Source organism: Bartonella sp. AP280QHHD (assembly GCF_042196125.1).
GTDB lineage: Bacteria > Pseudomonadota > Alphaproteobacteria > Rhizobiales > Rhizobiaceae > Bartonella.
Genome location: NZ_JBHIPQ010000018.1, coordinates 1 through 57,671, shown reverse-complemented (window position 1 = coordinate 57,671; position 57,671 = coordinate 1). Strand labels below are relative to the sequence as shown.

Annotated in this window: 57 protein-coding genes (1 of these 57 running past the window's edge); 9 read left to right on the top strand and 48 right to left on the bottom strand. The window is 37.2% G+C overall.

Features of this window, described 5'->3' with window-relative positions:
- Nucleotides 1–810, top strand: the 3' portion of a protein-coding gene (locus tag ACFIMK_RS02685; protein ID WP_375613117.1) for a DMT family transporter. The gene continues 138 nt to the left of window position 1, outside the view; the window shows 810 of its 948 coding nt (coding positions 139–948); its start codon lies beyond the left edge, outside the window; it ends in the stop codon at nt 808–810.
- Entirely contained in the window at nt 807–2,069 is a 1,263-nt protein-coding gene (locus ACFIMK_RS02680) for an acetyl-CoA carboxylase biotin carboxylase subunit family protein (RefSeq protein WP_375682499.1), read from the top strand. The genes ACFIMK_RS02685 and ACFIMK_RS02680 overlap by 4 nt, the downstream gene beginning before the upstream one ends.
- 258 nt (nt 2,070–2,327) lie before the next feature.
- Here the strand turns inward: ACFIMK_RS02680 and ACFIMK_RS02675 are convergent, their stop codons facing one another.
- From ACFIMK_RS02675 to ACFIMK_RS02635, 9 genes are all read right to left on the bottom strand, one after another.
- Complete coding sequence (locus tag ACFIMK_RS02675) at nt 2,328–5,081, bottom strand: autotransporter outer membrane beta-barrel domain-containing protein (RefSeq protein WP_375683091.1); 2,754 nt, start codon at nt 5,079–5,081, stop codon at nt 2,328–2,330.
- 948 nt (nt 5,082–6,029) lie between these two features.
- The gene (locus tag ACFIMK_RS02670; RefSeq protein WP_375611505.1) at nt 6,030–6,479 is read right to left on the bottom strand and encodes a hypothetical protein; all 450 of its coding nucleotides are present in this window, start codon (nt 6,477–6,479) and stop codon (nt 6,030–6,032) included.
- 161 nt (nt 6,480–6,640) lie between these two features.
- Complete coding sequence (locus ACFIMK_RS02665) at nt 6,641–7,042, bottom strand: hypothetical protein (protein WP_375613121.1); 402 nt, start codon at nt 7,040–7,042, stop codon at nt 6,641–6,643.
- 363 nt (nt 7,043–7,405) lie between these two features.
- The gene (locus ACFIMK_RS02660) at nt 7,406–7,819 is read right to left on the bottom strand and encodes a hypothetical protein (protein WP_375613122.1); all 414 of its coding nucleotides are present in this window, start codon (nt 7,817–7,819) and stop codon (nt 7,406–7,408) included.
- A gap of 122 nt (nt 7,820–7,941) precedes the next feature.
- A complete protein-coding gene (locus ACFIMK_RS02655; protein ID WP_375613123.1) occupies nt 7,942–8,103 on the bottom strand; it encodes a hypothetical protein in 162 nt (53 codons plus the stop codon).
- Nucleotides 8,104–9,046: 943 nt separating this feature from the next.
- Nucleotides 9,047–10,429: an amino acid permease gene (locus ACFIMK_RS02650; protein ID WP_375638231.1), complete on the bottom strand. Its 1,383-nt coding sequence runs from the start codon at nt 10,427–10,429 to the stop codon at nt 9,047–9,049.
- A 449-nt stretch (nt 10,430–10,878) separates the two neighbouring features.
- A complete protein-coding gene (locus ACFIMK_RS02645) occupies nt 10,879–11,238 on the bottom strand; it encodes a hypothetical protein (RefSeq protein ID WP_375638232.1) in 360 nt (119 codons plus the stop codon).
- Nucleotides 11,239–11,643: 405 nt separating this feature from the next.
- Complete coding sequence (gene hutH / locus ACFIMK_RS02640; protein ID WP_375638233.1) at nt 11,644–13,182, bottom strand: histidine ammonia-lyase; 1,539 nt, start codon at nt 13,180–13,182, stop codon at nt 11,644–11,646.
- Nucleotides 13,183–14,496: 1,314 nt separating this feature from the next.
- Nucleotides 14,497–15,273, bottom strand: a complete 777-nt coding sequence (locus ACFIMK_RS02635) for a class I SAM-dependent methyltransferase (RefSeq protein WP_375638234.1) — start codon at nt 15,271–15,273, stop codon at nt 14,497–14,499.
- A 420-nt stretch (nt 15,274–15,693) separates the two neighbouring features.
- Here ACFIMK_RS02635 and ACFIMK_RS02630 point away from each other — a divergent pair, with 420 nt between their 5' ends.
- From ACFIMK_RS02630 to parE, 4 genes are all read left to right on the top strand, one after another.
- Entirely contained in the window at nt 15,694–16,320 is a 627-nt protein-coding gene (locus ACFIMK_RS02630; protein WP_375606689.1) for a LemA family protein, read from the top strand.
- Nucleotides 16,320–17,171, top strand: coding sequence for a TPM domain-containing protein (locus ACFIMK_RS02625; RefSeq protein ID WP_375683090.1), 852 nt, complete (start codon nt 16,320–16,322; stop codon nt 17,169–17,171). Before ACFIMK_RS02630 ends, ACFIMK_RS02625 begins: the two co-directional genes overlap by 1 nt.
- Before the next feature lie 147 nt (nt 17,172–17,318).
- Nucleotides 17,319–18,056 carry a lipoyl(octanoyl) transferase LipB gene (gene lipB / locus ACFIMK_RS02620; protein WP_375613128.1) on the top strand — a complete coding sequence of 246 codons (738 nt, stop codon included), beginning with the start codon at nt 17,319–17,321 and terminating at the stop codon, nt 18,054–18,056.
- Between the two features lie 81 nt (nt 18,057–18,137).
- The gene (parE, locus tag ACFIMK_RS02615) at nt 18,138–20,204 is read left to right on the top strand and encodes a DNA topoisomerase IV subunit B (protein ID WP_375629023.1); all 2,067 of its coding nucleotides are present in this window, start codon (nt 18,138–18,140) and stop codon (nt 20,202–20,204) included.
- 17 nt (nt 20,205–20,221) lie between these two features.
- Here the strand turns inward: parE and recJ are convergent, their stop codons facing one another.
- Entirely contained in the window at nt 20,222–22,006 is a 1,785-nt protein-coding gene (recJ, locus tag ACFIMK_RS02610) for a single-stranded-DNA-specific exonuclease RecJ (RefSeq protein WP_375629022.1), read from the bottom strand.
- Nucleotides 22,007–22,302: 296 nt separating this feature from the next.
- Here recJ and rplM point away from each other — a divergent pair, with 296 nt between their 5' ends.
- Together rplM and rpsI are read left to right on the top strand one after the other, a co-directional pair.
- Nucleotides 22,303–22,767 (top strand): 50S ribosomal protein L13, encoded by a 465-nt coding sequence (rplM, locus tag ACFIMK_RS02605; RefSeq protein WP_015856544.1) that lies wholly within the window; start codon nt 22,303–22,305, stop codon nt 22,765–22,767.
- Nucleotides 22,768–22,769: 2 nt separating this feature from the next.
- A complete protein-coding gene (rpsI, locus tag ACFIMK_RS02600) occupies nt 22,770–23,255 on the top strand; it encodes a 30S ribosomal protein S9 (RefSeq protein WP_015856545.1) in 486 nt (161 codons plus the stop codon).
- A 311-nt stretch (nt 23,256–23,566) separates the two neighbouring features.
- On the opposite strand, the gene ACFIMK_RS02595 is transcribed toward rpsI, so the two are convergent.
- The 6 genes from ACFIMK_RS02595 to ACFIMK_RS02570 form a co-directional block, all read right to left on the bottom strand.
- Nucleotides 23,567–23,932: a response regulator gene (locus tag ACFIMK_RS02595; protein WP_273724078.1), complete on the bottom strand. Its 366-nt coding sequence runs from the start codon at nt 23,930–23,932 to the stop codon at nt 23,567–23,569.
- A gap of 545 nt (nt 23,933–24,477) precedes the next feature.
- Nucleotides 24,478–24,837, bottom strand: coding sequence for a hypothetical protein (locus ACFIMK_RS02590; protein WP_375613153.1), 360 nt, complete (start codon nt 24,835–24,837; stop codon nt 24,478–24,480).
- Nucleotides 24,838–27,246: 2,409 nt separating this feature from the next.
- Complete coding sequence (locus tag ACFIMK_RS02585) at nt 27,247–28,035, bottom strand: ABC-2 family transporter protein (protein WP_375693514.1); 789 nt, start codon at nt 28,033–28,035, stop codon at nt 27,247–27,249.
- Complete coding sequence (locus tag ACFIMK_RS02580) at nt 28,019–28,843, bottom strand: ABC-2 family transporter protein (RefSeq protein ID WP_375629019.1); 825 nt, start codon at nt 28,841–28,843, stop codon at nt 28,019–28,021. The genes ACFIMK_RS02585 and ACFIMK_RS02580 overlap by 17 nt, the downstream gene beginning before the upstream one ends.
- Nucleotides 28,818–29,837, bottom strand: coding sequence for an ATP-binding cassette domain-containing protein (locus ACFIMK_RS02575; RefSeq protein WP_375638236.1), 1,020 nt, complete (start codon nt 29,835–29,837; stop codon nt 28,818–28,820). Before ACFIMK_RS02575 ends, ACFIMK_RS02580 begins: the two co-directional genes overlap by 26 nt.
- A 795-nt stretch (nt 29,838–30,632) precedes the next feature.
- A complete protein-coding gene (locus tag ACFIMK_RS02570) occupies nt 30,633–31,616 on the bottom strand; it encodes an RluA family pseudouridine synthase (protein WP_375632409.1) in 984 nt (327 codons plus the stop codon).
- Between the two features lie 206 nt (nt 31,617–31,822).
- Here ACFIMK_RS02570 and ACFIMK_RS02565 point away from each other — a divergent pair, with 206 nt between their 5' ends.
- Nucleotides 31,823–33,604: a glucan ABC transporter ATP-binding protein/ permease gene (locus tag ACFIMK_RS02565; RefSeq protein ID WP_375629013.1), complete on the top strand. Its 1,782-nt coding sequence runs from the start codon at nt 31,823–31,825 to the stop codon at nt 33,602–33,604.
- A gap of 1,255 nt (nt 33,605–34,859) precedes the next feature.
- On the opposite strand, the gene alaS is transcribed toward ACFIMK_RS02565, so the two are convergent.
- The 32 genes from alaS to ACFIMK_RS02405 form a co-directional block, all read right to left on the bottom strand.
- On the bottom strand, nt 34,860–37,526 hold the full coding sequence (gene alaS, locus ACFIMK_RS02560; protein WP_375681803.1) for an alanine--tRNA ligase: 2,667 nt from the start codon (nt 37,524–37,526) through the stop codon (nt 34,860–34,862).
- A 203-nt stretch (nt 37,527–37,729) separates the two neighbouring features.
- The gene (gene recA, locus ACFIMK_RS02555) at nt 37,730–38,773 is read right to left on the bottom strand and encodes a recombinase RecA (protein ID WP_273791424.1); all 1,044 of its coding nucleotides are present in this window, start codon (nt 38,771–38,773) and stop codon (nt 37,730–37,732) included.
- Nucleotides 38,774–39,741: 968 nt separating this feature from the next.
- Nucleotides 39,742–41,067: a replication-associated recombination protein A gene (locus ACFIMK_RS02550; RefSeq protein WP_375613137.1), complete on the bottom strand. Its 1,326-nt coding sequence runs from the start codon at nt 41,065–41,067 to the stop codon at nt 39,742–39,744.
- A 9-nt stretch (nt 41,068–41,076) separates the two neighbouring features.
- Nucleotides 41,077–42,471, bottom strand: coding sequence for a DegQ family serine endoprotease (locus ACFIMK_RS02545; protein ID WP_375611486.1), 1,395 nt, complete (start codon nt 42,469–42,471; stop codon nt 41,077–41,079).
- A gap of 267 nt (nt 42,472–42,738) precedes the next feature.
- A complete protein-coding gene (gene rplQ, locus ACFIMK_RS02540) occupies nt 42,739–43,167 on the bottom strand; it encodes a 50S ribosomal protein L17 (RefSeq protein WP_273791421.1) in 429 nt (142 codons plus the stop codon).
- Between the two features lie 24 nt (nt 43,168–43,191).
- Entirely contained in the window at nt 43,192–44,205 is a 1,014-nt protein-coding gene (locus ACFIMK_RS02535) for a DNA-directed RNA polymerase subunit alpha (RefSeq protein ID WP_375611485.1), read from the bottom strand.
- Between the two features lie 94 nt (nt 44,206–44,299).
- Complete coding sequence (gene rpsK / locus ACFIMK_RS02530) at nt 44,300–44,689, bottom strand: 30S ribosomal protein S11 (protein ID WP_007347762.1); 390 nt, start codon at nt 44,687–44,689, stop codon at nt 44,300–44,302.
- A gap of 114 nt (nt 44,690–44,803) precedes the next feature.
- Nucleotides 44,804–45,172 (bottom strand): 30S ribosomal protein S13, encoded by a 369-nt coding sequence (rpsM, locus tag ACFIMK_RS02525; protein ID WP_026500557.1) that lies wholly within the window; start codon nt 45,170–45,172, stop codon nt 44,804–44,806.
- A 182-nt stretch (nt 45,173–45,354) separates the two neighbouring features.
- Nucleotides 45,355–45,933, bottom strand: coding sequence for an adenylate kinase (locus ACFIMK_RS02520; RefSeq protein ID WP_375613140.1), 579 nt, complete (start codon nt 45,931–45,933; stop codon nt 45,355–45,357).
- Nucleotides 45,930–47,276 (bottom strand): preprotein translocase subunit SecY, encoded by a 1,347-nt coding sequence (gene secY, locus ACFIMK_RS02515; RefSeq protein ID WP_375611483.1) that lies wholly within the window; start codon nt 47,274–47,276, stop codon nt 45,930–45,932. Before secY ends, ACFIMK_RS02520 begins: the two co-directional genes overlap by 4 nt.
- A gap of 161 nt (nt 47,277–47,437) precedes the next feature.
- On the bottom strand, nt 47,438–47,905 hold the full coding sequence (gene rplO, locus ACFIMK_RS02510; protein ID WP_375613141.1) for a 50S ribosomal protein L15: 468 nt from the start codon (nt 47,903–47,905) through the stop codon (nt 47,438–47,440).
- Between the two features lie 20 nt (nt 47,906–47,925).
- Nucleotides 47,926–48,132 carry a 50S ribosomal protein L30 gene (gene rpmD, locus ACFIMK_RS02505; protein WP_375611481.1) on the bottom strand — a complete coding sequence of 69 codons (207 nt, stop codon included), beginning with the start codon at nt 48,130–48,132 and terminating at the stop codon, nt 47,926–47,928.
- A 31-nt stretch (nt 48,133–48,163) separates the two neighbouring features.
- Nucleotides 48,164–48,712: a 30S ribosomal protein S5 gene (gene rpsE, locus ACFIMK_RS02500; RefSeq protein ID WP_015856574.1), complete on the bottom strand. Its 549-nt coding sequence runs from the start codon at nt 48,710–48,712 to the stop codon at nt 48,164–48,166.
- A gap of 111 nt (nt 48,713–48,823) precedes the next feature.
- On the bottom strand, nt 48,824–49,186 hold the full coding sequence (gene rplR, locus ACFIMK_RS02495) for a 50S ribosomal protein L18 (RefSeq protein ID WP_273791414.1): 363 nt from the start codon (nt 49,184–49,186) through the stop codon (nt 48,824–48,826).
- A 12-nt stretch (nt 49,187–49,198) separates the two neighbouring features.
- On the bottom strand, nt 49,199–49,732 hold the full coding sequence (gene rplF, locus ACFIMK_RS02490; protein WP_273791413.1) for a 50S ribosomal protein L6: 534 nt from the start codon (nt 49,730–49,732) through the stop codon (nt 49,199–49,201).
- Between the two features lie 39 nt (nt 49,733–49,771).
- Entirely contained in the window at nt 49,772–50,170 is a 399-nt protein-coding gene (gene rpsH / locus ACFIMK_RS02485; protein WP_375629006.1) for a 30S ribosomal protein S8, read from the bottom strand.
- A 14-nt stretch (nt 50,171–50,184) separates the two neighbouring features.
- Complete coding sequence (gene rpsN, locus ACFIMK_RS02480) at nt 50,185–50,490, bottom strand: 30S ribosomal protein S14 (protein ID WP_273791412.1); 306 nt, start codon at nt 50,488–50,490, stop codon at nt 50,185–50,187.
- A 24-nt stretch (nt 50,491–50,514) separates the two neighbouring features.
- Nucleotides 50,515–51,072, bottom strand: a complete 558-nt coding sequence (gene rplE, locus ACFIMK_RS02475) for a 50S ribosomal protein L5 (RefSeq protein WP_375611477.1) — start codon at nt 51,070–51,072, stop codon at nt 50,515–50,517.
- On the bottom strand, nt 51,065–51,379 hold the full coding sequence (gene rplX / locus ACFIMK_RS02470) for a 50S ribosomal protein L24 (RefSeq protein ID WP_015856579.1): 315 nt from the start codon (nt 51,377–51,379) through the stop codon (nt 51,065–51,067). The genes rplE and rplX overlap by 8 nt, the downstream gene beginning before the upstream one ends.
- 12 nt (nt 51,380–51,391) lie before the next feature.
- On the bottom strand, nt 51,392–51,760 hold the full coding sequence (gene rplN / locus ACFIMK_RS02465; protein ID WP_004855715.1) for a 50S ribosomal protein L14: 369 nt from the start codon (nt 51,758–51,760) through the stop codon (nt 51,392–51,394).
- A 144-nt stretch (nt 51,761–51,904) separates the two neighbouring features.
- Nucleotides 51,905–52,144: a 30S ribosomal protein S17 gene (gene rpsQ / locus ACFIMK_RS02460; RefSeq protein WP_012231991.1), complete on the bottom strand. Its 240-nt coding sequence runs from the start codon at nt 52,142–52,144 to the stop codon at nt 51,905–51,907.
- A gap of 11 nt (nt 52,145–52,155) precedes the next feature.
- Entirely contained in the window at nt 52,156–52,356 is a 201-nt protein-coding gene (rpmC, locus tag ACFIMK_RS02455) for a 50S ribosomal protein L29 (protein ID WP_375606714.1), read from the bottom strand.
- A gap of 14 nt (nt 52,357–52,370) precedes the next feature.
- Entirely contained in the window at nt 52,371–52,784 is a 414-nt protein-coding gene (rplP, locus tag ACFIMK_RS02450; protein WP_375611475.1) for a 50S ribosomal protein L16, read from the bottom strand.
- 36 nt (nt 52,785–52,820) lie between these two features.
- On the bottom strand, nt 52,821–53,531 hold the full coding sequence (rpsC, locus tag ACFIMK_RS02445; protein WP_273791408.1) for a 30S ribosomal protein S3: 711 nt from the start codon (nt 53,529–53,531) through the stop codon (nt 52,821–52,823).
- On the bottom strand, nt 53,531–53,920 hold the full coding sequence (gene rplV / locus ACFIMK_RS02440) for a 50S ribosomal protein L22 (protein ID WP_273791407.1): 390 nt from the start codon (nt 53,918–53,920) through the stop codon (nt 53,531–53,533). Before rplV ends, rpsC begins: the two co-directional genes overlap by 1 nt.
- 2 nt (nt 53,921–53,922) lie before the next feature.
- Complete coding sequence (gene rpsS, locus ACFIMK_RS02435) at nt 53,923–54,201, bottom strand: 30S ribosomal protein S19 (RefSeq protein WP_004855734.1); 279 nt, start codon at nt 54,199–54,201, stop codon at nt 53,923–53,925.
- 15 nt (nt 54,202–54,216) lie between these two features.
- Complete coding sequence (rplB, locus tag ACFIMK_RS02430; RefSeq protein WP_375611474.1) at nt 54,217–55,050, bottom strand: 50S ribosomal protein L2; 834 nt, start codon at nt 55,048–55,050, stop codon at nt 54,217–54,219.
- Nucleotides 55,051–55,070: 20 nt separating this feature from the next.
- Complete coding sequence (locus ACFIMK_RS02425) at nt 55,071–55,364, bottom strand: 50S ribosomal protein L23 (protein WP_273723987.1); 294 nt, start codon at nt 55,362–55,364, stop codon at nt 55,071–55,073.
- Entirely contained in the window at nt 55,361–55,981 is a 621-nt protein-coding gene (rplD, locus tag ACFIMK_RS02420; RefSeq protein ID WP_375613145.1) for a 50S ribosomal protein L4, read from the bottom strand. The genes ACFIMK_RS02425 and rplD overlap by 4 nt, the downstream gene beginning before the upstream one ends.
- Before the next feature lie 2 nt (nt 55,982–55,983).
- Nucleotides 55,984–56,721: a 50S ribosomal protein L3 gene (gene rplC / locus ACFIMK_RS02415; protein ID WP_375638238.1), complete on the bottom strand. Its 738-nt coding sequence runs from the start codon at nt 56,719–56,721 to the stop codon at nt 55,984–55,986.
- Nucleotides 56,722–56,748: 27 nt separating this feature from the next.
- The gene (gene rpsJ, locus ACFIMK_RS02410; RefSeq protein WP_005773267.1) at nt 56,749–57,057 is read right to left on the bottom strand and encodes a 30S ribosomal protein S10; all 309 of its coding nucleotides are present in this window, start codon (nt 57,055–57,057) and stop codon (nt 56,749–56,751) included.
- Nucleotides 57,058–57,118: 61 nt separating this feature from the next.
- A partial coding sequence (locus tag ACFIMK_RS02405) for an EF-Tu/IF-2/RF-3 family GTPase (protein WP_375693513.1) occupies nt 57,119–57,671 on the bottom strand: 553 nt, incomplete at its 5' end.

The following is a 57,671-nucleotide window of genomic DNA, read 5'->3' as shown; positions in this document are numbered from 1 at the left end:
GCTGCCACCTTATGGCTGATTGCAATATTTCGTGAGAAAGCTGTTTTCAGATCCCTACCATTGCTTTCCATGATACCTTCTTTTTTAATTCTCTCAGTGTTAGGATTTTCGCTGTATTTTGTATGCAGCTTTGGTGCATTAAAATCGCTCAAAGCCAGTGATTTAACCATGGTGCTCGCTACTATTCCAGGAATTACTTATATATTAGGTGCATTGACAAATGTCCTTAAATTCTCATGGCTGAAGCTTAGTGGAGTGATAATTGTCAGTGTAGCAGCTGTAGTATTCAATATAAATAGTGGAGAAGGTGGATATTATAACCTGATAGGAGTAGTGCTTGCCTTAACAGCAGCACTTTCTTATTCTGCTTATGGCTTATTGTCTAAACGTTATCTTAAAAATCTACCTTTGCTCACCTCACTGGCTTGGATCACGACAATTTCTGCAGCATCATTTATGCCATTATTTATTTTTGATCCTGCCCCACTCTTCTATCTTAAGTTAGAAGATATATTTAAAATATTGATTTTAGGAACTGTTTGCTCGGCACCAGTTTACGTATTATATCAAAAAGTTTTAGCCGAAGGAGGCGTATTATACGCCAACACTATCGGCGTATTATCCCCTTTTGCAGTGATTGCATGTGAATGGATAATCGGCTCGAGCCCTTCTCTCAATATGATCAAAATAATTGCTATGATTGTAGTTGTTATAGGGATGACACTCTTATTTATAGATGCATCAAAGGTATCTACATGGCAACATAAACGCCATTCTCAAAACTCCAAATTTAATGAGGAAACAAAATGAAAAAACTCGCGTTAGTTTGCCAGCGCAATGCAAAATTACCATTTATATTTGAAGCAGCACAAGCAGCTAATATCGAATTAGTAATGATCTATGATACCGCTGAAAGCGTTCCCTCTCAACACCCCGCAGCAGTAACTTCAACTTGGCAACTTCCTGTTTTTGATAACCCAGAGGCAGCTCTAGACACTTTTGCAACGGAAGCAAAAGAACGCAATATTTCTGGGGTTATGACCCTTCGCGAAGAAGCCATCCTATGGACAGCTTTGGCTGCAAAAAAAATCAATACTCCAAGTATTGAACCAGAAGTAGCAGCATTAACCAGAAATAAATATCTCATGCGTCAAGCTTTCGCTAAAGCAGGCTTAAGAACACCAGGATTCTTTTATATAGATCATCTAGAAGACCTATCACAAACACAAGCCTTGGATTATCCACTCGTTATTAAACCCGTCTCTGGATGGGCAAGTACAGGCGTAATGTTAGCTAAAAATTCCGCCGAACTTCCTGATCTCATTAAAGCCGTATGGAATGTTCAGCATAAAGACATGGCACGTTTTAATGATAAAAATAAACCTGTAGGTTTAGTAGTAGAACAGTATTTGCCAGGAAAAGAGTTTGTCGTAGAATGCTTTGTTGATACAGCAGGTGTACACGTTCTGGCCATTGGAGACAAGGGACAGCCTGAGGGACCATGGTTTGAAGAAACAATTTATCGTCAACGCTGTGATATAGATGATCCTTTAATTATTGCTTTATGTGAGGCGGCATGCTCTGGAGTTAAAGCTCTTGGTATAAATATAGGTGCTGCCCATGTAGAGCTACGCCTAGATGCTCATAATTTACCTTATATCATTGAGATTGGCGCTCGTATAGGTGGATCGGGTGTCTCCCATTTTATTGTTGAGCAAGGTACAGGGATTTCATTTGCAAAACTATGTATGAATGCCGCTTTAGCTGAAAAAAACTTAGACCTTCCCGATATACTCCCAGCTGAAAAAGTGGCGGCAAATTATATTATTCCTCTTCGTGGTCATGGACGGTTTTCTGGATTTTTAGGTCTCGATAAGGTTGCACAGCATCCTCAAACCGCCAGAACTATCATTTTCTTTGAAACCAATCATCTTTCACCACCTCCACCAGCATTTGGTGGATATCCTGGTTTTATTTTCTCTGTTCATAACTCAAACGAAGAAGCACGCAATTACCACAAATGGCTCGATGACACCTTAAGCATCATATGGCAAAACATTGATTTATAATGATAATTTATCTTTATTCATATTGAATAAGAACCCCGATATTGTAGGATTTTCTCATTTTAATCTGTTTATCAGATGGACAAATTTTTTAAAACATTTGAGAAATGCTATAGTAGATAAAAATAAATCAACATGATATTTTCATATTTATTAAAGCACATGGTACCATTATTAAAAAATTCTGCACAAACAATGGTTTTAATTCCGATAGTAGAACAAGACTTCGAAAATCACATTTATTATTTTTAAAAAGATTGCTTAAAAATGATAGCGCAATCCACCAGAAAAACGAACTCCAGAAAAACCAGCCTTGGTTAACCTATGCTGATAGCTAAGATCACTGTGAAGTGTAACTTTAGAAGAAAACTGTGAATTGACACCCAAGCCAACTTCTAAGGAAGAACCAAAAGAACTCAACTGAAAAACATCTTTAAAATGAACAAATTGTTCTTTACCAAAACAATGAGCAAGATGAATATTGCCATAAAAAGAAATGATACGATCCTTTTCAGAGGCTGTAAATGTTTTACTTAAACGCCCACCAATACGCATAAACCATTGATCTATTTTTTTCATCTCAACATCAAATCCATCAATATCACGAAACTTATCAAATTGAAGATGTTGATAAATAAGCTGAAGTTGCAGATCAAAAATAAGATCTTTATATCCTGTCATAGACACTTTACCAGCAGAAAACGACACGTTCAAAGGATTTGCTTTTAATGTCGCCGTCTTACCCCAAACACGGCTACGCACATCCCCTTTAAACAAACCATAAGATAAAAGACCGTCTACGTAAAAATCAGTGTAATGTTTCACACTAGCATATGCCGTAAATGACCATTTATTAAATGTACTCTTTTGACTTTGTTCCACGTTATGAGGTTGTAAGGAAAGCTTTCCATAGGTTCCCATAATCCCAAAAGATGTCGTACTATATGCACGCTCTATTGTTTTGAGCAAAATATCTGTTTTTATAGCGTTATAATCAACATGACCATCGTACCCATATTTAAGTGTAGAAAGATCTGAGACATAACGATAACTCCCACCATAACCGTGGACAGATAAAGCAAAGTTCCCTTCAACTTTTAATAATTTACGAGGAATAGACCGCCTAACTTGCAACTGCTTTTGTTGATGACTCATATCCATGAGCCCAACATGAAACAAAGCATTTGGTAACAAAAGATAGGTCGGAACTTGTGGAACAACCTCTCTGACCTTTAACTCAGAAGGGGGAATAGCAGACACCTCTAAAACAGGCTGAATATATTTACTTTCAAGGCGAAAATCCCAAAAATCTCCATCTCCTTCAACCAATCTTTGAGAAGTTTGTGCATTTCCAAGAGCAGAAGCTGGACCATAAGCATGAAGATAATATTGGTAAGGCAAACCCTCTAATGCGATATAAGCACGATTTAACTGAAAAGAATCCTCTGCCGCTTTTCCAGAAACCTGAATAAGTGAAATACTATGAGCATTTTCACCGGTTGCTATCTCACCCTGATTTCCTGCAACAAATTGCACATAAACTGTTGTTTTTCCAGAAACATCACCATGTATTAAAAGCCGATCAGTTTTTGTATTATCGAGCAAACCATCACTACTGAGATGCGTATTGAGATAAATATCTGCCCTATCTTGCGCACTATAAACTTCTTTTTCTCCCTTCCCAATATGAAGTGTCTGATACTCCTGAAACATTGGAGTCTCAAAAGCAATAAAACTATCAGAAACTTTCACAAATGAAATAGACGAACTTGTACGGTTTGCAACTTGCAAATCGATCTCTCTTCTTTTTGTCAAAAACCATTTTGATCCCCCTGTTAAATAAAGCTCAGCAATAGAATCATCGGCAACACGAGTCCCTCCTATCAATGAAGAAGAATTAGCCAAAATCGCTACACTTCCCCCTTTTTCAGCTGTTAATAATAAGTCACCAAAAATTTTTGTACCTTCTGTTACTCCAATATAAATACGACTGTTATGACTATGAACAGCTGTCCCATCTGGAACCTCAAAAATCGTCCTTTTCAAAAAGACAAGCCCCTGTTCATACGCATCATTTTCCTCATCCCTCTCAAAATACATACCATGTTTGTTACCTATTGCTTTAATTGTTGAATCTTCAATATTAACCCGCGAAATTAAAATATTTCCTTCCCTGCCGTTATTGGATGGCGTGTTAGAATCTTGTCCAACTGTTAAAACATGAACATCCGTAGAAATAATATTCGTATTTTTTACATAAACAGAACCCTGATGTTTTACATTGAAAACTGTATGTGTAATTTTTTCATTTGTATTTTCTTTGTCTTCTGTTTTTTGATATTTTGAAGCAATGGTAACACCATCTAAAGTCGCACTCCCCCCTCTCCCCACATAAAGCGCAGCAGCATCATTCACATCAATAAATCCACTTTTCATCTGAATACCCGCATCAGCACTAACGAAAAGAGCACTCTCTTGACCGATACCCAAACCTTCCACTTTAATTTTTGTATTCGTTAACGTAACAGATGCTCCTCGCTTCTCTGCATAAGCAGCAATCTGAAAAGCCTCAATTGTTCCACGATCAACCTCAATCATTCCATTATCAGCTTTAAGACCTATTGATACATTTTTAAAAGCTGAATCGCTCAAAACAATTTTTCCCCCTCGTGATACAAAAACACCATAAATATCTTCTATACCCGCAGTCCCTTCAACCTCTACACGCGTTGCCTGAATAACTGTATTTGGCTCCTGCACTACTATAGCAGCAGGTAACATGAGAGAACAATCCTCCCCATTCGTTTCTTTAACAGGCGCCGTGAATTTATATACTTTATCACTAATTGTATGCTTTGAACCATCACTGCATTCATAAGGTAATTTGTTTTTGTCACATGACAGTGATGTATATGAATGAGAATGTGCCTCAATATTTATATTTAACAAAAAAGAAAAAATAGCTGCTGTAAAAACGCACGAATACAAGTGATTGTTAGATACCTTGATTATCATTGTTTTTCAAAACTTTCTTTTTTCAACAAAAACAAAAAATGCTGGCAAAAAAATAAACCACAAATTAAACACAAAAAGAATAAAACAAACAAAATTATTTTATTTTTTATGATAAAATCATAGCATTCAATAATATGTTTTGTGTTTTATGTAAAGAAAGAACAAAAAGTTTAAAAATACCATTTAGGATGAAAATCCCTTTAAAGAATGCATCTCAAAAACCGCTGGAAACTGTAATTACAAAAGGCCAAAAAACCAATCTTAAAAAAACGTAAAAAAATGCGAATTTTGAAGAGATATAATATTCAATTTATCTCACCACCAAAAAATAAAAATACAACAAAATGAGAATAACTTTTAAGATTAAACGATTAAAACGTTTTAATAAAACACAGAACAAAAAGATACAGTATACGAAATCTATAACCGCATCATCTCTTCAACTACAACAAAAAAACAAGAAATTGCACACTAATGTATAAGCTAATGTACACAATTTCTATATTAAAAATGCTAGATATCTAACAAAGAAATTTGAATAAATAAAAAACTTCTCCTAATACCCTATCATCAATGATTTGAATTAATAAATGTAATATTTTAGATCTTTTGATAAAATCTAAAATACAGTAAAACACTCACCATTCTGAACTTAAAAAACACCAAAATAAAATTTCATCAAAATTAGCTCTATGAAAGCTATCTGTTTATTATCGTTAAAGAAGATATTTTAGCAAAGCTATTATTTGCCATTCTTTATATTGAATAAATTTCTCTAAACAACAACTCACTATCCTCCGCTAGCATCATCTGACAACAACACTATTGCCAATCTCGTAGCTGATGAATATAACTACATTAGAGACAAAAGAGCTATATTTCTCTCTTCTCCCGTTTAATATTTTTATTTAATTATTGCTTTAAAAATTAACGTTCTACTGTTGATGATCACTTGTGCAAAGCTTTTTTTATTTTCTGGCGCTTTTTATCATTTTCAAAACGTAACATCAAATCTCGCTCTTGTTGTGTCGAATTGGTTACACCAAAAGTATCATTGTCCATAACCTGCTGATACCCTGCTACCATTAAATTGACTAAAAATGAATCACTTCGCGGCGTTGATGAAAAATAGATTCCCTTTGAATCTTGTAATTTGTACCGATAACCTGCTTTAGTCATGCACTCATAAACTGCTGCAAAATCACTTGCACGCGAATCCATATTTTTAGAAGAAGCGTAGATTGGTTTCCAACCACATTTTGACAGTGCTTGTTGGACCATAGACTTACTGACACCAGACTTTTCCCATAATTCTAACGTCGATGGGGGAGGTTTGCTAATACACCCAGCAGAGCTTAATAAAATTATAGCAATCAATAATTTCAATGTTTTTTTCATTTCCCCCTCCGTCAATATTTACGATAGAAAGACTGATAAGTCTTCTAATATTTTCTCACACGCAAGATGACTTTTGTTAGCATATAGATATTGAAGAAACAATCCCACCCCCCATGCAAAAACAAGAATGGAAGGATTTTTGATTACAGCAGCCTCAATACTTAAGGTTGACATTCAGGTTGTTCTTTATGCTCTTCACAATGAGGACTATTCAAACGCCTCTCTACACTTCGCTGAGGAATAACTGCATCAGGCTGACAAATTGGAAGATTTTTATATTTCTCACACCACTTCATTCTTCCCAATTTATCTTGGAAACCTGCTTGGATCATACATGCATTCACAGACTCCTCAGCATTGAATTTCTCATCAGTACTTGTTTCTGTATCAAGACGACCATCAAGATGCTGTATTCCACATTCTAACAGAGCTTTTTTGATCTCAAGCTGATCAGCACCTGATTTTTCCCATGCATCTACAGCTGTTCGAGAAGGCTGCTCAGGGTAGCATCCAGCCATAACAAATAAGGTTATCCCGCTTAATAATTTTAAAATCTGCTTCATTTTCCTATCCTTGAGTAATTTTGATATTACGAAACAATCTATAAATTATTTTACATGCTGTTTTTTATTTCCAAAACAATGATGAACATTATCAACCTATATTATTTTTATCTTTCCGAAGATTATGCCATAATTATTATATCAAAAATACGGTAAAATTATTACTAAAATCATCTATCTATCAACGATATGCTTATAATTATTATCAATATTTTGATTATAACCAAAATAGATATTTCATATTATTGCGCCAACAGTTGTGGTACCCATAAATAAATAGCATTGACATGCTGAATTAAGCCCCCCGCGTACGGGTATGAGAAACATGAAGGTAGGGATTGTGATCGTCACAAACAGCAAGACTTAAGGTTTGCATTCAGGTGCATTTTTATATTTTTTACAAAAAGGGCTGTTCAAGCGCTTCTTGACACTGCGCCTCGGGATGACAGCGCCTGAACGACAAATCGGCAAGTTTTCGGCTCTAAAAGTATAACATGGTCCACCCGCTCTTGCTACCTCTTCATCTTTATAGCGGAAACCTGATTGAAGCATGCAAGCATAAGTTGTTGCTTTTGCATTGATGCTCTGCTTTCTGTTTTCTGGATCGACATCATAAGGAGTTGGCATACCACATTCTAACAAGCCTTTTCCTATCTCTGTAAAATCTGCTCCTGGTTTTTCCCAAGCAGTCAAATATCCTGAAGGAGGCTTATTAAACTGACATCCAGCTATACTTAACAAAGTTACAGCACTTAATAATTTTACGATGTGTTTCATTTTTTACTCCATGATCTAATTCAAGGCTTTTGTTCTAAATGAGATGTGCCATAAAATTTTTGGCATTTTGGACCCGCATCTCCAAGACAGGTATGGGGATTTATGGGATTTGTAGCCACTCTCTACCATTCTATCCAAACGTTACTGCCAGCAGGTATCGTTTCGTAGGTATAGCCATTACCGCCAATAATTCTGCTTACAAAGTCAAATTTATTCCCATCAAAACCTGTTTCATGCGTCTGTGAATGGCTGCTATGATGGTCTGTCATGCCAACAATCGTCATACTTTCCCCCATTACATTGATATCTTGACCAGAAATCAGATGAGAAGCAATAATCGTAGCATCTCATTGTACATCCATATCAACATTGCCTGTTGCCTCAAGGATAGAGAGAATTGTTGTTGTGTGTGTTTAGAGCTATTGGAAGATTTCTCGTGTAAAAAGCCACTTTCCGATGATTTTTTTGCTGGTTGTAGTGTTCTTGAGCGCCTTTTATGGTAATATCGAATAATTTTGCACCGAAATACAGTTGCGGAGTGCATTTTGTCCGCCTCCACTTGTGATAAAAATTACTCTTGTATCAATATTAAAAAAATAAGTTTGATCCTTCCTCTTGTGAGAGCAATAAGAATCGTAAAACTGTCACACGTTCATTGTTCTCTTTAATTTACTCTTCTATGAGATTTTATTGTAATACCTTGCTGCTGTTTATTAAAGTTTTTGTAAAAACAATGATACAATGCCTCATGTAACTTTGTTATCCACTATTTTCTACCAACGCCAATCCTCTTTGAGAAAAAATACATAAAGAACTTTATCTTCGCTTCTAAAAGCAATAGTAATTTTCTAAACAACAAAATTTAAACAACCAATTTTTTAAAGAGCTAAAAAACAATTCTTACAATAACTTCTTTCGTGAAACAGAACTTCATTAATACGTTTAGAAAAAGATATCTGCCTATAATCATGTATCTGGTAAAATCTATTTGCACTGTTAGGCATTTTAACCTGAAAGACTTATATTGATGGCACAGCTCACCATCAAAAAAACGCCTAATATTTATATGATTTTGTCGTTACCGTAAACAATGGTTCACAAAAACTTCCAAAGCAAAATAATAACGAGCAGATTTTTTCAATCTAGATTGTTCTAACCTTTAGAGAAAACAATCAAACACCTGTTCTCCTGATGACATCAGCTATTTGTTTTGAGTTTTTTCTCTATTCACATTTTATTCAGCTTCTTTTGCTTAAAATTATAAAGTTTAAGTGCATAGAAACAAATAACAAGCCAAGCAATCCAAATAACACCTATAATTAAAACTGGTCGTGTCTCATCAAAATACCATAAGAGAATAAAAATAAAAACCATAAATAAAATAGAAAAAATCGACCCTATTGGCCAAAATGGAATGGGAAATTTTAAACCATTCTGTGCTTCTTTAGGCATCTTAATTCGCATAGAAAATTGTGAAAGTAGAATCATCATCCAAACAAAAACTGTCGCAAATGTTGCCATTGCGGCAATAAGAAAAAAAAGCTTTTCATGATAAAAATAATTAAGGACAGCACCAAGAAGAAAGATACCGAAGATCATCAAAATAACAAAAACTGGTATACCATTTTTTGATAAATATTGAAACTTTTTTAAAGCATAACCTTCCTGCGATAAACCATGGATCATACGACAAGCACCATACATTCCACTATTCATTGCTGAAATAGCCGCTGTAACAACAACAATATTTAAAATATTTGCTGCATACGAAATCCCAAGATTTTCAAAAATGGATACAAAAGGGCTATCCATGAGACCAATCTCATTCCAAGGATAAAGAGACATTAAAATAGCTAACGTCATGACGTAAAAAAGCAAAATACGAACTGGAGTAGAATTAATTGCCTTTGAAATCGTTTGATGAGGGTTTTGAACTTCCATAACTGCCATGCCAATGATTTCTATGCCACCAAAAGCAAAAACAACAACACTAAAGCAAGCTAAAAAACCAAACCAACCATTGGGAAAAAGTCCACCATTTTTCCATAAATTATGAACAGTAACGGTAGAAAAATCTGCACCTTCACCCCACCCCCAAAAAATAATTGCTATTCCTAAAATAATCATCGCAATGATAGCGATAACTTTAATAGAAGAGAGCCAAAACTCTAGTTCACCATAGACTTCTACAGCAGCTAAATTAATGCCTGTGATGATTAATGTAATACTCAGTGCCCATACCCAAGGAGCAACATCAGGATACCAAAACCCCATATAAGTCGCAAAAGCTGTAATATCAGCCAAACCAACAAGAATCATCTCAAATACATATGTCCATCCCGTTAAAAAACCTGCTAATGGTGATATGTAATTTGCCGCATAACGAGCAAAAGAACCAGGCAATGGATTATGAAGTATCATCTCTCCTAGAGCCCGCATAACCATAAAAATAGCTAAACCAGCAATACAATAGGCAATCAAAACACTGGGACCCGCAAGCTTAATTGCCTGTGCAGACCCATAAAAAAGACCTGTTCCAATAGCAGAACCAAGAGCTAAAAAAATAACTTGGCGCTTACTCATACCCCGTTTCAGTTCATTTATTGCCATTTCTTTCCTTACTTTTTGAAATGCTGACAATCCACACCACGATAACAGCTCTATGATAAATAAAGCCTCATGTTTCTTTCACAAATATATTTCAAAAAACATCGAAGACCAGCCAGTCCAACACTTTGCTCTAAACAATGAAAAAATACTTTTATTGCGAATTATTCAGCTTTTATAGCCTACAATTTCGTATTATTTTATTCAAATAAAGTGATAATGAATTTTTTCACAATTGTCATTTAATTCATTTCGTATTCTATAGTTTTTTACAGAGAAAATTAACCTTAATGTAAGCTAAACTTTTAGGCTTCTATTTCGGTGCACTGAAATAGAAGCCTAAAAATTCATAACAAACACATTAACTACGCATAAAATTAATTTTTTGTTACTTTAAGCAAACTTTCTTTAAGCCCATAAAACAAACTTTTTATGCCAATTGAATAGCTCAATCAATGATAATACGAATCTCGCAAGTCTTCAAAAGCATGAGAAAATTTATCTACAACCCATCTTTTAAGGACTCCAGCTGCCTTAACGACAAGCTTTCCAATGAAAAAAAAATATACGATAAAAAGAGCATCTTTGATTGTTGGTCCGATGATAGCGTTCTCATTACCTCTGGGAATTTGCCCTGATATAGCAATAAAATCTTTGTTTTTCGCTGAAATAAGAGGCTCTTTCTCTTGGGCCACTATCATAATGAAAACTTCCTCTGGAAAGCTACCTCTCCTAAAATTTGCATGAATCTCAAGAATTTGAGAGAAAAAAAGAACTGTTATTGAAACACATAATTTAGCACTTTTAAACATTCCTTTCTCCTTTTTTATTTTAAATATCAAAAATAAACTATAAAATTCATAAAGTATTAACAAATAAGAATAATATAAAATAAAACTTTTATTTTTACTCGATACAATACATATATTATAATTTATATTTATATTTATAGAAATATAATATCACGAATATATAATTCGTGGATATTATTTAACTTATATTAAAATTTCTGATATAAATCAGAAAATATAGGTGCTTTAAGTTTATAGTTTCTATAAAATAACATAATATCTAGTTAACTACAAAAATCAGATATATACAGTAATAAATATATGATTTATTAAATAATTCAAATATTGTATCGCTCCTCTATATTTTCATATGAGAAAGTTTTAAAATTCAATATCCGCCCTTCAGCATTGACCTTAAAACAAATACTATTGAAAACTTAATGAAGGAAAAATTGTTTCTGGTAAAACAGATAATAAGTGCCCTTCACGCACAAGTATATGTGCTTGATGAAGATCTGGAGCCAGATAGCGATCTTCCTTAAGAGAAGCAACATTTTTTCGTAGACATTCCATAACAGATTGCAAAAAAGTACTTGTTTTTAAAGGTGCACGATATTCAATTCCTTGTGCTGCAACAAGCGTTTCAATACCAATAAGTGTAAAAAGATTTTCGCTCATTACCAATAACCGACGCGCTCCATGGCAAGCCATTGAAACATGATCTTCTTGATTGGCAGAAGTTGGGGTTGAATCAACGGAAGCAGGATGGGCCATTTGCTTATTTTCAGACATTAAAGCTGCCGCTGTTACTTCAGCAATCATAAAACCTGAATTAAGACCCGCATTATGTGCTAAAAAGGCTGGAAGTCCATAAGAAACTGCTGGATCAACCATAAGAGCAATACGCCGTTGAGAAATAGATCCTATTTCACATAAAGCAAGAGCAATCTGATCAGCAGCAAATGCTACAGGTTCAGCATGAAAATTCCCACCTGATACAACTTCACCATTCCTTAAAATCAATGGATTATCTGTAACAGCATTTGCTTCAATAATCAGTGTTTTTGCTGCTGCCAGCAAAATATCAAAACATGCCCCCATCACCTGTGGCTGGCAACGTATACAATAAGGATCTTGTACACGCTCATCCCCCTGTAAATGTGCTGCACGAATTTCTGAATCCTCTACAAGCTTTTCTAATGTTTTCGATACGGCAATCTGCCCATAATGTCCTCGTAAAATATGGATATCAGGATGAAATGGCGCCGTTGATCCCATGATAGCATCTGTCGTCAAAGCCCCTGCCAACAATCCACCACACAATGCCCGATAACCCCGAAAAAGACCAGCAAGTGCAAGGGCTGTTGATGTTTGAGTCCCATTAATAAGAGCTAGACCTTCCTTTGCCTCTAAAATAATAGGGGACAATCCCGCTTTCTCTAATGCAACCGCCCCACTCATACGAATATTTTGAAAAAATGCTTCCCCTTCTCCCATCATAACAGCCGCCATGTGAGCAAGTGGAGCTAAATCACCTGAAGCACCAACAGACCCTTTTTCAGGGATGACAGGAATAACGCCCTTTGCAAGCATATTTTCCAGCAAATTTATCAATTCTAGACGAACCCCTGAAGCCCCTCTTCCTAAAGAGATAAGCTTTAAGCTCATTATCAAACGCACAATATTTTCAGCTAAAGGCTCTCCTACCCCACAACAATGGGACAAAATAAGGTTTCTCTGTAAAACAGCGACATCGTCCGCATCAATTTTAATGGAAGCCAACTTCCCAAAACCAGTATTAATACCGTACACAGGCTCACTTCCAGCAGCAATTTCAGCAATGCGCTGAGCCCCTTTCTCGATAGCTAAATGCGTGTCATTATGAAGTTTACTCACTTCACCATTAAAATAAATAGCTGCAAGCTCACTAAGCGTCACCTCGCTCGGTTTCAGTATAATAGTCATAATCTACTTTCTTTTTTTTTATCAAAGTATAACGTTTAGCATTATTGATCCTTCTATAAAACAAAAAAAACTATAACGACTCTTTAAAGCGAGAATGCTTTCTTAAAGGTATTCCTTACAATGGAGTTATTATCCAAAAGTAGAATAGTTTACGATAAATGAAAATGAAATATTGACAAACACAACCAAGTCATGGATTTCAAAAATAGATAAAGCTTTAATTTATAATCATAATCTAGCATGCTTCATATTAAATGAGAGAGCTGAATATCTTAAAACTCTCTCATTCCACATCTGTGTATGTTGAATAAATCAAAACCATTCGCTTGCACGTCATAAGCGAGATTGGCGTATGGATAAAACTGTAAAAAAGGACTAAAAACTCCTCTTATGAACCGTGTCAAGGGCTGTCGCAACATTGGGAGATGAAAGTGTGGATGGTGCAGGCTTATTCTTTTATGAAGCGTAAAGATGAAAAAATCAATGGATTTATTATCAAGCTATTCTTACTAAACTTATAAAAACCTTAAATAGATAGCTGTCACAATCTATCATGATTGCAAAAATCAAACTCTATAGAAAATTAAAAAACTTATTTAACACATCACAACAGAGAAGAAATTGAGCTTATTTGCGACTTCTAAAATTGTATTTAAAGCGCCAGATTAAACCTTGAAAAACACATCTTCAATAAAACCACATAAGAATCGGCCTAACTCGTTATTTAAAATAAAAATAAAAGAAGTTTTCTTATATCAAAAAAAAATAATTAATATATTGTTTTATATTATATCTTTTAAACAGAGAAATGCTTCATATAGCATATTTATATTTTACTTTTTTGTTATATTGAATCTGAATTTAGAGATAATTTCAAAATGAGTTGTTTTTTAAAGGTGCTTCCAAGCCATTACCTTTTTTACTACAAATTTCTGATTATGATAATTTTTTGTACTTTTTCAGTTGTTTTTGTCAAAATTTATTAAAAACACTCTCATTTAATAACAAAAAACAATCATAAAAACAAAGAATTATCAAATATTTCTATTCAATCTACCTCTTCTTATTTTATAAAATAATCTGTTGTTAAACTGCAGTAAAAAAAGCGCTTCGATACTATAATGCACTGCATAAATTTTCTATTTAAACTCTCTCATATCAAGTGAACAATGAAAATCAGCGGTAATAAGATGTCAATGTGAATGCTGAAGAAAAAACCTTTCTCTCTCAAAGTCTGACTTAATAAGGCGTTAATTTTCTGAATACCGCCCACTCTGATGTGTTAAAAGAGCAAAAGCAATCATCGATATCGGATTATCCTGCATACATATAGAGCTCACTTTGATACAAAAGCTCCAAATTGCCTTGCACTTCATATTTCTTTATCAATGCGACCAATTGCCGCAAATATTCTTCCCCATAGCAAGCAATAGCGCGTTGCACTTGCGTTGAAGAGCGGCTCATTCCAATAAAAGCTTCAGATGGGATCATCATCGTCCAATTGTGCGTATGAAAAGAAATCTTTTCTGGATCTACCCCAAAGCCATCACTCATTTCCTGTAAAAAATCAAAATTACGATAATAACGGGAATAATTCGGACTCATTTTCTCTAACAATGTCTCATAAGCCTCTAGAAATTCGCTATGCTTGAAATCACGATTATTTTGAATAACCGCCATGACACCATTGACTCGAAGTTGATCTGAAACAGAACAAAGCAACTTGGGACGATCCATCCACTGAAACGCTTGCGCTGCAATGACAAGATCAACCTCGCCAATTTGAGGCAATAGGTCTTCGGCTCGGCCCTGATACCACCGCACGTTCGGAAATTTTCTTCGTCCCTGCTTAATCATATCTGCCGATACATCAATAGCATGATATTGGTGCTCGTTGCCTAAAAATTTAACAATCCCCTCTAATGCGATGCCTGTCCCAGCGCCTATATCCACGATGGACAAATTCTTTTTGTTCTTAAAAGGATGGAGCATGGTCTTAAATAAAGTAAGGGGATAGCGAGGACGATAGCGATTATAATCATCAGCCAATCCGTCAAATTTTTCACTTTGCTGTTGGACACTTTCTATCATAGAACTTTGTCTCTCCTTACAGTTGCTGATATACATAATTAAAAAGTCTTTTTATCCAATACGTTAAGCATAACTTCTAAAGGAGGAAAATAAGAACTGCCCTGACCTTCTATTTTTCTATAAAATTGATCCTTACATTTTTCTCTTTTCCAGTTATTATCTGCACATTTTGAAACCCAAAACTCCTACGAAAATAATATAATTTTCTGTAATAATAATTAATATGAATATTATTGATCTTTTATAAGATGACATCTATATTACTATTATTATTTTAATATCAACAAGTCACTTAAGCGTACCTAAAACGCAGAGAGATATCAATTTATTGATAAATACGCCTGTTTATAAATTTCAAAATACTTTCCACCAAGAAAAAAAACTCTATATAATACATAAAATATCTGTGGAGACATCTTTATGTTAAATGTACAAACTTCTTCAATGTTTAGAATATTAAAACGATTTTCAATTATTATTTTTTTGGTATGGTTAGTGCCATTTTTAAGTGGTTGCGGATTCAATGCGATACCAACAAATGAAGAAAAAGCACATGCAGCATGGAGTGAAGTGCTCAATCAATATCAACGTCGTACAGACCTCATCCCTAATCTTGTAGAAACAGTTAAAGCTTACGCAGCTCATGAACAAAGTGTTTTCACAAATGTAATTGAAGCACGTGCTAAAGCAACACAAGTCAACATTAATGCAGATATGTTGAATAATCCAGAAATTATGCAGCAATATCTCAAAAATCAAGCAAATTTATCAAGTGCACTTTCGCGACTTATGGCTGTTGTTGAAAACTATCCGGATCTTAAAGCAAACCAAAACTTTCTTGCTCTTCAATCACAATTAGAAGGAACAGAAAACCGTATTTCCGTTGCGCGCCGCGATTATATTGAAACAGTACGTGCCTACAATACTGCACTCAAAACAATGCCGACGATGATTTGGGCAAAATTATGGTTTCGTGATGCTAAACCTATGCCAACTTTTACGATCGATACTGATAGCCAACAAACACCAAAGGTTAATTTTAATTAATGAAATCATTTCGATACTCTTTGCAACGTATTGTATTTCCAAAATTATGGGCTTTTATCTGCTCTCTGTATTTAGTTGCTGCATTGGGAAGTATCGCTTGTTCGCAAATAAAATTTCCTCATTTAACAGGTTATGTTAATGATGTGGCTCATTTGCTCGATAATGCAACCAAGGAAGACTTGACAAAAAAACTGGCAGCACTCGAAGAGAAAACGGGAGATCAAATTGTTCTTATAACACTCCCTACTCTTTCGGGCAACGATATAGAAACGTACAGCAATTTTCTTTTTCGTACATGGGGATTAGGCCAAAAGAAGATCAATAATGGTGTATTACTGGTCATTGCACCGAATGAACGCACAGCACGTATCGAAGTTGGATATGGTTTGGAAGGAGAGCTAACAGATGCTCTTTCCTCTGTCATTATTAATAGCTTCATGATTCCTAATTTTCGCGAAGGAAATTATCAAAAAGGAATTGCTGAAGCAGTTGATGCAATTATCAAAGTTATTACAGAAAGTGATTCTGATTTTACTTTTCGCATCAAAGAAAAAGCTAAAATCGTTGAAGAACAACGTAAACAAGCTGAAAAAGAAGAAATGGTAATCAATGCAATTATGTTTCTCATTCTCTTTATAGTCGTTGGTTTGCCCATTCTTGCAATGATTTTTGGTAAAAAAGTGGGTCCACAAAAGTATCTCTGGCTGGGGATCATCTTCACACCTTGGTTTCTTAACTTAAGTGCCGGTGGCAGATATCCTGGTGGAAGATTCGGTGGTCCTCGAGGTGGAGGGGGATTTAGGGGTGGTGGTGGATCATCAGGTGGTGGTGGTGCAACAGGAAGATGGTAAAAGGAACGTGGATTTTTAAGCGTAGCAAATCTTCTTAAGATAAAATTTTATGAACGTATTCTCTTTTATTCAACAATTCTATACCTTACTCTGTAATCACTTTTATTGATTACAATACAAACTCAAACATCAAGATAAATATTACCCATGACATGTGAATTGAAACATACAGATCGTAATCACTTATCACATCATTTTAATGCAATTCTAGAAAATCCACCCGTCGAATGGAAAATAAGCGATCATCTAGTTGAGTATCCTGAAGCTCTGCGTTATATGCAAGAACGTGTAGAAAAAATTCTTGCAAAAACTGCGCATGAACAAGTTTGGCTTCTCGAACACCCTTCCCTTTATACAGCGGGAACGAGTGCAAATAAAAAAGATCTTTTGGCTCCTAATTTATTCCCTGTTTATGAAGCAGGACGTGGAGGTGAATTTACATATCACGGTCCAGGACAGCGTATTGCTTATATCATGCTTGATCTTAAACGCCGGAAACAAGACATTCGTGCTTTCATTAGTGCATTAGAAGAATGGATCATACAGATGCTTGCCAACTTTAATATTAAAGGCGAACGCAGAGAAGATCGCGTTGGTGTCTGGGTTAAACAGTCTCATTGCCCATCAAAACAAAATGATCTTTCTTCCGAAGATAAAATTGCAGCTATTGGCATTCGAGTGCGCAAATGGATAAGTTTTCATGGAGTTTCTATCAATGTTAATCCTAATTTAGCCCATTATTCAGGAATTGTTCCTTGTGGAATTACAAACCACGGTGTAACAAGCTTTCTTGATCTAGGTTGCCCTGTAGCAATGCATGATATTGATATTGCTCTCAAACACGCTTTTGAAAAAATTTTTGGTCCAACAATCGATGTTTCCTAAGTGCATTGATTTTTAAATAAAAAACAGGCATAAAATTATTTTAATAAATATTTGATTTTATGAGGTGGATAGTTAAACGCTATGAGCGATAACAAAAAGGATCTTTTTAGTGTTTTAAATAAAGCCCAATCTCGGGTAAATACAAAAGAAAACACTCTGCAGTCTCCAATGAAATCAAACGCGATGATTTCAAGAAAAAGTGCAAAAGATACGCAAGAAGATGACTATAATGCCCTCTCTATTCGAGTTCTTGAGGGTTTAGAGCCGGTACGTTTACGCCCTGGAATGTATATTGGTGGAACAGACAGTAAAGCGCTTCATCATTTATTTGCCGAAATTATTGATAACGCGATGGATGAAGCTGTTGCGGGTTATGCAGATTCTATTGAGGTCTCATTAGATAGGAATGGTTATATAACCGTTACAGATAATGGACGCGGTATTCCTGTTGAAAATCATCCTCAAATGCCTGAGAAATCGACTCTTGAAGTTATTATGACACAACTCCACTCAGGGGGAAAATTTGATGGAAAGGCTTATCAAACTGCAGGTGGACTTCATGGAGTAGGAATTTCTGTCGTCAATGCTCTTTCTGATGATATGGAAGTTGAAGTTGCACGAGAACGAAAACTTTACCGCCAACGTTTCTCACGTGGTATTCCTCAATCTGGATTAGAAGATCTGGGAGATGTTTATAATCGTCGTGGTACGCGCGTTCGTTTTCATCCTGATCATAAAATTTTTGGTGAAAAAGCAGCTTTTGATCCAGAAAAAATCTATAAGATGACATGCTCCAAAGCCTATCTTTTTGGTGGCGTAAAAATTCGCTGGTCTTGTGATCCCGTCATACTTGAAGGCGCAAAAAATATTCCTGAAAAAGCTGTTTTTCATTTTCCCGATGGGCTTAAAGACTATTTACTTTCGTCACTAAAAGATGAATATCGAGTAACGTCAGAAATTTTTTCTGGCAAAACACAACACAATAATGGCCATGGCTCCGTTGAGTGGGCTATCGCTTGGCATGGTGGTGATTCTTGTGTGCAATCTTACTGCAATACGATTCCTACAGGAGAAGGCGGAACACATGAAATAGGATTACGTCAAGCTCTTTTGCGTGGATTGAAATCCTACGCTGAGTTAATAGGAAACAAGCGCGCAACGATTATTACGTCTGACGATATTATGATTTCAACAGCCGCAATACTTTCAGTCTTTATCAGTAACCCTGAATTTGTTGGACAAACAAAAGATCGATTAGCAACCATTGAAGCACAGCGTATCGTTGAGAATGCAATCCGCGATCCTTTTGATCATTGGTTAGCAAATTCCCCACAAGAAGCAACAAAACTTCTCGATTGGGTTATTGAACGTGCTGAAGAACGTGTTAGACGACGCCAAGATAGAGAAATAAGTCGAAAAACTGCTGTCCGTAAATTACGTCTGCCCGGTAAACTTGCAGATTGTAGCCAGAACCATGCTTTGGGTGCTGAACTATTCATTGTTGAAGGGGATTCTGCAGGAGGATCTGCTAAACAAGCAAGAAATAGAGCAAACCAAGCAATTTTACCTCTTCGTGGTAAAATCTTAAATGTCGCCAGTGCTGCACATGAAAAAATGAACTCAAGCCAAACAATTAGCGATCTGATCCTTGCTCTTGGATGTGGAACACGCTCCAAGTATCGTGAAAAAGATCTCAGATATGAACGTATTATCATCATGACAGATGCTGATGTTGATGGTGCTCATATTGCGTCACTGCTCATTACCTTCTTCTTTCAAGAAATGCCTGACCTTATTCATCAGGGACATTTATATCTTGCCGTCCCTCCCCTTTATAGAATATCGCAAGGAGGAAAAGTTGCTTATGCTCGTGACGACATTCATAAGGATGAATTGCTCAAAACTGAATTTACTGGAAAAGCTAAAATCGAAATCGGGCGTTTTAAAGGGCTGGGTGAAATGCGCGCAGAACAACTTAAAGAAACGACTATGCATCCTCAAAAACGTACATTGCTTCGTGTTTCTATTGATGCCGTGGAAATGCAAGAAACGAAAAAGACTGTAGAAAGTCTCATGGGAACAAAACCAGAAGCACGATTTCGTTTCATACAAGAAAACTCTACTTTTGCTTCTAATCTAGACATCTAATATAAAAAATATCCCTTTCAAACCACTGCAGCTGCGTCAATCACGCGCAGTTGCGGATTGATCGTTCCATTCCAATAATTCAAACTAAGATGACCAGCTAAATGAATCATTTCACCAATATTTTCAAAAAGAAAATCACCTAGCGATGTCCCTACAGCACGAAAAGCTATTCCTTGTAGTTTTTTTCCTTCAACATTAGATACAATGAGGCGAAGATGTCCTTTACCAACTTCAGATAGATTCACCAGTCGATGAGAGGGAAGAACAAAAACAGGTGTTGCATTCCCTGCCCCAAATGGCCCTGCTTTTTCAAGCAATTCAAACAGCGCTTCATTAACACCAGAAGCAGAAAGAGAACCATCTATACTAAGAGATTTTTTTGCACGCAACTGTGAAACCATTAAAGAAACTTTTTCTTCTAGCCATTTTCGAAAAATTTCAATTTTTGTTGATTGAATTGTAATTCCTGCTGCCATACTATGCCCCCCTCCTTTTTCTAATAAATTGAGTGTAACAGCTTCACGAACGATTGCTCCTAAATCTATACCATTAATTGAGCGTCCCGACCCTACGCCATTTCCATCTTCTTTCAAAGCAATAGCAAAAACAGGACAAAAAAAACGCTCTTTGAGGCGGGAAGCAAGAATACCAATAATCCCCGGATGCCATTCTTTATGAGAAATGACAAGTGACAATGGTGTTTCTTGACCTTGATAAAGAGAAGCAATATAGGATTCCGCTTGTGCTAATTGAATATTCTCCATTTCTTGGCGTTCTTGATTAAGCCGATCTAATTGTTCTGCTATTCTGTCCGCTTCATCTTTATTCTCACAGCTAAGCAAACGTGCTCCCAAAGCTTGATCACCAATGCGCCCTCCTGCATTAATTCTAGGACCTAATAAAAAACCTAAATGAAAACTATTAAGCGGCTCCCCTATTCGTGCAACCTTTGTTAAAGCTGTTATTCCTAGATTATGCATAGAACGAGCAACTTGAAGCCCTTTTAACACAAAAGCACGGTTAACCCCCTGTAATGGAACGACATCACATATGGTTGCCAATGCAACAAGATCAAGCATACTTAAAAGATCAGGCAGCGGTCCTTGGAATTGTTTTTTCCGCAGCAAATGATGAACCCAAGCTAACGTAACAAAAACAACGCCAGCTGCACATAAATGCCCCTGTTTAGAAAAATCATCAGGACGATTAGGATTGACAAGAGCAACAGCTTCTTGATGAATCTCTGACATTTGATGATGATCTAAAATCACAACATCAGCACCAGCAAGCCTCGCTGCTTTTACGGCATCAGGACTGTTTGCGCCACAATCAACAGTGATAATTAACCGAGCGCCTTCTTGCACAAGCATCCTCATTGCTTGTTCATTCGGACCATAGCCTTCAACAATACGATCAGGAATATAAATTTTGACTTCAATACCAAAATAACGAAAAAAACGTGCTATGAGTGCCGATGAACAAGCACCATCAACATCATAATCACCAAACACAGCAACCTGTTCTTGATTGAGAAGAGCCTTAACAATGCGCTCTGCAGCGCATTGCATATCCCTAAAACTTTCTGGATCAGGCATAAGCGTACGCAATGTTGGATTAATAAAAGCAACAGCCTCAGCTTCATCCACATCTCTTGCTGAAAGTACTCGAGCTAACTGATCTGGAAAGCCAAATTTTTGAGAAATAGCGCGCGCGTTATTTATCCCTTGAACATCAAGGGCATCTAACCAAGCTTGACCACAAGCAGAAGATTCAACATTGAGAAAATAACGAGACCACTGCATTATTTCTTATTTTATAATGAAGAACGATAAAATACAATCATGCGTTAAAGATAAAATAGTCTTTTGCAACATTCATTTTAAATTTAAATGGTCTACAAACTTCTTTTAATGGGGTATTATAATACCTTTCTTGTAACATGTTGTTTTATAAAGTTTTTATTTTCTCTTGACGTCAATCAAAAGACATTATATCAGAGCAAGTAGTATGCGTTAAATATTTCGCTATGGTAACAATTTTCAACGCAAAACAGTAAAAATTCCCTTATATTAAAAGGGTTCTAATAAAGGATACTTCTATGGCAACTTTTTCACAAAAGCCAACTGAAGTGGTGAAAAAATGGGTTATTATTGACGCAGAAAACCTTGTTTTGGGTCGTCTTGCCACATTTGTTGCTAACCGCTTACGTGGCAAACATAAAGCTACATTTACTCCACATGTTGATGATGGTGACAACGTTATTGTCATTAATGCAGATAAAATAGCTCTCACTGGCAAAAAATATACGGATAAAAAATATTATTGGCATACCGGCTATATTGGTGGAATCAAACAACGTACAGCACGTCAACTTCTTGAGGGGCGTTTTCCCGAACGCGTTATTGAAAAAGCAGTAGAGCGCATGATTCCTCGAGGGCCTCTTGGTCGCCGTCAATTGAAGAATCTACGTGTTTACGCTGGAAGCCAACATCCACATGAAGCACAACAGCCTGAATCTCTTGACGTTGGTGCTTTAAACCGCAAAAACAAAAGGATTGCTTGATTATGGCTGAAATTAATTCTCTTTCTGAGCTTAGCATAGTAACAAGTATTACAGAAACACATGAAAATGTTGTTCCTGTTCACGTGCAGAAGCTTGATTCACAAGGACGTGCTTACGCAACAGGAAAGCGTAAAGACGCTGTTGCGCGTGTATGGATTAAACCAGGTTCTGGAAAAATCACGATCAACAATAAGGAATTTGACAAATATTTTGCTCGTCCTGTTCTTAGAATGATTCTTCGTCAACCAATTGTTGCAACAAATAGGGATACCCAGTTTGATATTATTGCAACCGTTGCAGGCGGTGGTCTTTCTGGACAAGCCGGTGCAGTGCGCCATGGCATTTCCAAAGCTTTAACCTATTACGAACCAGAACTTCGCTCAATCTTGAAAAAAGGTGGGTTTCTTACCCGTGATAGTCGTGTTGTTGAACGTAAAAAATACGGTAAAGCAAAAGCACGTCGTTCTTTCCAATTCTCAAAGCGTTAATTTCAATTTTTGCAATGCATAAAGCCTCGGACAAAAACGGGGCTTTTTAAAACTGCTAAAACAGACTTTTAGATGAATGTAGGAACAAATCTATACCGATTAGAAAAAACAAGAATGCAAAACAACCTCTTCTCTTAAGATAAAAGGCAAGAAAAATAGACCGAAAAAATTCAAAACTTCAGTTTCAATTTTTTAAATCTGTTTTACTAACTTGTAATATATCGACGTGCTAAAGCACAAAAATCTTTACGCGACAACTTTAGCAATCTTATAAGCTTTTCAATATTTTTTCTATCATCACTTAACAAGCTTTAGTCCAAGAAATGCTTTACCATTGTAATAAAATGAGGAACAGAAATAGGCTTTGACATATATTCTTCACATCCACTGGCACGAATTCGCTCCTCATCGCCTTTCATAGCAAAAGCTGTTACAGCAACAACGGGGATTGATCGAAGTTCTTCATCTTCTTTTAATTGTTTAATAACATCTATTCCAGAGACCTCTGGCAACTGGATATCCACAAGAATAAGAGATGGCATTGATGAACGCGCCAAATCTAATGCCATAAGACCATTACGTGTTTCAACGGTTTCATAACCACTCGCTTCTACAAGATCGCGAAATAACTTCATATTAAGCTCATTATCTTCCACGATCATGACTTTTTTTGACATTCGTATAACTCCACCCTTCTCAGATAAAATAGAGAAATAGAAATGAATCCACATTCTCTTTGCTTAAGATAAAATGATAAAATGAATTGTAAACCACAAAGAGATTAAAAGAGTCCAATAAAAGCATTTTTGCAAATATTTGTAAGACGCATCGCTATACTTATTCAGTTCATCAACATAAAACCCACAAATAGTCGTAAGATTGTGTGACCTTGTATTTTTTGAGTTGATATACAAAGTTTATGGATATCTCAATTAATGCATTCGCGTTTTCATCATAAAAAAAATATCAACCACAAACTTAGCTCAAATGCGCATTTTGAAGAGAAAAAAATTTAAGTAAATTTAAAAAGCAACTGATTAGCTGAATTTAATGCACCATATACAGGCATCCACAAAACAATATCTTAATGATATAAAAGGATAAACTTATCAAGGTCATTAAGATTAAAAAAAATAAATAAACCGTGATTAAATATCACGGTTTATTTAATATAAAACATTCAATAACAGCATAATTCAAAGTTTATCAAGGATAATATCTTTTAATTCAAAGCCCATGAACTATGAGCAAAAGCATCGAATGTTCTTCCACCTGTCTCTCTGTTAGGACTCGGTGGCTTTCTAGTAAAGAAATATACAAGATATGCGATGAGACCAAAAATCGCTGTCTCCAACCCCATTAAACCCGCAACTTTTTGGACATTTTTCTCAGCCCCTTGTCCTCCAAACTGGCTAATAATCATATCAACAGCTTTAATAACTCTATTTTCCTGTGTCATTACAGAAATAAAACCAGCATTTTGAAATCTGCCATTTAAAGAATCAGCATTGGCTCTTAAAATCTGTGAAAAGAAAATCGCTACTGCAACAAAACATACTATACAATGCTTGAATATTTTCATCATAACCACCTAATTACAATATTTAGTAAAATAAATTTTCTTTACCGCCCCCTCTAAATAGAAAACATTCCGTTATCTATCGATAAAGTATATTTATCTTCTGATAATAAAAATATAATACAAAATTTAATTAATAATTTTATTTTAATTGTTATTTTAATATTATATTACACTTACAATATATCCGTTACATGTTTATTTAATAATTGTCAATTATTTTATTTGTACTTTACATTATGTAGTTTAATGATAAAAATATATTAAAATAAAATTATTTTATTGTTTTTATTATGAATTTAGCTTTATTATCATAAATATTATTATGATTTTATAATATATAAAAATATCAATATGTTGTTTTTTAGTTACACATAATATTTTTATTTTTTTGTATAATATAGTAAAATAAATATTTTTATAAAATAATTTTTCCTTAGGATAGATTGAGAAAAAATATTTGCCCCAGCTACAATTAGCGTAAGCACCAGCTTAACTCTTTGATTGAAAAAGCTAAATTAGGTAAGATAAGGGATAACTTTGGTGAATGCGCCAAATCTAATGCCATAAGCTATTACACATTTCAACGATTTCACAGCCATGCGTTTCTACAAGAACGTGGAATAATTTTAATAAAGTTCATTGTCTTCCACAATTATAACTTTCTAACATTAATATAATTCCACGACTCTAAGATAAAATAGAGAAATAAAAATGAATACACCTTCTTTCTAACCAAGATAAAATGATTAAAAATATGAATCATAAAAATTTAATAATGTCCAATAAAAGCATTTTAGCAAATATTTGTAAGACGCATCGCTATACTTATTCAGTTTATCAAAATGATAATCTAGAATAGCCGTAAAATGATGTGATCGTATATTTTTTGAGTTAATACGAAAAATTTATGGATATTCAAATCAGCTCATGCCCCTTTTCATCTTAGAAAAGATATCAATCACGAAAATTAACATAGATATATATTTTGGAAAAAAATTTAAATAACGTTGATATGGATAGATTATTTGCTAGCAAACAATCTTCTCTATTAAATCAGAGTGTTCACTACTGTGATATTGTAATCTCAATCACGACAACACTTCAATAACAGACTAAAATATAGATTCACTATAAGCTTAAAATAAAAATTTTGGAATTGATCATACATACAATGAATGAACCGTAAAATACAAAAGTAATCATAACACTAGAAAATGAAAAAGCTTATCACTCTTGTTCACTATTCCTTCCTCTCTCATTTTTTCTGTGTTATTTTTAAAGTCTTGTAAAAGATATGAATTACATGCAAAAAAAATTAGCCCTTTGTAATCTCTACGCCATCAATCACATTAGTTTTATTAATGATAAGCAATAACATTTGTATAGCTCTAAGCTTAGAGAGCAAAACCAGATTAAAGTATCATTTTTATTTATTGTAAAGAGGATGTAAAACTCCATTTTTCTCTTATCATTGTTAAGAAAAATTTAAAAATGAGCTTATTAATATTAAAAAAATAGAAAATAATTTTTTAAAAAATAATATCTTATTTAATTACTTTTTAAAATAATATAAATATATTATGTTTATATTGTATATATTTAATTAAATAATAATATTTATAATAACACTAAAATAGTACATAATAATTATCTTTATATCAAATAAAATCATAACATAAAATAAGAAATTTACAATAAAATTAAGTATAATTCCCTTAATTAACCATTACAACAAAGAAATATATTTAATTATGTTATTGAACTCAGTTGCGTTGCCATCGTTTTTTCCCGCTTTGCTTAGTGGATCCTTTTATTTCCAAGCAATTATTAACTGAATTTTGACTGCTCAGCATGCTGAAAAATCTCTATGTGATTGTTGTCTTGATAATTGCTATCATGTTGTTTGGCGAAGCTCTTAGCTTTCTATCGGGCAACTTAAAAGCTTTATTCTGTCAATTTTCTTATTGTTTAAGCAAAAACTCATCCACGTAATAATATATTGAATGTACCAACAAAATCCGCACGAATAACCACATTTTGCACATATAAAAATTACCCATCTTTGACAGTTTTTTAGCACTATAAACGCAACAAAAGTAAATTTTGCTCGGAGGAGAAAGCACTACTAATATTGTACACCATCTTACAATTGGCTTGTGTCATCAAGCAGCCATCCAAACTCAAACTAAAACTGATCTAAAACCAAGAAATTTAACTCTATGATTTCTGTTGTAAATTCTTTGCTCATAGCTATAGAAATACAACCGATTTTATGCATGAATATGTCTAATAAAAATCCTCATGTGTAAATTTTACATACCCTATACCGCCAGCATAAATAACGATATTTTACAGTACGATAGAATTTTCACTCAATTTTTTATTTTTATAATCATGCTGACTTTCATCTCATCCCCCTAATCCATTAAATTTACGCATTGTTTTCTTATAACTTATGAAAGTCATGACCATGGAAAGAAAAGCGCTCAACAGAAGATATCCAATATTCCATTCGCCTTTACCAAGCAACAATGACACAGGCAAGGAAGCAGAAAAAGCCATAGGAAGCATAAACAAAAGCCATTTTACGATGCTTAAAGGATAAATTCCTATTGGTACAAATGAAAGCTCGTAAATCATTTCATGAAAATATTCGACAGGCATCTTACGGCTAATAATAAATGTTACAAAATTAAACATCATGAAAAAACAAATATTGACGATAAAAACACAAAATATTGCAACAACAAAAGAGATCCATCTTAGCTTAAGACCGGATATATTCGGTAATGATACAAATAAATAGGCACTAACATAAAGAACAAAGAGCTTGATCAGATTAAGAGGTTTACACCAACCAAATAACATCAACAACCAGATTGAAACGGGCTTTATCAAGTATGGTTCAATTTTACCATCCGCTACTTTTTCAAAAAACGTTTCAATAGAATTAGTAAAAATATTCAAAAATATTCCAAGTAAAACAAAGACAACAAAGATAAAATGGATTTCATCTCTGCTATAGTTACCGATCTTTCCTGAAAAAGAAGATATTCTATCAATAAATATGAATTGAATAAAATAATAGCATAGAGAAAGAATAAACTCCCCAGCCAAATTCTTACCATAAACAATCTGTCGGCGGATATTCAGACTGATAAAATGAAGGATGATTTTCATCTCAACCACCTGCTCCATTATATGCTTTCATCCCTTTATTCCAAGCGATATAAATTAAGAATAAAAAACACAAAATATAAGTAAAACTTCCGAAAATAAACTGCTGAAACAACGCTAAATTTTGCGTCGCGAAAAACTCGGCAGGAGCGGATATCATGAAACGATAAGGATTAAATTGCATAAGCGGAATAAGCCACACCGGCCAAAAAGATGGTGGTAAAAGAACACCCCCAAGAAGCGCTGAACTAAGAATACTAAAAGAGAGTAATATATTGTACTCAATCACCCAAAAGCTTAATAAAGCAATTCCAAAAGAGATTAAGAAACAAAGCAATTGTGATAGAATAACAACCAGAAAAAAGAACAGAAAAGCGATGACCAATCCCAGAATATTTTCATAGGATAAAACAAGCTTAACAATAAAAAGAGCCAATAATGGGATGCTATATAATACACTCTCCCCTAAAAAAGTAAAAAGCATTTGTGTCATATAACTAAAGGGCTTTGTAAGATATACTTCTAATTGGCCTTCTTTAACATGATGAGAGAAAAACTTAATCACATTATAACCATTATTTAAGCGACCTAGGACTAAAGCAAAAGCATAATAATACATCATATCATAAAAGCTAAAGCCATTTATGGTGTTGCCCGTATCAGAGAAAAGTGCATTCCATAATAGAAGTTGAATAACAAATGGCGAAAGTGTCCCAATGATAATATCGGTAAAAAACATTGCTCTATCACTTAGAACAGTGAGTAATCCATTCTTGGCAAAAAGAAACATACCAAAGCAGTGGTTAGATAAATTCTTTAAATTTAACACGGAGCATCTCTTCAAGCGAGGGAGTGGATACAGAGAACGTACAGTTCAATTTGGTTGTAATTTCGCGTACAAAACGCGCAAAATCCTCACGGGGCAGCGAAACCTCCAGCGAGCATTCTTCAGCGTTAAAGTGCTTATCTTTTAAAGAAGTAGATAATTTCAACGCAATCTCATCAATTTTTTCTACAACAGCTGAAGGTACAGCCATGTGTTCACAAAAAAACGTTATTCTCACCAAAGAAGGAATGACATTTTTAAGCGCGTGAAGATTACCATGAAACTGTTTCTTTCCTTTATGCAAGAGAATAATATCATCAACGTATCCATCAATATCTCCCATATCATGACTTGTGATGATATACCCAGTGCCACGCTCCCTTTTCAGTTTTTTAAGAAGCTCCCTGATTTCATGCTTAGATGTAAGATCAAGACCAATACTTGGCTCATCGAGAAACAACAGTTTAGGTCTAAAGGAGAGATTAAATGCCAATTCACTTTTCACTCTCTCACCCAGACTAAGCATCCGCACTGGCTTATCCATAATATGCTCAAGACCCAGTAACTCAGCGATCTCTTTAAGATCACGGGTAAAAGAGGCGCGTTCAAGACCATATAATGGTTGAACCATATCCAGACTGTAGCGTAAGGGCAAATCCCACCATAAACAATTCTTATGACCAAAGACCACACCCAAAGACTTGAACAGATTTTTCTTCGCTTTATAAGGATCAACACCAAGGACTTTAACACATCCCTCATCAGCGTATTGTATACCAGAAAGTATTTTAATCAGTGTCGATTTACCCGCTCCGTTAGGGCCAAGAATTGCTAACGATTGCCCTGAAAAGAGGGTGAAACTCATATCTTTTAACACATGATGATTTGTATAAACCGGCTTGAGGAGAGAAAATATCTTGTTTTTAAAACCAATTCCTCTGTCAATGTTGCGATATATTTTTGAGACGTTATTAACGTCAATCAATAATGATCCCATCAGTCACTCCTCATTTCAATTTATCCCCCCTTTGAATGTTCCCATAATAAATATCTGTTTTTGTTCACTAGAAAAAACAAAAGTGTTCAAGCCCTCCCTAGAGCAATAAAACGCGCCTGACGTTTTATCTCCAATTTTTTGTCTAGATATTTTTTCAATGTGATGAGTTCACTTCAATGAAGCATTAAGATACTAAAAACTTATTTCTTCTTTTATGAAAGATAATCTTTTGGATAAACTAAGCAAGTAGAAAAATAATTGGTCATTGAAAGGAGAGCTTTGCTAAGAAGGCTTCATTGTGTAAGCAAAGATACAAAGCATAAATCTATACTATAAGCATATCAAACCACATTGATAACAAAACAAAAATCCTTGACAACAGGAATTTTTTGAGAGGCTACTTTCCCTCAGCATTACTATAAAATGCCTCCATTATTCCCCATGAAAAAACTAAAATTGCTTTCACTATTTTAGTAAATATCTTTCAGATTTTATCTAACTCATCTCCCTCAACAGACACGCCTCCCCAATATATGACCTCTGTAGATAATTCAAAGGAGCAGCTTCATAAACTCAGATTATTAAACGATACATCATATCCAAAATAACAATACAATCAATATGGATAAAGAGCTGTAGAAAGAAAGCCATGATATTCGAAAATTTCATCACTCAAAAACACAATTTTCTCATAGCTATTGACTTATCAAAAACTTTCTTCAAATGATGCCCTATTCATCTTATCAAATTTATAGATAAAATTTGTATCAATCAAAAAGAACAAATGAAGTTTGTTTAGTCGGTTTCAGCATCACTCTCATTAAAAGATAAAAGATTAAAACTTTGGACCATATGAGGTGGTAAAGGTGCAACAATGTCCAATATTCCTCCTGAAGGATGCGGAATACGAATACGACGTGCATGAAGATGAAGACGATTTTGAATTCCTCCTGGTAATGTCCAATTACTATCAGAAAAAAAATACTTTGTATCGCCAATGATAGGATGATCCATATGGGCTGCATGCACACGAAGCTGATGTGTTCTCCCTGTATAGGGTTCCATTTCAAGCCACGAAAGAGCCCGCCCTCGCGTATCTAAAACGCGATAGTAAGAAACCGCATGATGTGAATCTGGCTCCCCATGTTCACAAACACGCATTTTGTCACCTTGTGCAGTCATTTCCTTAACCATCCACGTTGAAATTTTGTCCTGCTTTTTTTTAGGCACGCCCCGAACCAACGCCCAATAAGTCTTTTTTGTTTCTCGCGCTCTAAAAGCAGCAGTTAAGGACTGAGCAGCTCCCCTTGATCGCGCAACAATAAGCACACCCGACGTCTCACGATCAAGACGATGAACCAAACGCGGCTTTTCACCTTTTTTATTGCGCCATACCTCAAGCATACTATCCATATGACGTGTTAAACCAGAGCCTCCTTGTACAGCCAACCCAGCTGGTTTATTAAAAACAAATACCTTTGGATCTTCATAAAGCAGCATTTTTTTCAAAACGGTCCCATCATCCTGCCCACGAAGTGTTTTATCCGTTATTGAAAGACTCTCCTTGTCATTAATAGGGAGAGGTGGAATACGAACAGCTTGCCCTATACAAAGACGCGTATCGGCTTTAACACGTCCACTATCAACCCGTATCTGACCAGAACGCAACAATTTTTGCAAAGCTCCAAAACCAAGTCCTGGATAATGCACTTTAAACCAGCGATCTAAGCGCATTCCATTTTCATCTGCCTCAACTTTTTTTATTTCTATGCCTGCCATGAAAATTCCCTTACCTGATAATTTTATTGATCTATTTTTGCGCCTTTATAAACACAAAAATTCATATTTTAGTTGGTTTTATCACACCATATTACAGTTAGTATCCAAAATTTCCTTTTCTTAACGTCCAAATTTTATTAGCTAAAAACTAAGCGTTGTAAAAATCAACAGCCTTTACGCTTAATAGCGAATGGAGATAATTAACCGTGTCCTTATTCAAAACCTATGCACGTGTTCTCACTTACCTAAATAGAGAAAAAAATGCATCCCTTTTAATCTGTACCGCTAATGTTATATTAGCTATTATCACTATTGCAGAACCTATTTTATTTGGACAAGTTATTGATTCTATTACAGACAAAACAGCTATCATCCCTACTCTTGCCATTTGGGTTTGTTTTGGACTTTCACATATTATTGCTTATGTCCTTGTTGCTCGCGGTGCTGACCGCTTAGCCCATAGACGCCGCTTAACGGTTTTAACGGAATCTTTCGAACGTATCATTGCCATGCCTTTAATTTGGCATCAACAACGTGGAACTTCCAACGCACTCCATACACTTTTGCGCGCAATAGATTCCATGTCAACCATATGGCTTGATTTTATGCGCCAACACCTCTCAACGCTTGTCGCCTTATTGGTTCTCATCCCCATCGCGTTTAATATGAATTGGCGTCTTTCAATAGTCTTGGTTGTGCTTGCCATCATTTATGTATTAATTGCACGTTTAGTGATGCGAAAAACAAAAGACGGACAAGCCGCTGTAGAATGCTATCATCATAACCTTTTTAAGCATGTCAGTGATTCAATCTCTAATGTTTCCATTGTACAAAGTTATAACCGAATAAAAGAAGAAACTTCCATACTGCATCAACATACAAATGCTCTTCTTAAAGCACAAAATCCTGTTCTCAATTGGTGGGCGCTCGCCAGTGGCTTAAATCGAATGGCTTCAACAATTTCAATCGTTTGTGTTCTTCTCCTTGGAGCTTTTTTTGTTGCAAAAGATCAATTACGAGTAGGTGAAGTCGTTGCTTTTGTTGGATTTGCACAACTCATGATTAGCCGCCTAGACCAAATGAGCAATTTTATTAATTGTGCAATATCCTCACAAGCAAAACTGCAAGAATTTTTTGAAATGGAAGACTCAACCTTTCATATTAACGAACCGCAAAATCTTCCTTCCCTCCAAAATGTTAAAGGCGCCATACAATTTCATCACGTGACCTATCAATTCCCAAATTCTTCTCAAGGTGTTTTTGATATTTCCTTTGAAGTTAAAGCAGGACAAACTGTTGCGATTGTAGGACCAACAGGGGCTGGAAAAACAACATTGATCAATCTGTTGCAGCGCGTATACGACCCTACCCTTGGGCATATCTCCATTGATGGAATAAATATATGCTCAATCAATCGCGAATCTTTACGCAAATCTCTAGCAACAGTATTTCAAGACTCGGGTCTTTTCAACCGTACTATTCATGACAATATTTCAATAGGAAAAGCGAGCGCAACAAATGAAGAACTTTATGAAGCAGCAAAAATAGCAGAAGCTCACGATTTTATTCTAAAAAAAGCTGATTGTTATAACACAATGGTGGGCGAACGAGGATCTCAATTATCAGGTGGAGAAAAACAGCGACTAGCAATTGCACGCGCTGTTTTAAAAAATGCCCCTATTCTCATTCTAGATGAAGCAACAAGCGCTCTTGATGTTGAAACAGAGGCACGTGTCAAAGATGCTCTCGATTGCATAAGCCATAACCGCACTACTTTTATTATAGCACATCGCCTCTCAACAGTACGCAATGCTGATGTGATACTCTTTCTGGATCATGGTCACTTAATGGAAAAAGGAAACTTTCAAGAATTGATCGATAAAGGGGGACGTTTCTCTAATTTTTTAAAGGCAAGTGGTTTAACAATCAAACCACCAGAAAGAGAAGGAGAAAATGTTATTCCCTTACATGAAGCCATAGCTTCATAAAAACGATACTCTTCATAGATCTTATGCAAAAAATGCCTCTTCAATACAATATAGAGTGCTTATATATGATACAAGTAAAAAGATTTCTAAAAATGCCACAATCCATTTTAGGTATTTAAGAAAAATATTAAAACAGTTTAGTATTTTCTCTGCTATTGCAATTTTACTAGATTAGAACAAAAATATTTTCCTATATCTGTGCATATTGACGAGTATACATTCTCATTTAGGGAAAATGTAAAGATGTAAAGGTAAAAACAATTTCCAGTTTTACCGTCTTCCTTTCACTCAGCTTTACGAATTTCAAAACGAACTAAAGTAATATCTTTTAAATAATGAATATTATGTATTGCGTTGCACTTTTGTTTATCACTTTCTTTATAGTCCTCTCATAAAGAACAGAACATCCTTGTTTTGCACATTCATATAACTTTTTTTAAGAAACATTTCTCAATGCTCTTAAGCCCATTTCACAACGACATTCGTGAGTGGTTTTGATTAATTTAACATACACAGAATTTGAAATAATAAAACCCTACGAATATTCGTAGCTCTTATTCAAAAGATAAAACGATAAATTATCATTATAATTCAATATATTAAAGCAATTTTATCATAAATAAATTAGATGTTAATCTAAATATTTAGATTTATGTTATATTCCTTTGATTTATATTGATAATTCATTACTTTATAACTTAAAATAAAGATTTATAAAGATAGGAGAATATTCCTTTCAAGACCTTTTAATAATAAACCAAAAAACTGTTTTCTTGTACATAACAAGCAAAATGAAAATAATAGCTCTAAGATACAACAACTCTTTTATAAGCCTTTTCAAGGAAAGAAATTTTATTCATTTGAATAACTAATCGAATAATGATAGCTTATAACTTTATAAGGATAATCGTATGCAATAAATCTTGTATTTTTCCTTTCATAAAAAGAGATGTTTCTTCAAAAAATCTATAAGAGCAACACAATAACTAGTCTTCCTAGTAAAAGAATACACAGTAAAGCATGAAGTGCTGCATAATCTATCTTATCTTAAAAAGGTGACTCCTGAAACGCTTGGAAGCTATAAAGCCAAATGATAAAGTGGTGATAAAGACAAACACTGTCTTTATCTTTACAATTGTATTTTCCCCAATTACGCTGTATCTGCATTTCAGAAATACACCAGACAGATATTCATGATACATAGATGCCAACCAAATATAACAATGTAAAAAACACCTATGCAGAATGATTTAATTTAATTTTTTTCAAGAAAATCTTTTAGTGCCGCAAATGCCTCATCAGCTTTGTTCCCCTCAGGACCACCAGCCTGTGCCATATCAGAACGGCCACCTCCACCTTTACCACCAAGCATCGCTGAAAGAATACGAACGAGATCTACAGCATTTAACTTATCCGTTAAATCATCCGTAACACCGACAACAGCACTCCCTTTTCCATCCTCCGAGACACTAATAAAAGCAACCACTCCAGATCCAATTTGTTTTTTCTCAGAATCGACGAGCGCCTTAAGATCCCGTGGTAAAATATTTTTAACAACGCGTCCGGTAAAAGAAAACCCATTGATGATGATAATATCATCTTGGCTCCTTTCTGTTATTCCACCACTCAACATCATTTTCTTGCGTACATCATTCAATTCTTTTTCAAGTTTACGACGATCATCAAGCAAAATTCGCACCCGTTCTTCCACACCAGCAGAAGAAGTTTTTAAAAGATCAGCGATTTCATGAATACGTTCATCTTGGCGGCTAAGATAAAGACGGGCTTCTTTGCCTGTTAAAGCTTCAATACGCCGCACTCCAGCTGAAACAGAACTTTCAGAAACAATATGAATTAAACCAATATCACCTGTTCGCTCCACATGTGTCCCTCCACAAAGCTCAATTGACCAACGCTTTTTTAATCTTTCCTGTTCAAGTGGCTCCCCCATAGAAACAACGCGAACTTCATCACCATATTTTTCACCAAACAATGCCATGGCTCCTTCAGAAATGGCCTCATCTACAGCCATGAGGCGCGTTATTACTTTACTATTTTGCAAAATAATCTCATTGGCTAAATCTTCTATTTTTTTCAACTCTTTTGGTGAAACGGATTTTGGATGGGAAAAATCAAAACGCAACCGATCTGGCGATACAAGAGAACCCTTTTGTGTAACATGGTCCCCCAATGTTTGGCGTAAAGCTTCGTGTAACAAATGAGTAGCAGAGTGATTCGCACGAATTTTCTTACGACGAACAATATCAACCGTTAATTCTACACAATCAGACCTCGATGCCTGACCAGATTTCACCTCCCCAATATGGATAAAAACACCATCACCCTTTCTTTGGGTATCATGCACCTTAAAAATAAAATTTTCACCAGAAATGATACCGCTATCACCAATTTGCCCACCAGATTCACCATAAAAAGGTGTCTGATTAACAACAAGCATAGCTTTCTGATCTGAAGAAATATGATCAACAATTTTACCATCACATACAAGAGCTGTAAGAATACCTTTCGCTGTCTCAGTTTCATAACCTAAAAACTCTGTGGCCCCCACTTGATCACGAACAGAAAACCAGATTTTCTCTGTTCCAGCTTCTCCAGAACCAGACCAATTGGCACGTGCCTCCTCTTTTTGGCGTTCCATCGCTTTATCAAAAGCACCAACGTCAACAGATATTCCGCGACGACGAAGAACATCTTGCGTCAAATCAAGCGGAAAACCATAGGTATCATAGAGCTTGAAAGCAACTTCACCATTCAAATAGTCCCCTTCTTTAAGATCGGTACTTGCTTCGTTCAACAAACCAAGTCCTCGTTCAAGCGTTTTACGAAAACGTATTTCTTCTAACCTTAAAGTTTCTGAAATCAAAGATTCAGCACGTGTCAACTCAGGATAAGCTTGTCCCATTTCGCGAATTAAAGCAGGTAAAAGTCGCCACATTAAGGGCTCTTTAGCACCAAGAAGATGCGCATGACGCATAGCACGACGCATAATACGACGTAAAACATATCCTCTTCCTTCATTAGAAGGAAGCACACCATCAGCAATCAAAAATGCAGATGAGCGAAGATGATCAGCAATGACACGATGGCTGGCAATAAAATCACCCTTTGCCTCAATCCCTGTAATTTCTTCTGATGCAGCAATTAATGCACGAAAAAGATCAATATCATAATTATCATGAACGCCCTGTAAAACAGCAGCAATACGCTCTAATCCCATACCGGTATCAATAGAAGGGTGAGGTAAGTTAACACGTTCTTCCTTGGAAACTTGCTCATACTGCATAAAAACAAGATTCCAAATCTCAATAAAGCGATCCCCATCTTCATTAGCACTTCCAGGAGGACCGCCCCATATTTCATCACCATGATCATAAAAAATCTCCGAACAAGGACCACAAGGGCCTGTTTCTCCCATCGACCAAAAATTATCAGCCGTCGCAATACGAACAATTTTTTCATCTGGAAGACCTGAAATTTTACGCCACAGTTCAGCAGCAACATCATCACTCTGATAAACTGTCACCAACAATTTATCTTTTGGCAGGCAAAATTCCTTTGTTAAAAGATTCCATGATAAAAAAATAGCTTCTTCTTTGAAATAATCACCGAAAGAAAAATTACCCAGCATTTCAAAAAATGTATGATGGCGCGCCGTATAACCAACATTATCAAGATCATTATGCTTTCCACCTGCACGAACACATTTTTGTGCCGTTGTTGCCTGCGTATAAGAAGGTTGTTCAAGTCCAGTAAAAACATTTTTAAACTGCACCATCCCTGCATTTGTAAACATAAGTGTAGGATCATTCCGCGGAACAAGCGGACTAGAAGAAAGAACTTTATGCCCATTACGATGAAAATAATCCAAAAATGTTGACCGAATATTATTAACACTATTCATGTTGACACCTGCTCAATACAGCACAAAACCATAAAAGAAAAATCCCCCCTCATTAAATCCTCTTCGCCACGCATGGAGTCAATTTAATCAAAAATGGAATATTTGTTTTAAAAAATTGAGAAAAAAATGACTGCGTATTTAAAAACTCAAACAAAAAAACAGAAAAATCTTAAAGAAAAAAAATTATAGACGACCCCCCCCCATCAAATGGCTTCATCACTTTCTATATTTTCTGACCCTGCATTTTCTAACAATTCAATCGCAATCAAACCAGCATTTTGGCGCAAAGCTGCTTCAATCTCTGTAGCTATTTCCACATGTTCACGTAAAAACTGCTTTGCATTCTCACGCCCCTGCCCTAAACGCTGAGAATTATAAGAAAACCATGCACCAGATTTTTCAACAACACCAACCTTGACACCCAAATCAATCAATTCACCTACTTTGGAAATACCTTCACCATAAATAATATCAAACTCAACCTGTTTGAATGGAGGTGCCAATTTATTTTTCACCACTTTAACGCGCGTCTGATTACCAACGATTGAATCCCTATCTTTAATGGATCCAATGCGACGAATATCTAAACGAACAGAAGCATAAAACTTTAAAGCGTTTCCACCCGTTGTCGTTTCAGGAGAACCAAACATCACACCAATTTTCATGCGAATTTGATTAATAAAAACAACCATACAGTTAGAGCGAAAAATTGCTGCGGTTAATTTTCGTAACGCTTTACTCATTAACCGAGCTTGCAATCCGGGCAAAGCATCACCCATTTCACCGTCAATTTCTGCTCGCGGTGTTAAAGCTGCGACAGAATCCACAACAAGCACATCAACGGCACCAGAACGAACCAACGTTTCTGTAATTTCCAATGCCTGTTCACCGGTATCTGGCTGAGAAATGAACAAGTTTTCTAAATCAACACCAAGCTTACGCGCATAAATAGGATCAAGCGCATGCTCTGCATCAATAAAAGCACAAATCCCACCACCTTTCTGTGCCTCAGCAATAGCATGGAGAGCCAATGTTGTTTTCCCAGAACTTTCTGGTCCATAAATCTCAACAATACGCCCCTTCGGTAATCCACCAATCCCTAAAGCAATATCCAAGGATAACGACCCTGTTGGAATTGTTTCAATTTCAACAACCTGCTCTTTTTGCCCAAGACGCATAATCGAGCCTTTACCAAAAGAACGTTCAATTTGTGAGAGAGCAGCATCGAGAGCTTTTGTTTTATCCACGATTATATCCTTGACCAAATTCATAATAACCTAAAACTTTAGTGTATACTGTACTTTTAATTTAACTAAAGGCTTGAGTTTAGAGTTTCACAGACTATTTCCATTCCTATCTCCACAATATGTCCATAAACATTCATGACCATCACAATAAAGAATTGGCATTGCTTATCTTATGACACATAATAAACTCCAATAAAGTAATATCTCTATGGGAGCATAGTTAACATATTTATATCTCTCTAGAAAAGGAACAATTTAATTTTAAACACAATGTTCTACAACCCTTCTGCTTATCCCTTTGATTAAATACTTGAGAGACTAAGAATTCTCCCGCTATTGATCACACAAAAAACGCATCATCAATCAACCTCATACCCTATTGCATCGAAGAACAAAACGCTATTGTGTTGCATATTCATGCACTTGATTTAAGAAACATCTCTCAAAACTTCCAAGCTCATTTTGTGACAACACCTATGAATGTGGTATACTGCAAAACCCTTTAGGCACCACCATCTTTACTCTATAGAAGGAGCAAGCCGGCACCATCACACTATTTATCATCCTCCAATATTGCAACAGCTCTCGGCACTTGAGACAATTCATAGGAGGGATTTTTAGTCCTTTCTTGTACAGTTTTTATCACACGCTAATCCTGCTTGTAACATGCAAGCGAATAACTTGATTGCTTCAACAAATAACAGACTTGGGATGAGAGAAATTTACGGTATTTGAAACTTTCATTCAACTTACGAAACAGTTAATTATCATTATAAGTCAATATATTATTTAATAAAACCAAAAAAAATAAAGCAGCTTAAAAGTTGAATGATATATTTAAATTTGAAAAAATATGCACTTTTGAAGATATCAAAAAAATCTCTACAAGCAATGCAATAAATTGTTTAAAATATAAGCTAAATTTCTCATACAATAACATAAGAGATCAATAAAAAACGTATTTCAACTCAAATTTTATTTTGATCTTTACGTTTTTTGCGCAACTGTTGCCACCACTCAAGACGTTTCACAATTTCACGCTCAAAACCACGCTCAACTGGTTTATAATAACTCTGACGTCCAAGTTTTTCGGGAAAATATTCTTGTCCTGAAAAAGCATCTGGTTCATCATGGTCATAACAATAACCACTTCCATACCCTTCTTCCTTCATAAATTTCGTAGGAGCATTAAGAATATGCTTAGGAGGTGGTAAAGAGCCATTTTTGCGTGCACAACGCAGTGCTGCTTTATACGCAAGATATGCTGCATTTGACTTTGGCGCAGTTGCAACATAAAGACATGCTTGCGCCAAGGCCAACTCTCCTTCTGGTGATCCTAAATAATCATAGGCATCTTTTGCTGCATTACAAATGACAAGAGCTTGAGGATCCGCCAAACCAATATCTTCAACGGCCATACGAACCAATCTTCGCCCAATATAGAGAGGATCTTCACCAGCATCCAACATACGTGCCAAATAATAAAGCGCAGCATCAGGATCAGATCCACGAACGGATTTATGCAACGCTGAAATGAGATTATAATGCCCATCTCGTCCTTTATCATAAATAGGCGCACGACGCTGAATAACTTTTTGCAAAGCAACAACATCAAGAATCTCTCCCAATGGCGCAATAGACCAAACTTCCTCTGCCAATGTTAACGCAACCCGCGCATCACCATCAGACATCTCTATCAAAACGTCTCTGGCATCATTATCCAAGGGAAGAGTTTTTCCCTCCACTTCTTCAGCACGCCTCAAAAGCATGTCCAAACTTTCATGATCATGAGAAAGAAATGTTAAAACACGTGCACGCGAAAGAAGGGCAGCATTCAGTTCAAAAGAAGGATTTTCGGTTGTTGCACCTATAAGTACCACAGTACCCTCTTCCATCACAGAAAGAAAACTATCCTGCTGTGCACGATTAAACCGATGAATTTCATCAACAAAGAGAAGTGTTTTATCCCCAGATATAAAACGCCTCTGCGCAACTTCAAAAATCTTTTTAAGTTCAGAAACTCCTGTAAAAATAGCAGAAACCTGTTCAAACGCGAAATTTGTTTCAAGGGCTAACAAACGTGCAACGGTCGTTTTTCCCGTCCCTGGAGGTCCCCAAAAAATCATCGATCCAATTGAGCCTGTTGCCGCCATACGTGAAAGCAAACCATCCTCTCCAATCAAATGCTTTTGTCCCACAACATCATTGAGAGAACAAGGGCGCATTCTTTCTGCAAGTGGCTGATTTTTATTAACTTGAAAATCAAACGACGAAGTAAAAAAATCTTTCTTCAAAAAAAAACCTCAACGAATAAATTGGCGAATATACATACCATCACGTTCATATTCCAATTGCCACATATTTGAGCGACCTTGCATAAGAACCTTTTTCAACTGATGAACTGTTTGAATTTTATGGCCATTTACAACACGTAGAATATCTCCTGACTGAAAAATTCCAGCTGCATTGCTCATTTCCTCAAGATTGGTAATCACAACCCCTTTTGCAGATATAGGAAGATGAAAACGTCGACTATTTTGCGGTGTTAAATCTAACACCTCAGCACCAGCAAGAGGACTGTCACCCGTAATTTTTTCAGATTTTAAAAATGCAGTTTCTGATATTGATGAAACTGTTATTTGTGTTTTTAAAGTTTTTCCACTTCGTAAATATTCCAAGGCAAGACTATGCTCAACGTCAGCTGTCATCAAACGATAACCAAGACTATCTGGACTGTCAACGCGTACCCCCTGCACACTCAAAATAACATCACCTACTTTCAATCCAGCTTTTTCAGCAGGACTATCTTTGATAACTTCAACAATAAGAGCACCATAGGGACGTTCTAAACCTAAACCACCAGCAATATCAGCTGTAACATTTTGAAAAGAAGCCCCAATATAAGGCGGCACAAAATATTTTCCACCGCGTTTAACAGTATCAAGCATCACTTTTACAAGATTAACTGGAATAGCAAAACCAATCCCTACAGAACCACCGGAACGCGAATAGATAGCCGTATTAATTCCGATTAACTGACCTTTCATATCAATTAAAGCGCCACCAGAATTCCCTGGATTAATGGCTGCGTCTGTTTGAATAAAAAAGTCAAAATCAGAAATCCCAACACGTGTACGCGCTTGCGCTGAAACAATACCACTTGTAACTGTTTGACCAACACCAAAGGGATTACCAATAGCAAGAACAAGATCACCAACTTCAACAGTATCAGAATTTCCCAAAGAAAGAGCCGGAAATTGAGCATCTTTTTCCTTAACTTCAAGAATTGCAATATCAGTTGCTTCATCTTTGAGCACGACCTTACTCTCAAACTCCCGTCCATCAGAAAAAGCCACTTTAATTTCGCTTGCATCTTTAATGACGTGGTAATTTGTAACGATCAAACCACGTGCATCAACAATCACCCCTGATCCTAATGACGATTGCTTACGAACAGGAAATTTATTTTGAAAACGACCAAAAAATTGCTCAAAAAATGGATCGCCTTCAAAAGGTGATCGAGCTCTAATTTGTCGAGCTGCATAAATATTTACAACAGATGGAACTGTCTTTTTAACTAAAGGAGCAAATGAAAGGGTGATTTCTGTTTGTGTTTGAGGAACATGAGCATATACATGATCAAATGATATCTGCATCATAATTGCAAAAAAAATCCGCACCCAAAAAGAATACCTCATAATCCACTCCTTATAAAATCAGCACATTCTGTTGAAGATTAATAGAATAAAAAAACGTATCCCCGCAAATTAAGGACCTCTATTAATATTTCATAATAGAGAATAAAAACAACCTATTTGAACAATAAATATTATAAAAATAAGATAATTCAATATTCTATAATTTTCTCTCTGCACCTATTTCTCAACTAAAACAAACTTAAAAATGCTCACAAAAAAACCGCCCAAGACAAGGCGGCCTTTAAAAATCCAACAGAATAAAAAACTCTACGAAGATGTTCCCTTTTCATTCTCAGAAGCTTCCATGCGAGCACGATCCCCAGCACCCTTCGCTTCAACATCACGATCAACAAATTCTATAACAGCCATGGGCGCATTATCACCGGTACGAAACCCCGCTTTCATAATACGCAAATACCCACCGTTGCGTGATGCATAACGTGGCGCAAGCGTATCAAATAATTTTGCAACCTTTCCTGCATCACGAAGTGCTGCAATAGCTTGCCGACGCGCATGCAAACCACCACGCTTACCAAGAGTAACGAGTTTTTCAACAATAGGACGAATTTCCTTAGCCTTTGGTAGTGTTGTCACAATCTGCTCATGCTCGATCAACGAAGTTGCCATATTTGCAAACATCGCTTTACGGTGACTGGCAGTACGGTTCAACTTGCGTCCTGACTTACTATGGCGCATAAGCCCTCTCCTTAAATTCTAATTTTAATATTGATCTTCATAACGTTTTGCAAGATCATCAATGTTTTCAGGCGGCCACGCAGGAATCTCCATCCCAAGATGTAAACCCATACACGCCAAAACTTCTTTAATCTCATTCAACGACTTGCGACCAAAGTTCGGTGTCCGAAGCATTTCAGATTCTGTTTTCTGAATCAGATCACCAATATAGACAATATTATCATTCTTAAGACAATTTGCCGAACGAACTGAAAGTTCTAATTCATCCACTTTTTTGAGAAGAGCAGGATTAAAAGAAAGCTCAGAATCAGCCTCTTCAACAGGCTCCTTCTGTGGCTCTTCAAAGTTAATAAATAACGATAATTGATCCTGAAGAATGCGTGCTGCAAAAGCAACAGCATCCTCACCATTAACAGCACCGTTTGTTTCAATCGTGAGCGTTAATTTATCATAATCGAGAACTTGACCTTCGCGTGTATTTTCTACTTTATAAGATACCTTACGGATAGGTGAATAAAGACTATCAATTGGAATAAGCCCTATACGTGCATCATCAACACAATTACGATCAGATGGAACATACCCCTTTCCTGTGTTGACAATAAATTCCATACGAATTTCAGCTTCTTCATCAAGAGTACAAATAACATGATCTGGATTTAGAATTTCCATATCCCCAACTGTACTGATATCTCCCGCTTTCACGACACCAGGCCCCTCTTTATAAACGACGACACGTTTAGGCCCTTCTTCTTCCATACGAAGCGCAATTTCTTTTATATTCAGAATAATATCCGTAACATCCTCACGCACACCTGGAATCGATGAAAATTCATGCAAGACACCGTCAATCTGCACAGCAGTAATAGCAGCACCACGAAGCGAAGATAACAAAACGCGACGAAGCGCATTTCCTAACGTTAAACCAAAACCACGCTCAAGAGGTTCAGCAATCACACTTATAATATTTGGATTATCATGTGCACATGATTCAACCTTATTGGGTTTAATAAGTTCCTGCCAGTTTTTCTGGATCATATTTTTATTCCCGTTCTTTAGTTCCGTTACCATTCAATCGTAACGACCAATGTGAACATCAGAGAAATCTCCGACAACAAAAAACAACACCCAATTAAACACGCCGCCTTTTCCGCGGACGACATCCATTATGAGGAATTGGTGTTACATCGCGAATAGAAGTAATGACAAAACCAACAGATTGCAATGCACGTAAAGCAGATTCACGCCCTGATCCAGGTCCACAAACTTCAACTTCCAAAGAACGCATACCATGCTCTTGCGCTTTTCTTGCACAATCCTCCGCAGCAACTTGAGCAGCAAAAGGTGTCGATTTACGCGCACCTTTAAACCCCTGAGCTCCCGCAGATGACCAAGCAATTGCATTACCCTGAGCATCAGTAATAGTAATCATTGTGTTATTAAATGTTGAATTAATATGCACAACACCCGATGAAATATTTTTACGTTCGCGACGACGAACACGTGTGGCTTCCTTGGCCATAATTTCCCTTTCAACGATCTCATCACTGCCGTAACATCAGCAGCTCCACCTTTTTTCCTTGTCAAACAAATCAAACAAGAAAAAGAATATATAAAAAACCTTCCACAAAGGCCCTTATTTCTTCTTACCGGCGATTGCCTTAGCCGGACCTTTACGTGTACGGGCATTCGTATGTGTACGCTGTCCTCGGACAGGCAAAGATCGGCGATGACGCAATCCCCGATAACAACCAAGATCCATCAAACGCTTAACATTCATAGCAACCTCACGACGAAGATCACCTTCAACTTGATACCCCTGATCTATTGCCTCACGAATCTGCAGCACCTCAGCATCTGAAAGCTCATGCACACGACGCCCCAAAGGAATGCCAACTCTTTCAATAATTTCTTGAGCAAATTTTGGTCCAATCCCGTGGATATATTGAAGCGCAATAATTACACGCTTATTTGTCGGGATATTGACGCCAGCAATACGAGCCACGCCTACTCTCCTTAGTTATTTTGACAAATTGTTATAAAATACCTGATATACTTTACAGAAAAAAATAGACTCAGAAAAAAAATTCTTCCGAATCCTATTATCTCACTAAAATAAATTAAATTCACTTTTGATAGATTTCATCTCAAAAGTCAACTCTTTTCATTTATTTCTAAAAAAAAATCTCATGAAAGAAACCCTCTAATCATACGTGTCACTTCAGCAACACCAATCATTCCATCAATAACCTTCAACATTCCCCTCTCTGAATAAAATTTTGATAAGGGAGCTGTTTTTTCACGATATTCTACTAATCTTTTTGCAAAAGCAACAGGATTGTCATCTAAACGAACCTGTCCACCAGTCGCTATTGTTTCCTCAACACGCTTCTTCATACGTTCAATCAACACGTCTTCATCAACACACAATTCAATAACAGCATTAAGCCACATATTTTTTGAATCCAGTATCTGTTGCAACGCTTCTGCTTGCCCCACAGTTCGCGGATATCCATCCAAAACAAAACCGTTTACACAATCAGCTTCATCAATCCGATCTGATACGATTTGATTAACAATACTATCAGGTACCAAAGCACCAGAACTTATAATAGCTTTAGCTTTTTTACCAATCTCCGTTTCTTTGGCAATCACCTCACGCAACATATCCCCTGTTGATAAATGAGGAATGTTATATTCCTCAGTCAACATTTTTGCTTGCGTACCTTTTCCCGCTCCAGGAGGACCTAAAAGAATAACTCTCATCGATTCCTTCTACCTCCACGAAGTTTTGATTTTTTTATCAACCCTTCATATTGGTGGGCAACAAGATGCCCCTGAATTTGAGCAACCGTATCAAGTGTAACAGTAACAACAATCAACAAGGATGTTCCCCCAAGATAAAAAGGAACCTGTAATGCAGATATCATAAATTCAGGTAACAAACAAACCAAGATAATATAAATAGCGCCCACAACAGTAATACGCGTCAAAACGTAATCAATATATTCGGCTGTACGCTCACCTGGACGAATCCCTGGAATAAAACCAGAATGTTTTTTCAACTGATCTGCAGTATCACTTGGATTAAACACAATAGCTGTATAAAAAAAGCAAAAAAACGCCATTAAAAATGCATAAACAATCATATAAAGTGGCTGTCCATGACCAAGAGCATAAGAAATCTCCTGAACCCATTGTGGCATTTTATCAGAAAAATTATTAATAGTGGCAGGTAATAATAATAAAGATGAAGCAAAAATAGGTGGAATAACACCAGCAGTATTCAACTTTAAAGGAAGATGCGACATATCTCCTTGAAACATTTGATTACCGACCTGACGTTTCGGGTATTGGATAAGAATTCGCCGTTGCGCACGCTCTATAAAAACAATAAGCCCAATAACCAAAACAGCAATAAGAACGATTCCTATTAAAAGAAAAGTTGATAAATCAGCCTGACTATGAGCTGTCAAAAGCTGAGCAAAAGTAGAAGGAAAGTTGGCTACAATCCCTGTAAAAATGATAAGAGAAACCCCATTACCAATACCACGTGACGTAATTTGCTCGCCAAGCCACATAAGAAACATCGTTCCGCCAACAAGCGTAATAACAGAAGAAATACGAAACATAAGACCTGGTTCTAAAACAATTTGAAGCCCCGACCCTATACCGCTTTCAAGCGCAACCGCAATACCAAAAGCTTGTAGAATTGCCAATACGACTGTTACATAACGCGTATATTGATTGATAATCTTACGACCTAAATCCCCTTCTTTTTTAAGAGTTTCCAAAGAAGGAATAATAGATGTTAACAATTGCACAATAATAGATGCCGATATATAAGGCATGATACCCAGCGCAAAAATAGCCATACGCCCAACGGCACCTCCAGCAAACATATTAAAGAGTCCTAATACACCCGACGCGTGATGTTCAAATGTTTGCCGCAAAGCATCGATATTGATGCCTGGAAGAGAGATGTAAGTGCCAAAACGATATACAAGAAGCGCCAACAGAGTAAACCAGATGCGTTTCTTTAATTCAGTTGCACGCGAAAAGGTGCCGAAATTTATATTGGAAGCAAATTGCTCTGCTGCTGATGCCATAAAACGTCTCCACTTTACACTCCAGTTCTTCAAATCACAGAAGTATAATCCTAAAATTCATATATGCATACACAAACAAATGCAGAACTTAAACAATTCTCCACAAAAGATCCCACAAAACAGATATTATTCTTCTTTAGGTCTCTATTCATATCAAAAAATTATCGAGCAATATCAGGAAGAATAACCTGGCCACCCACTTTTTCAATCTTAACACGAGCAGCTTGTGAAGCACCAGAAACATGAAAGGTAATCTTAGCCTTCAAATCACCATCAGAAAGAAGACGAACCCCATCTTTTTCACGACGAATAATACCAGCCTCTTTCAAAGAAACCATATCAACAGGCTTTTCAATATTCAACTTACCTGCATCAACTGCCAACTGAATACGTCCCAGTGAAACTTCATTGTAGGTTTTAGCAAAGAAATTCCTAAATCCACGTTTTGGCAAACGACGATAGATAGGCATTTGCCCACCTTCAAAACCATTAAGGGAAACACCAGAACGTGACTTTTGCCCTTTTACACCACGTCCACCAGTCTTACCCGTACCGGAACCAATACCACGCCCAACACGCTTACGATTTTTTGTTGCGCCTTCGCAATCACGCAGTTCATTGAGTTTCATATCTAATACTCCCGCAACCCTTAACCTTCATCTATAACGCGAACAAGATGCCGAACCCGAGCAATCATACCCCGCACACAAAGTGTATCATCTAAAACGCGCCGACGACGCATTTTATTTAGTCCAAGCCCCTTTAAGGTTGCACGCTGAATCTGTGAGTTTCGAATAGGGCTTCCAATTTGTTCCACCGTCACAGTTTTACCACTCTGAGATTTTTTCTGAACCATTTCCTAATTCCTTTTCTGATAATCTCAGAAACTACCCTTCTAGGTCGACTAAATGGCGACGACGCGCCTGCAAAGTCGAATACTTTATACCACGTTGAGCAGCAATATCTCTAGGATGCATTTGATGTTTCAATGCATCAAATGTTGCACGAACCATGTTATAAGGATTCGACGACCCTAGTGATTTTGCAACGACATCCTGCATACCAAGAGCTTCAAAAATAGCACGCATCGGTCCCCCAGCAATAATACCAGTACCAGCAGAAGCCGAACGTAGCAAAACACGCCCAGCTCCGTGACGACCTTCAAGATCATGATGCAATGTACGCCCAGACCGAAGCGGAACATAAATCATCCCACGTTTCGCAGATTCCGTTGCTTTACGAACGGCTTCTGGAACTTCACGGGCTTTACCATGTCCAAAACCCACACGCCCTTTTTGATCTCCAACGACAACAAGAGCAGCAAAACCAAAACGCCGACCACCCTTTACAACTTTAGCAACACGATTGATATGAACGAGCCTATCGACAAATTCATTATCGCGTTCTTCTCTCTCACCACGTTCTTTTTGTGCCATTCCTCATTCCTTTTTCTTTTCCGGAAGCACGATAACAAAGTCCCTCATCAAACTGGAAGAACTTAAACGAAATACTCTAAACTCTCCTTACTCATTCATAAATAAGAAATTTTAGAAATTCAAACCACCTTCACGAGCAGCTTCAGCTAAAGCTTTGACGCGACCATGGTACACATACGCTCCACGATCAAAAACCACCTCATTAACACCCGCTTTCTTCGCACGCTCAGCAATTAACTTACCAACAGCAAAGGCCGCCTTTTTATCAGCACCACTCTTTAACGATTTTTTCAAATCACTTTCAAGAGTAGAGGCTGAAACAAGTGTACATCCCCGCAAATCATCGATAACTTGAGCATAAATGTTCTGATTTGAACGATAAACACTAAGCCGAGGACGATCATGAGAAACCATTTTAATTCTACGACGAACACGCCTTGCACGACGTTGGATAATGTCCTTAGATGAAACCATAATACAAAATCCTTATTTCTTTTTACCTTCTTTACGGAAGATACGTTCATCTGCATGCTTAACACCTTTACCTTTATAAGGCTCAGGCCTACGATACTCACGAATCTCCGCTGCAACTTGTCCAACTTGCTGTTTATCAATTCCAGAAACAACAATTTCCGTTGGCTTAGGAACAGTCACAGTAACACCCGACGGAACTTTATAAACCACATCATGCGAAAAGCCCAGAGATAGTTGAACATCCTTACCCTGCAAAGCAGCACGATAACCAACCCCATTAATCTCCAACCTCTTTTCAAAACCATCTTTCACACCACAAAAAATGTTCTCAATCATTGAGCGCGACATACCCCATTTAGAACGCGCATCTTTTGACTGATCCCGCGGCATAACTGATATGATATTTTCCTCAAGTTTGACTAAGACTTCATCATTGACGACGTAACTCAGCTCACCTTTTGGACCTTTTGCCTTAACCAGCTGACCTTCAACAGTAGCAGTAACTCCAGAAGGAATTGAAATGGGTTTCTTTCCAATACGAGACATTGTTCTAACCTACTTTTTCTTCCGTTTTCTTGACATAACTTAGAAAACACGACAAAGGAGTTCTCCACCAACATTCTGTTCACGCGCCTTATGATCTGCCATGACACCTTTAGGAGTCGATAAAATCGAAATACCAAGGCCATTTGCCACCTGAGGAAGTGACTTAGCAGAAACATACACACGACGCCCTGGCTTTGATACACGTGAAATCTCACGAATAGCAGCCAGCCCTTCAAAATACTTCAATTCGATTTCAATCTCAGCTTTCCCATCACCTAAATCAATTTGATTATATCCGCGAATATAACCTTCCGACTGAAGAACATCAAGAACGTGCGCACGAAGCTTCGAAGCTGGAGTAACTACTTTACCTTTTTTACGACCAAGTGCATTACGAATACGTGTTAGCATATCACCAAGAGGATCTGACATAGACATTAAATAATCTCCTCTTACCAACTAGACTTTACAATACCAGGAATATAGCCAATAGAGCCAAGCTCACGCAACGCAATTCGCGACATTTTTAATTTACGATAATAAGCCCGCGGACGACCTGAAACCTCACAGCGATTACGAATACGAACTTTCGAAGAATTACGCGGCAACTCTGCCAGCTGAACAGAAGCTTTAAAACGTTCTTCAAGAGAAACCTTCTGATCCATAACTATTGCTTTCAAACGTGCACGACGGGCAGCATAGCGCTTTACCATCACCTCACGACGCTTATTTTTTTCAACGGCACTTACTTTGGCCATAATTTCACCTCACTACGTTTGCCGTTACGAACGAAAAGGAAAATTAAAAGCACGCAATAACTCACGAGCTTCATCATCCGTTTTTGCTGTCGTACAAACGATAATATCCATACCCCAAATTTGATCAACTTTATCATAGTTGATTTCTGGAAACACAATGTGTTCTTTAATACCCATAGCAAAATTGCCACGACCATCAAAACTCTTTGGATTTAAACCACGAAAGTCACGAACCCGCGGAAGAGCAATCGTCACAAGACGATCTAAAAACTCAAACATACGATCTTTACGCAATGTAACTTTAGCCCCAAGAGGCATTCCTTCACGAACCTTAAAGGTCGCAATAGAATTACGCGCACGCGTAACAACAGCCTTCTGACCCGTTATTAGCCCTAAATCCTCAGCGGCAAGGGAAGGCTTCTTCGAATCAGCAGTTGCTTCACCTATCCCCATATTTATTACAACTTTATCAATCCGCGGAATTTGCATCGCATTTCTGTAATTAAACTTCTCTTGAAGCACTTTACGAATCACTTCAAAATAATGCGCTTTCATACGCGGTATTTGTCTTTCCTCAGCCATTAATCAACTCTCCCGAACGCTTGGCAAAACGAACTTTATTACCATCTGCATTCATACGAAAGCCTACACGTGTAGGCTTACCATCTTTAGGATCAGCAATCGCCAAATTAGACAGATGAATCGGAGCTTCTTTAGAAATAATTCCAGCTTCTTGCTTCTGCGTTTGACGTTGATGACGTTTAATCATATTAATCCCACGAACAAAAGCCTTATTCTCTTTTGGACTAACCTTAATTACTTCACCACTACATCCTTTATCCTTACCGGACAAAACAACAACTTTATCACCTTTTCGAATCTTCTGCATAACATTTACTCCTTACAGAACTTCAGGAGCAAGCGAGATGATCTTCATATGATTCCTACCACGCAATTCACGGGGAACAGGTCCAAAGATACGAGTACCGATCGGCTCTTTTTTATTATCTACTAAAACCGCAGCATTACTATCAAAACGAATGACACTACCATCTGCGCGACGAATATCCTTAGCAGTACGAACCACAACAGCTTTCATAACATCACCTTTTTTAACACGGCCACGAGGAATTGCATCCTTAACCGAAACAACAATAATGTCACCGACCGAAGCATATTTCCGCTTTGAACCGCCTAACACTTTGATGCACATGACACGACGCGCTCCAGAATTATCAGCAACGTCGAGGTTTGTTTGCATCTGAATCATGACTGGCCACCTTCTCTTAACACATATATCCGATTGAATCTTTTACACACTCGGATTTGCCTGCCAAATAACGATAAAGTTATCGCCTTCAAATTTATCAATGATAACCACACTGTTAAATTCTAAAACAATAAGCTTAACTCATTACGCTACATTGTCTTTTACAACAATCCAACATTTATCTTTCGAAATTGGTCTAGATTCCTGAATAGAAACTTGATCCCCAATCTTGAATTGGTTGTTTTCGTCATGCGCTTTATAATTTTTAGACTGCCGAACAGTCTTCTTAAGAAGCGGATGAGAATAACGGCGTTCAACTTTGACAACAACAGTCTTATCACTTTTGTCGCTAATAACAACACCCTGCAAAACGCGTTTAGGCATCTCTTATTTCCTTAAACCTTACTTTCACTTATCTTTTGACGAAGAAAAGTTTTAATACGCGCAATATCACGACGAACTTGTCTAACGCGCGCAGTCTTTTCTAATTGACCTGTTGCTTTTTGAAAACGCAAATTAAATTGCTCTTTCTTTAACTTAGCCAATTCATCTTTCATTTGGTCGAGCGTTTGCGCCCGTAATTCTGTGGCTCTCATCGCTTATAACCTCATTATTCAGCAATACGCTGGATGAAACGCGTTTTTATAGGCAACTTTGCAGCACCCAATCTTAGTGCTTCACGTGCAACATCCTCCGGAACTCCATCAAGCTCAAACATGACGCGCCCAGGAGCAACACGTGCAGCCCAATAATCAACACTTCCCTTACCTTTACCCATACGAACTTCAGTCGGTTTAGATGTAACCGGAAGATCTGGAAAAATGCGAATCCACACACGACCAGAACGCTTCATATAACGTGTAATCGCACGACGCGCCGCTTCAATTTGACGAGCAGTAACCCGCTCCGGCTCAACAGCCTTCAAACCGTAGGCACCGAAATTCAAATCCGTACCACCCTTCGCAAAACCGTGAATACGGCCTTTGAACTGTTTACGGAACTTTGTGCGCTTTGGCTGCAACATTGTTCTCTACTCCAAATTTTAGTTCAATCTCAAAAACTAAGCATTTTCGCGGCGACGATTCGATGAAGAACCAGATTGATCAGCTTCCGTAGCACGACGTTCTGAAGCCATCGGATCATGCTCAAGAATCTCACCCTTAAAGACCCAAACTTTAATACCACAAATACCATAAGCGGTCTTAGCTTCTGCTGTACCGTAATCAACATCAGAACGCAAGGTATGAAGTGGAACACGACCTTCACGATACCATTCCATACGAGCAATTTCAGCACCACCAAGACGGCCAGAACAATTGATACGAATACCTTCCGCACCAAGACGCATAGCAGACTGAACAGCACGCTTCATTGCACGACGAAAAGCAACACGACGCTCTAACTGTTGAGCAATTGATTGCGCAATAATTGTCGCATCAATCTCCGGTTTACGAATCTCCACAATATTCAATGAAGTTTCAGCATCCGTCATTTCTGAGAGTTTACGACGAAGCTTTTCGATATCAGCACCCTTTTTACCAATAATCAAACCAGGACGTGCAGAATGAATTGTAATACGACACTTTTTATGAGGACGCTCAATAACAACCTTAGAAATAGCCGCCTGTTTAAGTTCCTCAAGCACATATGAACGAATTTTCAAATCTTCGTGAAGAAGGCGCCCATATTCACCACTATCAGCATACCAACGAGAGTCCCAAGTCCGATTAACACCAAGACGAAGTCCTATTGGATTGATCTTCTGCCCCATTACGCGGCCTCCACTTTTTCGGTAACTTCACGAACAATAACAGTAAGATGCGAAAATGGACGTTCAATTCTACTAGCACGCCCTCGACCACGAACATGAAAGCGCTTCATCACTATCGACTTACCAACATAAGCTTCCGCCACAACAAGCGAATCAATATCAAGATCGTGGTTATTTTCTGCATTTGCAATTGCTGATTCAAGCGTTTTTTTCACAGTAGCAGCAATTCGCTTGCGTGAAAACATCAAATCAGCGAGCGCTACATTAACTCTTTTACCACGAATCATTGCAGCAACTAAATTAAGCTTCTGCGGACTAACACGAATTGTCCGCGTGACAGCTCTTGCTTCATTATCTTTAAGCTGGCGCGAAACTTTAGCTTTTCCCATTCCTACTTCCTCTTCGCTTTCTTATCGGCACCATGACCATAATAAGTCCGGGTAGGAGCGAACTCACCAAACTTATGCCCAACCATCTCTTCAGAAACAGAAACAGGAATATGCTTATTACCGTTGTAAACACCAAAAGTTAAACCAACAAATTGCGGTAAAATAGTAGAGCGACGACTCCATATTTTTATAACTTCGTTGCGCCCACTTGCACGTACCTTCTCTGCTTTACCAAGAAGATAGCCGTCAACAAACGGACCTTTCCACACTGAACGAACCACCTCAGACTACCTTTCTCATTTCTTGCGTTGATGACGCGTACGCATAATAAATTTATCAGTGGCTTTATTGGAGCGCGTACGCTTACCTTTCGTAGGTTTACCCCAGGGAGAAACTGGATGGCGCCCCCCCGATGTACGACCTTCACCACCACCGTGTGGATGATCAACGGGGTTCATAGCAACACCACGAACATGTGGACGTTTACCACGCCAACGTGACCGCCCCGCCTTACCATCATTAATATTCCCATGATCAGGATTTGAAACAGCGCCAACAGTTGCAAAACAGCTACTCGGAACCAAACGCTGCTCACCAGAATTTAAACGAAGAATAGCCATACCATGATCTCGTCCAACCAACTGCGCATAAGCACCTGCTGAACGTGCAATCTGTCCGCCTTTCCCTGGCTTCATCTCAACATTATGAATAATTGTACCTACAGGCATATTAGCAAGAGGCATAGCATTACCTGGTTTAACATCCACATTTAAACCAGCCATAACAGAATCACCAACACCAAGACGCTGTGGTGCAAGAATATAACTCAATTGCCCATCCTCATAGCGGATTAAAGCAATAAAAGCGGTACGATTAGGATCGTATTCTAAACGCTCAACCTTTGCTGAAACATCACGTTTAAGACGCTTAAAGTCGACAAACCGATAACTACGTTTATGTCCACCACCCTGAAAACGAGCAGTAACACGACCGCGATTATTACGTCCACCCTTTGAAGACAAACCTTCAGTTAACATCTTTACAGGTTTTCCCTTATAAAGACAAGAACGTTCCACAATAACAAGCTGACGCTGCCCAGGTGTCGTTGGATTAAACTGCTTAAGTGCCATTATTCCTATCTCCGAGCCTCTTAAAGACCTGTCGAAACGTCGATAGTCTGACCACTGGCCAGAGTTACGATCGCTTTTTTGACATCACTCTGCCGACCAACTATACCTTTGAAACGCTTCACTTTACCCTTACGGACTATCGTGTTAACTGCTTTAACTTTTACGCTAAAAAGCGCTTCAATAGCAGCCTTAATCTCAGGCTTCGTCGCTTTCGGCGCGACATTAAAAGCAACTTGATTATATTCAGAAATCATAGTCGCCTTTTCAGTAATAACTGGACTAATAATTATATCATAATGGCGAAGATCTGTCATTTAAAACGCTCCTCAAGAGCCTCAACAGCTGCTTTTGATAAAACAAGTTTGCTGCGACGCAAAATATCATAAACATTAATTCCCTGAATAGGCAAAATGTCAATATTAGGGATATTAGAGGCTGCACGAAAAAAGTTAATATCAATCTCTTTACCATCAATCAAGAGAGCGTTATTAAATCCAAGCTTAGAAAAATGAGAAACAAGCATTTTCGTTTTAGCATCCTTAACAGTCAACTCATCCACAATAATTAAATCTTTTGCTTTTAATTTTGCAGATAAAGCAAGACGTAACCCAAGAGCACGAATCTTTTTAGGAAGATCATGCGCATGGCTACGAACCACCGGTCCATGTGCCTTACCCCCACCCCTAAACTGCGGTGCACGTGCAGATGAATGTCGAGCACGCCCAGTTCCTTTCTGTTTAAACATTTTTGCCCCTGTTCGCGACACATCAGAACGACCTTGGGATTGATGACTTCCCTGCTGACGACGTGCAAGCTGCCAACGAACAACACGTTGCAAAATATCCTCACGCGGAACAAGATCAAAAATAGCTTCAGAAACCTTTAATTTGCCAGCTTCATTACCATCAAGAGTTTTAATTACAAGATCCATTATTAGGCTCCCTCAACCTCAGAGGTTTCCGTCACCGGAGTACCCATTTCCGCTTTCTCCTTCACAAGACGGCGAATACCAGCAGGCTTTGGAGCATTATCAGGAAGACGCTTCTTCACAGCATCCCGTATCAAAATCCAAGAACCTTTAGAACCAGAAACAGCACCACGCACTAAAATTAAACCACGCTCACTATCAGTGGAAATAACTTCAATATTCTGTGTTGTTACACGCACTTGCCCCATATGGCCAGCCATTTTTTTACCTTTAAAAACTTTACCAGGATCTTGGCATTGCCCTGTAGAACCATGAGCACGATGTGTAATCGAATTACCATGAGAAGCACGATGTCCACCAAAGTTATGTCGTTTCATAACACCAGCAAACCCCTTACCAATACTGGTACCAGTCACATCAACTCTTTGTCCTGGAACAAAATGTTCCACTGTAATCTCAGTACCAACATCAAGAAGATTGTCGGGGCTCACACGAAACTCTGCTATTTTGGCTTTAGGCTCAACAGAAGCCTTAGCAAAATGTCCACGAAGAGCTTGTGAAGTATTCTTAACCTTAGCAAAGCCTACACCTAATTGAACAGCAGTATAACCATTCTTTTCAACTGTACGCTGAGCAACGACTTGACAATTCTCCAAACGAAGTACCGTCACCGGCACATGCTCACCAGCATCATTATAAATACGGGTCATGCCCAGCTTCTGTGCTATTACACCTGAACGCATCGGGTCTGTTCCTTCTGTCCTCAAACCTCAGAGCTTAATTTCTACATCCACACCAGCAGAAAGATCGAGCTTCATAAGCGCATCCACTGTTTGCGGCGTTGGATCAACAATGTCAAGAAGACGCTTATGTGTACGCATTTCAAACTGCTCACGGCTCTTCTTATCGATATGCGGTCCACGATTGACCGTAAACTTCTCAATCCGCGTAGGAAGCGGAATGGGACCACGGACATTTGCACCGGTACGTTTAGCAGTCGATACAATCTCACGCGTCGACGTATCAAGAATTCTATGATCAAACGCTTTTAGGCGAATGCGGATATTTTGACTGTTCATGCTCTTTATTTCCCTGTTATACAAAGCACCTCAAATAATCAAGGTGCTCAACAAGCATTATTTATTCAATGATCTTAGAGACGATACCGGCACCAACAGTACGACCACCTTCACGAATAGCAAAACGAAGTTTTTCCTCCATTGCTATTGGAACGATCAACGAAACATCCATGGCAACATTGTCGCCTGGCATAACCATTTCCGTTCCTTCTGGAAGCGTAACAATACCTGTAACATCNATCAACGAAACATCCATGGCAACATTGTCGCCTGGCATAACCATTTCCGTTCCTTCTGGAAGCGTAACAATACCTGTAACATCCGTCGTACGGAAGTAAAACTGAGGACGATAATTCGTGAAAAATGGTGTATGACGTCCACCTTCATCTTTTGTCAAAATGTAAGCTTCTGCTTTAAAACGTGTATGAGGTGTAACGGATCCTGGCTTCGCCAATACTTGACCACGCTCAATCCCTTCACGGTCAACACCACGTAGCAGAGCCCCTATATTATCACCCGCTTGACCTTGATCCAAAAGCTTGCGGAACATTTCAACGCCTGTAACCGTCGTCTTAGACGTTGGACGAATACCGATAATCTCGATTTCCTCTCCA

Coding starts and splice junctions, on each gene's coding strand:
- ACFIMK_RS02680 (WP_375682499.1), top strand. CDS start 807: ATGAAAAAACTCGCGTTAGTTTGCCAGCGCAATGCAAAATTACCATTT.
- ACFIMK_RS02675 (WP_375683091.1), bottom strand. CDS start 5,081: ATGATAATCAAGGTATCTAACAATCACTTGTATTCGTGCGTTTTTACA.
- ACFIMK_RS02670 (WP_375611505.1), bottom strand. CDS start 6,479: ATGAAAAAAACATTGAAATTATTGATTGCTATAATTTTATTAAGCTCT.
- ACFIMK_RS02665 (WP_375613121.1), bottom strand. CDS start 7,042: ATGAAGCAGATTTTAAAATTATTAAGCGGGATAACCTTATTTGTTATG.
- ACFIMK_RS02660 (WP_375613122.1), bottom strand. CDS start 7,819: ATGAAACACATCGTAAAATTATTAAGTGCTGTAACTTTGTTAAGTATA.
- ACFIMK_RS02655 (WP_375613123.1), bottom strand. CDS start 8,103: ATGACGATTGTTGGCATGACAGACCATCATAGCAGCCATTCACAGACG.
- ACFIMK_RS02650 (WP_375638231.1), bottom strand. CDS start 10,429: ATGGCAATAAATGAACTGAAACGGGGTATGAGTAAGCGCCAAGTTATT.
- ACFIMK_RS02645 (WP_375638232.1), bottom strand. CDS start 11,238: ATGTTTAAAAGTGCTAAATTATGTGTTTCAATAACAGTTCTTTTTTTC.
- hutH (WP_375638233.1), bottom strand. CDS start 13,182: ATGACTATTATACTGAAACCGAGCGAGGTGACGCTTAGTGAGCTTGCA.
- ACFIMK_RS02635 (WP_375638234.1), bottom strand. CDS start 15,273: ATGATAGAAAGTGTCCAACAGCAAAGTGAAAAATTTGACGGATTGGCT.
- ACFIMK_RS02630 (WP_375606689.1), top strand. CDS start 15,694: ATGTTAAATGTACAAACTTCTTCAATGTTTAGAATATTAAAACGATTT.
- ACFIMK_RS02625 (WP_375683090.1), top strand. CDS start 16,320: ATGAAATCATTTCGATACTCTTTGCAACGTATTGTATTTCCAAAATTA.
- lipB (WP_375613128.1), top strand. CDS start 17,319: ATGACATGTGAATTGAAACATACAGATCGTAATCACTTATCACATCAT.
- parE (WP_375629023.1), top strand. CDS start 18,138: ATGAGCGATAACAAAAAGGATCTTTTTAGTGTTTTAAATAAAGCCCAA.
- recJ (WP_375629022.1), bottom strand. CDS start 22,006: ATGCAGTGGTCTCGTTATTTTCTCAATGTTGAATCTTCTGCTTGTGGT.
- rplM (WP_015856544.1), top strand. CDS start 22,303: ATGGCAACTTTTTCACAAAAGCCAACTGAAGTGGTGAAAAAATGGGTT.
- rpsI (WP_015856545.1), top strand. CDS start 22,770: ATGGCTGAAATTAATTCTCTTTCTGAGCTTAGCATAGTAACAAGTATT.
- ACFIMK_RS02595 (WP_273724078.1), bottom strand. CDS start 23,932: ATGTCAAAAAAAGTCATGATCGTGGAAGATAATGAGCTTAATATGAAG.
- ACFIMK_RS02590 (WP_375613153.1), bottom strand. CDS start 24,837: ATGAAAATATTCAAGCATTGTATAGTATGTTTTGTTGCAGTAGCGATT.
- ACFIMK_RS02585 (WP_375693514.1), bottom strand. CDS start 28,035: ATGGAGCAGGTGGTTGAGATGAAAATCATCCTTCATTTTATCAGTCTG.
- ACFIMK_RS02575 (WP_375638236.1), bottom strand. CDS start 29,837: ATGGGATCATTATTGATTGACGTTAATAACGTCTCAAAAATATATCGC.
- ACFIMK_RS02570 (WP_375632409.1), bottom strand. CDS start 31,616: ATGGCAGGCATAGAAATAAAAAAAGTTGAGGCAGATGAAAATGGAATG.
- alaS (WP_375681803.1), bottom strand. CDS start 37,526: ATGAATAGTGTTAATAATATTCGGTCAACATTTTTGGATTATTTTCAT.
- ACFIMK_RS02545 (WP_375611486.1), bottom strand. CDS start 42,471: ATGAGGTATTCTTTTTGGGTGCGGATTTTTTTTGCAATTATGATGCAG.
- rplQ (WP_273791421.1), bottom strand. CDS start 43,167: ATGCGCCATAGTAAGTCAGGACGCAAGTTGAACCGTACTGCCAGTCAC.
- ACFIMK_RS02535 (WP_375611485.1), bottom strand. CDS start 44,205: ATGATCCAGAAAAACTGGCAGGAACTTATTAAACCCAATAAGGTTGAA.
- rpsK (WP_007347762.1), bottom strand. CDS start 44,689: ATGGCCAAGGAAGCCACACGTGTTCGTCGTCGCGAACGTAAAAATATT.
- ACFIMK_RS02520 (WP_375613140.1), bottom strand. CDS start 45,933: ATGAGAGTTATTCTTTTAGGTCCTCCTGGAGCGGGAAAAGGTACGCAA.
- secY (WP_375611483.1), bottom strand. CDS start 47,276: ATGGCATCAGCAGCAGAGCAATTTGCTTCCAATATAAATTTCGGCACC.
- rplO (WP_375613141.1), bottom strand. CDS start 47,905: ATGAAACTCAATGAACTGCGTGATTGCGAAGGCGCAACAAAAAATCGT.
- rpmD (WP_375611481.1), bottom strand. CDS start 48,132: ATGGTTCAGAAAAAATCTCAGAGTGGTAAAACTGTGACGGTGGAACAA.
- rpsE (WP_015856574.1), bottom strand. CDS start 48,712: ATGGCACAAAAAGAACGTGGTGAGAGAGAAGAACGCGATAATGAATTT.
- rplR (WP_273791414.1), bottom strand. CDS start 49,186: ATGGTTTCATCTAAGGACATTATCCAACGTCGTGCAAGGCGTGTTCGT.
- rplF (WP_273791413.1), bottom strand. CDS start 49,732: ATGTCTCGTATTGGAAAGAAACCCATTTCAATTCCTTCTGGAGTTACT.
- rpsH (WP_375629006.1), bottom strand. CDS start 50,170: ATGTCTATGTCAGATCCTCTTGGTGATATGCTAACACGTATTCGTAAT.
- rpsN (WP_273791412.1), bottom strand. CDS start 50,490: ATGGCCAAAGTAAGTGCCGTTGAAAAAAATAAGCGTCGTGAGGTGATG.
- rplE (WP_375611477.1), bottom strand. CDS start 51,072: ATGGCTGAGGAAAGACAAATACCGCGTATGAAAGCGCATTATTTTGAA.
- rplX (WP_015856579.1), bottom strand. CDS start 51,379: ATGCAGAAGATTCGAAAAGGTGATAAAGTTGTTGTTTTGTCCGGTAAG.
- rplN (WP_004855715.1), bottom strand. CDS start 51,760: ATGATTCAGATGCAAACAAACCTCGACGTTGCTGATAATTCTGGAGCG.
- rpsQ (WP_012231991.1), bottom strand. CDS start 52,144: ATGCCTAAACGCGTTTTGCAGGGTGTTGTTATTAGCGACAAAAGTGAT.
- rpmC (WP_375606714.1), bottom strand. CDS start 52,356: ATGAGAGCCACAGAATTACGGGCGCAAACGCTCGACCAAATGAAAGAT.
- rplP (WP_375611475.1), bottom strand. CDS start 52,784: ATGTTGCAGCCAAAGCGCACAAAGTTCCGTAAACAGTTCAAAGGCCGT.
- rpsC (WP_273791408.1), bottom strand. CDS start 53,531: ATGGGGCAGAAGATCAATCCAATAGGACTTCGTCTTGGTGTTAATCGG.
- rplV (WP_273791407.1), bottom strand. CDS start 53,920: ATGGGAAAAGCTAAAGTTTCGCGCCAGCTTAAAGATAATGAAGCAAGA.
- rplB (WP_375611474.1), bottom strand. CDS start 55,050: ATGGCACTTAAGCAGTTTAATCCAACGACACCTGGGCAGCGTCAGCTT.
- ACFIMK_RS02425 (WP_273723987.1), bottom strand. CDS start 55,364: ATGACAGATCTTCGCCATTATGATATAATTATTAGTCCAGTTATTACT.
- rplD (WP_375613145.1), bottom strand. CDS start 55,981: ATGGATCTTGTAATTAAAACTCTTGATGGTAATGAAGCTGGCAAATTA.
- rplC (WP_375638238.1), bottom strand. CDS start 56,721: ATGCGTTCAGGTGTAATAGCACAGAAGCTGGGCATGACCCGTATTTAT.
- rpsJ (WP_005773267.1), bottom strand. CDS start 57,057: ATGAACAGTCAAAATATCCGCATTCGCCTAAAAGCGTTTGATCATAGA.